Source organism: Endozoicomonas numazuensis, assembly GCF_000722635.1.
GTDB lineage: Bacteria > Pseudomonadota > Gammaproteobacteria > Pseudomonadales > Endozoicomonadaceae > Endozoicomonas_A > Endozoicomonas_A numazuensis.
In genome coordinates this window covers 601962-658561 of record NZ_JOKH01000003.1, presented here as the reverse complement: position 1 = coordinate 658561, position 56600 = coordinate 601962, and the positions used below count along the sequence as shown (strand labels likewise).

General features: G+C 47.6%; 58 protein-coding genes and 3 tRNA genes. 30 read left to right on the top strand and 31 right to left on the bottom strand.

Going from position 1 to position 56600, the window contains the following annotated elements; all coding sequences use genetic code 11:
* Positions 1–397 precede the first annotated feature (397 nt).
* From GZ78_RS15685 to djlA, 5 genes are read left to right on the top strand one after another with little or no spacing between them, the layout of a single operon-like run.
* Positions 398–793, top strand: a complete 396-nt coding sequence (locus GZ78_RS15685) for a type II toxin-antitoxin system YafO family toxin (RefSeq protein ID WP_034837802.1) — start codon at positions 398–400, stop codon at positions 791–793.
* Between the two features lie 8 nt (positions 794–801).
* Complete coding sequence (locus GZ78_RS15680) at positions 802–1059, top strand: hypothetical protein (RefSeq protein WP_051786230.1); 258 nt, start codon at positions 802–804, stop codon at positions 1057–1059.
* A 23-nt stretch (positions 1060–1082) separates the two neighbouring features.
* Positions 1083–2120: an aminoglycoside phosphotransferase family protein gene (locus GZ78_RS15675; RefSeq protein ID WP_236631584.1), complete on the top strand. Its 1038-nt coding sequence runs from the start codon at positions 1083–1085 to the stop codon at positions 2118–2120.
* A 5-nt stretch (positions 2121–2125) separates the two neighbouring features.
* Complete coding sequence (gene murU / locus GZ78_RS15670) at positions 2126–2791, top strand: N-acetylmuramate alpha-1-phosphate uridylyltransferase MurU (protein WP_330217621.1); 666 nt, start codon at positions 2126–2128, stop codon at positions 2789–2791.
* Positions 2788–3606: a co-chaperone DjlA gene (gene djlA / locus GZ78_RS15665; protein ID WP_034837797.1), complete on the top strand. Its 819-nt coding sequence runs from the start codon at positions 2788–2790 to the stop codon at positions 3604–3606. Before murU ends, djlA begins: the two co-directional genes overlap by 4 nt.
* Positions 3607–3995: 389 nt before the next feature.
* On the opposite strand, the gene GZ78_RS15655 is transcribed toward djlA, so the two are convergent.
* Positions 3996–4895 carry a LysR family transcriptional regulator gene (locus GZ78_RS15655; protein ID WP_034837793.1) on the bottom strand — a complete coding sequence of 300 codons (900 nt, stop codon included), beginning with the start codon at positions 4893–4895 and terminating at the stop codon, positions 3996–3998.
* Between the two features lie 134 nt (positions 4896–5029).
* Between GZ78_RS15655 and GZ78_RS15650 the strand changes: the two genes are divergently transcribed.
* The gene (locus tag GZ78_RS15650; protein WP_236631583.1) at positions 5030–5956 is read left to right on the top strand and encodes a DMT family transporter; all 927 of its coding nucleotides are present in this window, start codon (positions 5030–5032) and stop codon (positions 5954–5956) included.
* A 394-nt stretch (positions 5957–6350) separates the two neighbouring features.
* Positions 6351–7766, top strand: coding sequence for a hypothetical protein (locus GZ78_RS15645; RefSeq protein ID WP_152558765.1), 1416 nt, complete (start codon positions 6351–6353; stop codon positions 7764–7766).
* 655 nt (positions 7767–8421) lie between these two features.
* Here the strand turns inward: GZ78_RS15645 and GZ78_RS15640 are convergent.
* Together GZ78_RS15640 and zapE are read right to left on the bottom strand one after the other, a co-directional pair.
* On the bottom strand, positions 8422–9207 hold the full coding sequence (locus GZ78_RS15640) for an SDR family oxidoreductase (protein ID WP_034837788.1): 786 nt from the start codon (positions 9205–9207) through the stop codon (positions 8422–8424).
* 71 nt (positions 9208–9278) lie between these two features.
* Complete coding sequence (zapE, locus tag GZ78_RS15635; protein WP_034837786.1) at positions 9279–10385, bottom strand: cell division protein ZapE; 1107 nt, start codon at positions 10383–10385, stop codon at positions 9279–9281.
* A gap of 284 nt (positions 10386–10669) precedes the next feature.
* On the opposite strand from zapE, the gene GZ78_RS15630 reads away from it, so the two are divergent.
* The gene (locus GZ78_RS15630) at positions 10670–11161 is read left to right on the top strand and encodes a YhcB family protein (protein WP_051786227.1); all 492 of its coding nucleotides are present in this window, start codon (positions 10670–10672) and stop codon (positions 11159–11161) included.
* A 259-nt stretch (positions 11162–11420) separates the two neighbouring features.
* Here the strand turns inward: GZ78_RS15630 and trxB are convergent, their stop codons facing one another.
* Positions 11421–12371, bottom strand: coding sequence for a thioredoxin-disulfide reductase (trxB, locus tag GZ78_RS15625; protein ID WP_034837783.1), 951 nt, complete (start codon positions 12369–12371; stop codon positions 11421–11423).
* A 203-nt stretch (positions 12372–12574) separates the two neighbouring features.
* Here trxB and cysZ point away from each other — a divergent pair, with 203 nt between their 5' ends.
* Positions 12575–13306 carry a sulfate transporter CysZ gene (gene cysZ / locus GZ78_RS15620; protein WP_034837781.1) on the top strand — a complete coding sequence of 244 codons (732 nt, stop codon included), beginning with the start codon at positions 12575–12577 and terminating at the stop codon, positions 13304–13306.
* A 36-nt stretch (positions 13307–13342) separates the two neighbouring features.
* On the opposite strand, the gene GZ78_RS29530 is transcribed toward cysZ, so the two are convergent.
* Positions 13343–13507 carry a hypothetical protein gene (locus tag GZ78_RS29530; protein WP_161787404.1) on the bottom strand — a complete coding sequence of 55 codons (165 nt, stop codon included), beginning with the start codon at positions 13505–13507 and terminating at the stop codon, positions 13343–13345.
* 186 nt (positions 13508–13693) lie between these two features.
* Between GZ78_RS29530 and GZ78_RS15610 the strand changes: the two genes are divergently transcribed.
* The gene (locus GZ78_RS15610) at positions 13694–14035 is read left to right on the top strand and encodes a histidine triad nucleotide-binding protein (protein WP_034837776.1); all 342 of its coding nucleotides are present in this window, start codon (positions 13694–13696) and stop codon (positions 14033–14035) included.
* A 57-nt stretch (positions 14036–14092) separates the two neighbouring features.
* Here the strand turns inward: GZ78_RS15610 and GZ78_RS15605 are convergent, their stop codons facing one another.
* On the bottom strand, positions 14093–14503 hold the full coding sequence (locus GZ78_RS15605) for an OsmC family protein (RefSeq protein ID WP_034837773.1): 411 nt from the start codon (positions 14501–14503) through the stop codon (positions 14093–14095).
* Positions 14504–15114: 611 nt separating this feature from the next.
* On the opposite strand from GZ78_RS15605, the gene crp reads away from it, so the two are divergent.
* Positions 15115–15753: a cAMP-activated global transcriptional regulator CRP gene (crp, locus tag GZ78_RS15600; RefSeq protein ID WP_034837771.1), complete on the top strand. Its 639-nt coding sequence runs from the start codon at positions 15115–15117 to the stop codon at positions 15751–15753.
* Positions 15754–16041: 288 nt separating this feature from the next.
* On the opposite strand, the gene soxC is transcribed toward crp, so the two are convergent.
* Complete coding sequence (soxC, locus tag GZ78_RS15595; RefSeq protein ID WP_051786226.1) at positions 16042–17223, bottom strand: sulfite dehydrogenase; 1182 nt, start codon at positions 17221–17223, stop codon at positions 16042–16044.
* Positions 17224–17235: 12 nt separating this feature from the next.
* Positions 17236–17844, bottom strand: coding sequence for a c-type cytochrome (locus GZ78_RS15590; RefSeq protein WP_081869884.1), 609 nt, complete (start codon positions 17842–17844; stop codon positions 17236–17238).
* Between the two features lie 428 nt (positions 17845–18272).
* On the opposite strand from GZ78_RS15590, the gene sodC reads away from it, so the two are divergent.
* Complete coding sequence (gene sodC, locus GZ78_RS15580) at positions 18273–18806, top strand: superoxide dismutase family protein (RefSeq protein ID WP_034837766.1); 534 nt, start codon at positions 18273–18275, stop codon at positions 18804–18806.
* Between the two features lie 311 nt (positions 18807–19117).
* On the opposite strand, the gene trpC is transcribed toward sodC, so the two are convergent.
* The 8 genes from trpC to GZ78_RS15540 form a co-directional block, all read right to left on the bottom strand.
* The gene (gene trpC, locus GZ78_RS15575) at positions 19118–19933 is read right to left on the bottom strand and encodes an indole-3-glycerol phosphate synthase TrpC (RefSeq protein ID WP_034837763.1); all 816 of its coding nucleotides are present in this window, start codon (positions 19931–19933) and stop codon (positions 19118–19120) included.
* A 3-nt stretch (positions 19934–19936) separates the two neighbouring features.
* The gene (gene trpD, locus GZ78_RS15570; protein WP_034837762.1) at positions 19937–20974 is read right to left on the bottom strand and encodes an anthranilate phosphoribosyltransferase; all 1038 of its coding nucleotides are present in this window, start codon (positions 20972–20974) and stop codon (positions 19937–19939) included.
* A gap of 56 nt (positions 20975–21030) precedes the next feature.
* Entirely contained in the window at positions 21031–21609 is a 579-nt protein-coding gene (locus tag GZ78_RS15565; RefSeq protein WP_034837760.1) for an anthranilate synthase component II, read from the bottom strand.
* 1 nt (position 21610) lies between these two features.
* Complete coding sequence (gene trpE, locus GZ78_RS15560; protein ID WP_051786277.1) at positions 21611–23137, bottom strand: anthranilate synthase component I; 1527 nt, start codon at positions 23135–23137, stop codon at positions 21611–21613.
* 474 nt (positions 23138–23611) lie between these two features.
* Positions 23612–24298: a phosphoglycolate phosphatase gene (locus GZ78_RS15555; RefSeq protein ID WP_034837758.1), complete on the bottom strand. Its 687-nt coding sequence runs from the start codon at positions 24296–24298 to the stop codon at positions 23612–23614.
* 77 nt (positions 24299–24375) lie between these two features.
* Complete coding sequence (locus GZ78_RS15550) at positions 24376–24885, bottom strand: hypothetical protein (RefSeq protein WP_034837757.1); 510 nt, start codon at positions 24883–24885, stop codon at positions 24376–24378.
* A 125-nt stretch (positions 24886–25010) separates the two neighbouring features.
* Entirely contained in the window at positions 25011–25688 is a 678-nt protein-coding gene (rpe, locus tag GZ78_RS15545; protein ID WP_034837755.1) for a ribulose-phosphate 3-epimerase, read from the bottom strand.
* A 411-nt stretch (positions 25689–26099) separates the two neighbouring features.
* Positions 26100–26939 (bottom strand): class I SAM-dependent methyltransferase, encoded by an 840-nt coding sequence (locus GZ78_RS15540; protein ID WP_034837754.1) that lies wholly within the window; start codon positions 26937–26939, stop codon positions 26100–26102.
* Between the two features lie 366 nt (positions 26940–27305).
* On the opposite strand from GZ78_RS15540, the gene GZ78_RS15535 reads away from it, so the two are divergent.
* The 4 genes from GZ78_RS15535 to GZ78_RS29525 are packed head-to-tail and all read left to right on the top strand — an operon-like array spanning position 27306 to position 30174.
* Positions 27306–28151, top strand: coding sequence for a HEAT repeat domain-containing protein (locus tag GZ78_RS15535; protein WP_034837752.1), 846 nt, complete (start codon positions 27306–27308; stop codon positions 28149–28151).
* Positions 28152–28184: 33 nt separating this feature from the next.
* Positions 28185–29075: a HEAT repeat domain-containing protein gene (locus GZ78_RS27580; protein WP_051786225.1), complete on the top strand. Its 891-nt coding sequence runs from the start codon at positions 28185–28187 to the stop codon at positions 29073–29075.
* 18 nt (positions 29076–29093) lie between these two features.
* Positions 29094–30038 (top strand): HEAT repeat domain-containing protein, encoded by a 945-nt coding sequence (locus GZ78_RS15525; protein WP_034837750.1) that lies wholly within the window; start codon positions 29094–29096, stop codon positions 30036–30038.
* Positions 30028–30174: a hypothetical protein gene (locus GZ78_RS29525; RefSeq protein WP_161787403.1), complete on the top strand. Its 147-nt coding sequence runs from the start codon at positions 30028–30030 to the stop codon at positions 30172–30174. The genes GZ78_RS15525 and GZ78_RS29525 overlap by 11 nt, the downstream gene beginning before the upstream one ends.
* Before the next feature lie 173 nt (positions 30175–30347).
* On the opposite strand, the gene glpT is transcribed toward GZ78_RS29525, so the two are convergent.
* Positions 30348–31694 (bottom strand): glycerol-3-phosphate transporter, encoded by a 1347-nt coding sequence (gene glpT, locus GZ78_RS15520; RefSeq protein ID WP_034837749.1) that lies wholly within the window; start codon positions 31692–31694, stop codon positions 30348–30350.
* Between the two features lie 235 nt (positions 31695–31929).
* Positions 31930–32961 carry an NADP(H)-dependent aldo-keto reductase gene (locus GZ78_RS15515; protein ID WP_034837746.1) on the bottom strand — a complete coding sequence of 344 codons (1032 nt, stop codon included), beginning with the start codon at positions 32959–32961 and terminating at the stop codon, positions 31930–31932.
* A gap of 337 nt (positions 32962–33298) precedes the next feature.
* Between GZ78_RS15515 and rplM the strand changes: the two genes are divergently transcribed.
* From rplM to GZ78_RS15490, 5 genes are all read left to right on the top strand, one after another.
* On the top strand, positions 33299–33727 hold the full coding sequence (gene rplM / locus GZ78_RS15510; RefSeq protein ID WP_034837744.1) for a 50S ribosomal protein L13: 429 nt from the start codon (positions 33299–33301) through the stop codon (positions 33725–33727).
* A gap of 12 nt (positions 33728–33739) precedes the next feature.
* Positions 33740–34132, top strand: coding sequence for a 30S ribosomal protein S9 (rpsI, locus tag GZ78_RS15505; protein WP_034837742.1), 393 nt, complete (start codon positions 33740–33742; stop codon positions 34130–34132).
* A 512-nt stretch (positions 34133–34644) separates the two neighbouring features.
* Positions 34645–35238: a ubiquinol-cytochrome c reductase iron-sulfur subunit gene (gene petA, locus GZ78_RS15500; protein WP_034837740.1), complete on the top strand. Its 594-nt coding sequence runs from the start codon at positions 34645–34647 to the stop codon at positions 35236–35238.
* Entirely contained in the window at positions 35238–36470 is a 1233-nt protein-coding gene (locus GZ78_RS15495; RefSeq protein WP_034837738.1) for a cytochrome b, read from the top strand. The genes petA and GZ78_RS15495 overlap by 1 nt, the downstream gene beginning before the upstream one ends.
* On the top strand, positions 36470–37225 hold the full coding sequence (locus tag GZ78_RS15490) for a cytochrome c1 (protein WP_034837735.1): 756 nt from the start codon (positions 36470–36472) through the stop codon (positions 37223–37225). The genes GZ78_RS15495 and GZ78_RS15490 overlap by 1 nt, the downstream gene beginning before the upstream one ends.
* A 237-nt stretch (positions 37226–37462) precedes the next feature.
* On the opposite strand, the gene GZ78_RS15485 is transcribed toward GZ78_RS15490, so the two are convergent.
* Positions 37463–37969, bottom strand: a complete 507-nt coding sequence (locus tag GZ78_RS15485; protein WP_034837733.1) for a shikimate kinase — start codon at positions 37967–37969, stop codon at positions 37463–37465.
* Positions 37970–38071: 102 nt separating this feature from the next.
* On the opposite strand from GZ78_RS15485, the gene GZ78_RS15480 reads away from it, so the two are divergent.
* Positions 38072–38353, top strand: a complete 282-nt coding sequence (locus GZ78_RS15480) for a hypothetical protein (RefSeq protein WP_034837730.1) — start codon at positions 38072–38074, stop codon at positions 38351–38353.
* 119 nt (positions 38354–38472) lie between these two features.
* The gene (locus GZ78_RS15475; protein WP_034837727.1) at positions 38473–39033 is read left to right on the top strand and encodes a DUF2058 domain-containing protein; all 561 of its coding nucleotides are present in this window, start codon (positions 38473–38475) and stop codon (positions 39031–39033) included.
* 57 nt (positions 39034–39090) lie between these two features.
* Here GZ78_RS15475 and GZ78_RS15470 read toward each other — a convergent pair whose 3' ends face one another.
* The 6 genes from GZ78_RS15470 to GZ78_RS15445 all read right to left on the bottom strand — a co-directional run bounded on the left by GZ78_RS15470 (position 39091) and on the right by GZ78_RS15445 (position 43958).
* A complete protein-coding gene (locus GZ78_RS15470; protein ID WP_034837725.1) occupies positions 39091–39468 on the bottom strand; it encodes a RidA family protein in 378 nt (125 codons plus the stop codon).
* A 213-nt stretch (positions 39469–39681) separates the two neighbouring features.
* Entirely contained in the window at positions 39682–41001 is a 1320-nt protein-coding gene (locus GZ78_RS15465) for an acetyl-CoA hydrolase/transferase family protein (protein WP_034837722.1), read from the bottom strand.
* Between the two features lie 4 nt (positions 41002–41005).
* Entirely contained in the window at positions 41006–41587 is a 582-nt protein-coding gene (locus GZ78_RS15460) for a cysteine hydrolase (protein WP_034837720.1), read from the bottom strand.
* A gap of 7 nt (positions 41588–41594) precedes the next feature.
* Positions 41595–42725 carry a 2-methylaconitate cis-trans isomerase PrpF family protein gene (locus GZ78_RS15455; RefSeq protein WP_034837717.1) on the bottom strand — a complete coding sequence of 377 codons (1131 nt, stop codon included), beginning with the start codon at positions 42723–42725 and terminating at the stop codon, positions 41595–41597.
* An 11-nt stretch (positions 42726–42736) separates the two neighbouring features.
* A complete protein-coding gene (locus tag GZ78_RS15450) occupies positions 42737–43246 on the bottom strand; it encodes a MaoC family dehydratase (protein ID WP_051786223.1) in 510 nt (169 codons plus the stop codon).
* A gap of 259 nt (positions 43247–43505) precedes the next feature.
* Complete coding sequence (locus tag GZ78_RS15445) at positions 43506–43958, bottom strand: hypothetical protein (RefSeq protein WP_152558764.1); 453 nt, start codon at positions 43956–43958, stop codon at positions 43506–43508.
* 369 nt (positions 43959–44327) lie between these two features.
* Between GZ78_RS15445 and GZ78_RS15440 the strand changes: the two genes are divergently transcribed.
* Positions 44328–45023, top strand: coding sequence for an EthD domain-containing protein (locus GZ78_RS15440; protein WP_034837712.1), 696 nt, complete (start codon positions 44328–44330; stop codon positions 45021–45023).
* Here the strand turns inward: GZ78_RS15440 and GZ78_RS15435 are convergent, their stop codons facing one another.
* Together GZ78_RS15435 and GZ78_RS15430 are read right to left on the bottom strand one after the other, a co-directional pair.
* Complete coding sequence (locus GZ78_RS15435) at positions 45024–45950, bottom strand: hypothetical protein (RefSeq protein WP_034837709.1); 927 nt, start codon at positions 45948–45950, stop codon at positions 45024–45026. It abuts the gene before it with no gap.
* 45 nt (positions 45951–45995) lie between these two features.
* Positions 45996–46892: a LysR family transcriptional regulator gene (locus GZ78_RS15430; protein WP_034837707.1), complete on the bottom strand. Its 897-nt coding sequence runs from the start codon at positions 46890–46892 to the stop codon at positions 45996–45998.
* Positions 46893–47716: 824 nt separating this feature from the next.
* Here GZ78_RS15430 and GZ78_RS15425 point away from each other — a divergent pair.
* Positions 47717–49009, top strand: a complete 1293-nt coding sequence (locus tag GZ78_RS15425; RefSeq protein WP_152558763.1) for a cation:proton antiporter — start codon at positions 47717–47719, stop codon at positions 49007–49009.
* A 16-nt stretch (positions 49010–49025) separates the two neighbouring features.
* Here the strand turns inward: GZ78_RS15425 and GZ78_RS15420 are convergent, their stop codons facing one another.
* From GZ78_RS15420 to GZ78_RS15405, 4 genes are all read right to left on the bottom strand, one after another.
* Positions 49026–49952, bottom strand: coding sequence for a TauD/TfdA dioxygenase family protein (locus tag GZ78_RS15420; protein ID WP_034837704.1), 927 nt, complete (start codon positions 49950–49952; stop codon positions 49026–49028).
* Positions 49953–50031: 79 nt separating this feature from the next.
* Positions 50032–50808: a class II aldolase/adducin family protein gene (locus tag GZ78_RS15415; RefSeq protein ID WP_034837702.1), complete on the bottom strand. Its 777-nt coding sequence runs from the start codon at positions 50806–50808 to the stop codon at positions 50032–50034.
* 10 nt (positions 50809–50818) lie between these two features.
* Positions 50819–52318 carry a coniferyl aldehyde dehydrogenase gene (locus tag GZ78_RS15410; RefSeq protein ID WP_081869881.1) on the bottom strand — a complete coding sequence of 500 codons (1500 nt, stop codon included), beginning with the start codon at positions 52316–52318 and terminating at the stop codon, positions 50819–50821.
* Positions 52319–52417: 99 nt separating this feature from the next.
* On the bottom strand, positions 52418–53242 hold the full coding sequence (locus GZ78_RS15405; protein ID WP_034837699.1) for a sterol desaturase family protein: 825 nt from the start codon (positions 53240–53242) through the stop codon (positions 52418–52420).
* A 165-nt stretch (positions 53243–53407) separates the two neighbouring features.
* Here GZ78_RS15405 and GZ78_RS15400 point away from each other — a divergent pair, with 165 nt between their 5' ends.
* The 5 genes from GZ78_RS15400 to GZ78_RS15380 all read left to right on the top strand — a co-directional run bounded on the left by GZ78_RS15400 (position 53408) and on the right by GZ78_RS15380 (position 56517).
* On the top strand, positions 53408–54319 hold the full coding sequence (locus GZ78_RS15400; protein ID WP_034837696.1) for a LysR family transcriptional regulator: 912 nt from the start codon (positions 53408–53410) through the stop codon (positions 54317–54319).
* A 66-nt stretch (positions 54320–54385) separates the two neighbouring features.
* Positions 54386–55879 carry a glutamate--tRNA ligase gene (gltX, locus tag GZ78_RS15395; protein ID WP_034837694.1) on the top strand — a complete coding sequence of 498 codons (1494 nt, stop codon included), beginning with the start codon at positions 54386–54388 and terminating at the stop codon, positions 55877–55879.
* A gap of 255 nt (positions 55880–56134) precedes the next feature.
* Positions 56135–56210 (top strand) — tRNA-Ala (locus tag GZ78_RS15390).
* 53 nt (positions 56211–56263) lie between these two features.
* Positions 56264–56339: transfer RNA gene (locus tag GZ78_RS15385), tRNA-Glu, on the top strand.
* 95 nt (positions 56340–56434) lie between these two features.
* A tRNA-Gly gene (locus GZ78_RS15380) sits at positions 56435–56517 on the top strand.
* The last annotated feature ends 83 nt before the right edge of the window (positions 56518–56600 follow it).

The following is a 56600-nucleotide window of genomic DNA, read 5'->3' as shown; positions in this document are numbered from 1 at the left end:
ATACCTGAATTCCCCTCTGAATAGTCTGCAAAATGGCGCTTCTTTTGATTTTTTTACCTTTCGCCTGAAGGCTTCTCGTTCCATGCCTTGTTCACAATTTATTACTGAGTTCGATCGCTCACACAGTGAACACACAACAGGGCCAGTTATCACTGTTACTAGTCTGTGTTACTCTGTCTTCCAGTGCAATAAATTTCATTACTTTGAATAATGAGAAAAAAACACGATGTTAAAACCAGTTATTATCATAAGAAAACTTAAAAAGACTACAAGTCTCTCCAAGACGAGTGAGTTTTCAATCTCTGAGATCAAAGCATCGGTTCGGAAAACAGCTCAGTCCATGTCTAATGCAACAAAGTATAAAGTAACAGAGTTTATTGAGGTGGAGTAAGAAAACATGGAAGTAAAGGTGTATTTGTCTTCTCATTTTAAGGAAAGCTGCCCAGAAGAGAAAATTGCTTCTATTGCCGCTGACTTCAAGGCCTATAAAATATCGGGAAGGAGACCTGACTATTTTGGAAGAGATGTTCCATTTGAGTTTCCAAACAGTGCATTGCAGGCAGAATTGCAGCACATACACCTTAAAGACAGTAGCTCAAGGAGCTGGAACCTGAAAAGCATATCATATGGAAAAACCAGTAATACAGCGTTAATCTATTGTACGGGCTTCTTTGATCGCAACAAATATCTTTTACTTGGGTTTCTTGAGAATGCCCATGAGACATATACCAATAATCGTCATTATCTACCGGGGTTAGCAGATATTGCTGAAGACTTCAGGTCACGATTCTAGGAAATTACATGAAAGTTGAGATCATTTTACAATGGGATTATGGGACGCCAATGCATGAGGGGCTTTATTATGTGGCTGTCAAACATGGAGAAGGTGCGGGCTTTCAAGAATTTGTAGAATGGAAAAATAAAAAATGGGAGCTAGCCAATGGCGGAGAAATAGTCGCTTTCATTGATATAGAAAGCCTTACCCGACAGCTTTCCATTCAATGGCCAATTCCCCGTCCCCCCGTCTCTAAAGGTTCTGAAGAATTCCAAGAGTTTTAGCTTTGAACAGGATGTAAAAACAAGTGACACCGTCTGCTCACGAACGCCTCCAGCAATTAAAACAATGGGCGCACAAGGCTTTAGCGCCGGGTCAAGAATTACCCGTCTGGGCAGCCCAGATGAGCCCGGTGGGTGGCGATGCCGGATTCAGAAACTACTATCGTTTGCAGGTTCCTGAAGGTTCATTACTGGCGGTAGATGCGCCCCCCGAAACTGAAGACTCCCGTGCTTTCGTCTCTATAGCCGGTTTACTCAAGGCGCAGGGTATTTGTGTGCCCGGTGTGCACTCTGTGGATTATCAGTCCGGCTTCATGCTGGTCGATGATTTGGGCGATACGCTTTTGCTTGAAGTCCTGAATGACAACAGTGCAGATGAGTTTTATAGAAAAGCACTGGATATCATTCTGCAAATCCAGAAGTGTGAGCCAGATACACTGCCACCTTATAGTCGCGAACTGTTGAGTACAGAGCTGGAACTTTATTCACGCTGGTTCCTTCAAGAGCTGTTGAGGCTGGATATTGATACGCCTTCCCGCAAGCAGCTGGATACATTGTTTGCACTCCTCACCGATTCTGCTCTGAAACAACCCAAAGGTGTCGTGCATCGAGATTTTCATTCCAGAAATCTGATGGTGCTTTCTGAGGGGAATCTGGGTGTTATCGATTTTCAGGGTGCTCTGCATGGTCCAGTATTGTACGACGCGGTTTCATTGCTGAAAGACTGCTATATCCGCTGGCCAAGGCACAAGGTGGAAAGCTGGTTGAGGGTCTTTATCAAGACGCACCCCCAGCTCAAGGATGTGAATTTTGATACTCGTCTTAAATGGTTTGACTGGATTGGATTGCAAAGGCACCTCAAGTGTCTCGGAATATTCTCCCGACTCTGGTTTCGTGATAAAAAACCGCAGTATCTGCCAGAAATTCCATTCACTTTTGCCTATGTGGTGGATGTCTGTGAGCGTTATGAAGAGCTGGCTTTCCATGCACAATGGCTCAAGCAGTCAGTAGCTCCGGTTCTTGACGATTGTATTGCGGCTACTCAAAAAGAGACAGCACAGTGAAAGTGATGATCCTGGCCGCCGGTCTGGGAACAAGACTCAGGCCACTGACTTTGGAAAAGCCAAAGCCACTGGTAGAAGTGGGTGGTAAGCCACTGATTGTTCATCATCTGGAAAAATTGTCAGAAAGTGGCTTCGAGGACATTGTTATTAACCATGCCTGGCTGGGAGAGAAGCTGGTATCGGCACTGGGAAAAGGGAGCCACTGGGGGCTGAATATTGAATACTCAGCTGAGTCTGAGCCTCTGGAAACCGGAGGAGGCGTGTTCAAGGCTTTGCCTTTGTTGGGTGATGATCCCTTCCTGTTGATTAATGGCGATGCCTATACCGATTATGCTTTCGACTCTTTGCCTGAATTATCAGAAGCGCTGGCTCATCTGGTACTGGTAGATAACCCCGAATTCAAGACAACAGGCGATTTTTCCCTGAATGAGCGCGGACTGGTACAGGCTAGTGGTCAGAACAAGCTGACTTTCAGTGGTTTAAGTGTACTGTCACCCGAACTCTTTGCAGAGTGTAAATCAGGCGCGTTCAAGCTGGCTCCCCTGTTGATTGGCGCGATGGCCTCGAGCAAAGTGACGGGCGAACATTATTCCGGACTCTGGACCGACGTCGGCACAGTTGAGCGGTTGCAGAGTCTGGAAGAGTATTTAAAGCAGAGCAGGGCAATATGACGGCAATTCTGATCGGTGTATTCATCGGTTTTGTGTTTGGAGGACCTTTTGGAGCACTTTTCGGTGGCATCCTGGGTGCCTGGATAAACCGGAATTATATTAATCCTAATGAACAAACCGGTGGCGGTGCCCGAGGGCACTTTAATCGTCAGCGGGCTCAGAGTGCGTTTTTCAAGGCGACCTTTCTGGTTATGGGGAGGCTGGCAAAGGCAGACGGGCGAGTCAGCGAGCATGAAATTGAAATGGCGTCAGCCATTATGAATGAAATGCGTTTGTCTCCTGATCAGCGTAAAGCGGCCATCAACCTTTTCAATCAGGGCAAGCAGCCTTCTGCTGATATTAGTGAAGCCCTGGCAGAGTTTCGCAGAGTGGCGGGCTCCAGCACACTGGTGCCTCTCTTTTTGGAAATACAGCTGCAGGCCGCTTATGCCGATGGCAGCCTCACTGCGGCTGAGCGAGCGGTGTTCAAGCATGTTTGTGATCAGCTGGGTGTGAGTCAGATCAGCTTTGAGTTGCTGCATAAGCGGTTTCAGGCTCAGAGAGCTTATTATCACGCTGGAGGTCAGCAGGGCGGTGGCTGGGCTCGTCCAGACAGTGGTCAGAGTCTTTCCAAAGCGTATGAAGTATTGGGTGTAGAGTCTTCGGCGACGGACAGTGAAGTGAAAAGAGCTTATAGAAAACTCATGAGTCAGCATCACCCTGATAAGCTGGTGGCTAAAGGCTTGCCTGAAGAGATGATGGAAGTAGCCAAGCAGAAAGCTCAGGAAATTCAGGTGGCCTATGAGCAGATTCGGGACCACAGAAAAAATAAATAACGGCTGGGAACTATTCTGCTAACAAGTGGACTAATGCCCCACTCAACCGCAGAGCATGGAGCGCCTATAGCAACGGATAGGAAGTTGTCCTTTTTACAAGAGATTCATCCATGTATATGGTTAGAAAACGTTTCATGTATTGGCATGTACCGTTCACTTCCAGAATTACCTTGAAAAGAGAGCGCGGAGAAGTTTACTGCTTCTTTCCTGCCTAGCTGGTTAAAAAATTTCCAAATGCTCTGAACTACATTGTCAGTCAGATTCATGATCCGGTCGCTAAAACCATTCGGGATCGTAAGGTGATACAGAGCTAAATTCGGGTTCAAGGTCTTGCTTTTGTACATTGATGAGGCGAGACCTTTTTCTCAGTTAAAAGAACATTTTCAGGATCATCTTCCCTCTTCAACGGTTCCAGCCTCTATTGTATTTTCAATAAAAGCAGCCAATGCAGGAGACACCCATCGATTGGCATTCCACACCATATAAAGTCCCAGTGATAATGTTTCGTCCTGCCAGTCCAGGCTGACCAGCTCGCCTCGCTGTAACTCTTCTGCCACAGACACTTCGCTGATAGCAGCAATACCCATCCCCATTTTCACACAGGCCTTGATCGCCTCAATACTGATGAACTCCATTTGTTGCTCTGGAATCACCCCTGAATTTTTTAGGACCGTTTCAAATACATTTCGATAACTGCAGCCAAGCTCGGTTAGCAGTAAAGGTTGTCCCTCAAGGTCTCTGGCCATGACCTTTTTCTTATGGGCGAGCTTATGCTCCGGGTCAGCCACTATCACTACTTTTTCCAGCCCGACCAGCCTCTTTTCTACGTGTGCCAGTGCGGCTTCTTTGTCCAGAAGAAAAGCCAGGTCTATCTGGTGGTTTGCTACCTGAGAAAGCAACTCCCTGACATTCAGGGAAGTAATATTGACCCGCACCTTTGGGTATTGTTCAGTGTATGCTTTCAAAATGCCCGGTAGACGATAGGTTAATACTGTTTCATACCCTGCCAGTGTTAAACGGCCGCTGACAATCTGGGTCTTTTTGACAGATTGTTCTGCCTCATCTCTTAAAGACACTATTCGATCAGCGTATTCTAATAACTGCTCGCCCGCTGAAGTGAGTACGACGCCCCGACCACTGCGGTCGAAAAGACGGACATCCAGTCGCTCTTCCAAAGACCGAATATGAGCCGTCACTGCTGACTGGACATAATGTAGCTGCCTGGCTGTTTCAGTGAAATTAAGGGTTCTGGCTGCCGTTCGAAATGTCTGTAGCTGTTTGAAATCCATCGCTATTTCCCTGTAGAATCAATTTTTATGATTTATGAAATCTTAATTATTCAATTTATATGATATCTAACTCTTGTCAGAATAGCTGGATCATCATTTCAGCAAGGGAGTAGGGAGTCATGATGGATCAGGGAATGGATAAACAACGTCTAAAAGGCACCCTTTGTGCATTGCTTTGTGTCTCATTATGGGCAGTGATCCCGGTGGTATCAAAGCTGGGTCAGACAACATTAGATCATCATCAGTTTTTATTCTGGTCCAGCCTGTTTTCATTCGTCATGGTGGCGGGTCTCTGTTTTGTTACCGGGAGCCTGAAGCACCTGAGAAATTACTCTGTTAAAGACTGGGGGCAAAGTACTGTTCTGGGTTTGCTGGGCACCTACCTCTATTTCCTGTTGCTCTACAAAGGCTATGCCGGTGGCAAGGGGATGGAAGTTTTAATTGTGCAATATACCTGGCCTATTTTCGTCGCTCTTCTGTCTGTCGTTATTCTTAGAGAGACGTTGAATGGACGCAAGATTCTCTCTCTGTTGCTGGGTTTTGCAGCCATCATTCTGATTTTGACCAAAGGTCAGTTGCAAGCCTTGTCATTGAATGATTCCTCGCTGTTGCTCTGGGTCATGGCTGGAGCAATTTGCTTTGCCCTGTTCTCAGTATTTAGCAAGCGGATTAAATTGGAAGCCAATAGTTTAATGCTGGTATTTTTCGGGGTAGCGACGCTGGCGTCTTTTATCTCCATGCTGGTGTTTTCTGAATTCATATTGCCTGATAGCAGAAGTCTGCTGATCGTGATCATCTCGGGTGTTTTAGTAAATGGTCTTTCAGATGTTCTGTGGCTATGGGCTTTGCGTCGGACCGAAGCTTCTTTTCTGGCGCCTTTTATTTTTCTGACTCCGTTGCTGTCAACGCTTTATATGCTGCTGATTTTTTCCGAGCAGTTTCTGCCTGTTTATGGTGTGAGCCTGGTTCTGATTATTTTCGCAGGTGTTATCAATACCTGCAGGCCGGGCTCGAACGAGGGAGGAAAAACGCCTCCAGGCAGTCAATTGCAAAAGCATTAAGTATTAGCGTTTCCACTGCCTGATCATCCCTTGCCTGGTTTAAAGATATAGCGGCTGAAGTTATTTAGCTGCTCGACCGTTGTTACGGGTACCATTTCAGTTTTTTCATCTTTCCCAATACCTTTTCCCAATACCTTTTCCCAATACCTTTTCCCAATACCTTTTCCCAATACCTTTTCCCAATACCTTTCTGAACGCTATAAACTTCTATCCCCTCCTGTTTCTTGCATGGTAGAGATTGGTCTGATTCAGCCGGTAGGACAGGGAGAGGTAGAAATAAATCGAAAGAAAGTTAACCGTTGTCAGTCTGACTAACTGTTCGGTTAATTCATAATTGAACGTGCGGTTGCTCTTGTTGTCCAAATGGCATAATTACTTTGCAAGGAAGATGCTCATGGACCGTACAGAATTCCAATTTAACGTTATCCCTCCGACTCTACCCACAATGAGTCAGGAACCTATAGAGGGCATGCCGCACTCTCCGGTAGCAACCGTAGAAGGTTCGCCGATTCAAGGGCTCAGAGAGCCGAGTTCTCTGACGGATAAGCCTTCAGCGTATGCTCCTGTAGCCGGTCATATAATGCCCTTGGCTGACAATGTAAATTCCCTGTCTCAAGTAAAACCCATGGCTAAGCCAAGGGCGCAGTATTTGTCTGCATCAGTATTGGATTTGAGTAGCCTGAATTCAGGTGGGGCTACTTTAAAAGAACATTCAGAAGTTACAAGGGACTGGTTTGACCGGACTTTAGCTACCCGAAAAGGGAAACGTGTCAAAAAAACTAAAGCCCCGCTTCGGGAAGAAGCTGCAAAAGTATTACCACGTTTAGATCCTCTGGATTTTCCTTCTAACTTCAAGACAGAAGTACCACTTGATGCTGCTGTCGTGGCGAAAATCGTACGCGATGGCATGCTCCCGGAATTTGCAGTTGAGGTGATCAGTCCGGTGGTTGCTCTTCTTGCAGGGGAACTGGCTGAACAACCTAAAAGTAAGGCCGTCGCGATGGATCAAAATGTCTTACACCGATTAAACGTAACAACATTGATGGCCAAGACAGCCGAAATGGTGAGCCTTGCATCGGTACCCCATAAGGAAAAGGTAACAGTGACTGGCAGGCAGAAGTTGGACTTCTCGTACACCACAGCCTTTGAAGGGGCGGCAAACGATTTGCGTGTAGCTTTGAGTCAACCTGCCCACCTGGCAGGAAAGTTAGGTGTCAAAAGCCTGAAGGAAGCCTGTTTTGATCGCAAGCTTTACAACCAGATGCGAGGCCTGTTGATGGATAAAACGGCTGAGATTATGGTGGAGCTTCTAGGTGAACTGAGGGATGATCCAGATGCTGATCCTGCAAGAAGGGATGCCATCAATCTCTACAGAAATATGTTGAAAGAATTCAGACGGTGCAATGCTCTTGCCATCAAGTCACCCATGGGCTGCAATATGATGATTGCAGTCTATCATGGACTTTTGAAATGGAGTAGTTATGTGGATGATCCGTTTATTCCGACTGGAGAAGTTATTGGAGATGCCACTCTGTTGTTTAACGGTATAGGAAACCTTTTGGAAGTGGACCCAAAGGCTAATAAGTTAGAAATGGCAGAGCTGCTGGAATGCATATTGATGGCCAGTATCAGTGGTGCAGATGTCAGAGGGTCAGTAGCCAGGTTCTCTAAAGCTTGTCCTTTGCTCTTAGAAAAAGCCGAAGCGCCTGTTTTCGGGAAAATAAGAATGAGAAGAGATTTTACACGGTTGTTAGAAGAAATTCGGCAAATGACTCATGGCTTTGATGATCCTTTGGATCCTGAGGCTTAAATTCACAAAGTAGCAATCCCGCCTCAGGGTGAGAAAGGGTTGTCTCAGCTTTGATTAGAAAGGTTTAAGGATTTGTCTTGAAATAACTTCCCGGTTAAAACATGAACTCCGTTCACCCTGAGCCTGTCGAAGAGTGGTGGCTCTGGGCTTCGACAGGCTCAGCCCGAACGGGGTCTGGTCAAATAAGAAAGTTATTTACGGACTATTCCTTAGTGGTGTCAGCTAAAAACTCATTTGAGATTTACTTATTTCTGCTTATGCTCAGCTAAGAGGCTGACCGAGAATAGACAGCCCGGCCTAAAATCCAGAAAGAACGGCCATCTTTTCCACTGAATTTTCTTAAATAGGTCAACTATTCGCACAAATTCAGTGAAAAAACTGACTCGTTCTACTGAATTTTATGCTCGGACGTTATTCTCGGTCAGCCTCCTAGGATTTCATCAACGCTTTTATCCATTTTCTCAATTTCACTCCAGCTGCGTTTATACAGAGCCGGAGACTCAAGAGTCAGTTTGTCCCAATCGGTTTTAATGGCATTCAGCGTTTTTATTTGGAGTGAGCTAAGAAACGTAGAAGATGATCTGGAAGGGCAGAAGCTACAAGAAGAAAGGTAGAGTCCCTGCTCACCCTGAAGGGCCGAGCAGGGGAGGGCTGATTAAAGCCCTTTCATTTTACCGCCGTCTACTGTCAGGCTGGTGCCTGTTATGTAGCTGGCAGCATCAGAAAGCAGGAACGCGGCTGCATTGGCAAATTCATCTGGTTTACCATAACGTCCCATCGGGATGGTTGATTCTGCAGCTTGCTGGACTTTGGCTGCAGAGGTTTCCCGGCGACCTGCCAGGAAAGTGTTCAGGGCGTCAATACGGTCGGTATGAATAGAGCCCGGGATCAGGTTATTAATACGAATGTTGTCTTCTGCCAGTTCGACGGACAGGCTTTTCACCAGGCTGGCCACACCTGAGCGCATCACGTTACTGAGCAGCAGGATATCTATAGGTTCTTTAATAGCTGAAGACGTCAGAGTCACTATACTGCCACCCTGAACTTTAAGAGCAGGCAGGGCTGCCCGGATCATTCTTACTGAGCTGAGTAATGTCTGTTCAAAAGCCGCTTGCCAGTCATTGTCTTCCAGCTCTTCGAAAAAACCCGGTGTTGGTCCACCGGCGTTAACCAGCAAACCATCAATTTTGCCAAAATCATTGAGGGTGTTATTAACCCAGTGCTGGATGGAGTCACCGTCTTTGGCATCAAATATATAGCCTCTGACTTCAGCACCGGTTTCGCTGCTGATAGTAGATGCTGCCTGGGCAATTCGATCTTCAGAACGGCTGGCAATGGACACCTGGGCGCCTTCGGCGGCCAGTCTGGAGGCAATGGCGTAGCCCAGTCCGGTACTGGCTCCAGCCACCATGAATACTTTTTCTTTTAGATTGAGATCCATTTTTTACTCTCAGGGTATAGGCCCGATTATGCATAGCTGTAGGTCTGGCTTGTTAAAGCCTGGCCCTGGTGTCATGAATGAATCGGGTCGTGAGGTTGCGACAGGTATTCTTTGGACTGCATTTCTTGTAGTCGGCTGATGGTGCGCTGAAACTCGAAGTTCAGCTTGCCACTGGTATACAGATCCAGCAATGGCGTTTCAGCTGTAAGAATCAGTTTAACGTTGCGATCGTAAAATTCATCCACCAGGTTGATGAACCGTCTGGCCTGATCGTCTTTTTTCTCACCCATCTGCGGTACGTTTTCCAGCAGCACTGTTTGATACAGGCAGGCCAGCTCAATGTAGTCATTCTGGCTTCTTGGACCATCACACAACGCCTCAAAAGCGAACCAGCCAATGTCTTCACACGTGCGTTCACTGTGGATAGTCCGGCCGGCAATTTCAATGATGTCTGTTTCCCGACAGTGACTGATATCCGGCGCCAGATCAGTAAACGTTTTTTGCAGGTGGGCCTCTGCTTCTGCTCCCAGAGGCGTAAAATAGGTTTCTGCTTTTTCAAGAAGGCGCAGGCGGTAGTCGGTACCACCATCCACATTAACGACGAGGGTATGTTCTTTCAATTGAGCAATGGCTGGCAGGAAGCGGGCTCGTTGCAGGCCATCTTTATACAGCTCGTCAGGCACTACGTTGGAGGTCGCCACCAGTGTGATTCCTTTCTGAAAGAGCTGTTCAAACAATCCGCCCAGTAGCATGGCGTCTGTGATATCAGAAACAAAGAACTCATCAAAACAGATCACCCGGGTTTCAGCAGCCAGTATTTCGGCCACTCGATCCAGAGGGTTTTTTTCTCCTGACAGTTTTTTTAGTTCACCATGAACCCAGCGCATAAAGTGATGAAAGTGCATGCGTTTTTTTTCAGGGAACGGTAAACAATCGTAAAAGGTGTCCATCAGATACGTTTTGCCCCGTCCAACTCCGCCCCAGAAATAAAGCCCGCGAACGGTGTTTGTTTCTTTGCTGGCAAATGGGTTGATGCGCTTGAGCAGAGAAGGGCGCGGAGCTTCCGTATTCAGCTGCTCAAAAAGATGCTGGAGGTGTTGAACCGCTTCTTCTTGTGCAGGGTCGTAGCTGAAGTTATCTTTCTTTAAGTCCTGCTGGTAACGAGATTCCGGGGTCATGCTAGTCGTTCAGTTGTTATTCGCTATGGGTATTATTAAGCGTTTTTCATCCCCACAGGCGACGAAAAGGTGGCTGCTTATCCAACTATCGGCCAGCATGAGAATAAGCCTGTTTCATTTCAGCAGGCCGGAAGAGGAAGGAGCACAATGTAACCTTCTGGCTAAAGCAGGGCAAGGAGTGTTTTGGCTCCCGATGTTACATAACCCCTCTATACTTTGCGCACAAAAGATTATAACTTTGACAGAAAATGGACGTGGAATATTCCACCAAATGAGGCGATGCTGTGGAAGATGTGAATGTACTTTGGTTTGTAGGCAGTTTGGCATTTCTGGCGGGTATGGCCGGTGGTGCACTTTTGTACCATCTGCTGGCAGGTCCCCGTTCAGATCGAGGCAAAATGGAAAACCAGCTGAAAGATCTGGAGGCTGACTTCAAACAATACCAGGACAGCGTAGCCGATCATTTCAATACCACGGCTCACCTGATCAATAAACTGACCGACAGCTATAAAGATGTCTATGAGCACATGGCCAGCGGTGCCGATGTTCTCTGTGAAGATGACAGAGTTAAAAATAAACTCAGTGACTCGCTGATCAGTAGCAGTGCATTGTTATCGGGGCAGATTCCTAAGCGTCGTACTGAGCGTACCAAACCGTTGGAGCAGCCACTGGATTATGCACCCAAGTCAGCGCCTGACGAAAAGGGTACCCTGTCTGAAGATTTCAGGGTAACTCCAGAAGCGGAAGAAGCAGTCAGTAATCAGAAAGCGTCCTGATCAACAAGTTGTCTGAAAGAGCCTGCTGAATTGCAGGCTTTTTTATGTCTGTTATTCAAGTTTTTTAAACAGCCATAAGCGAGAAATGGGGTTCACCTTGAAGCATGAAACTGGCTGCAGGGTCTGATAGAACTGCATTTTCATAGAAAAAAACAGTCACCGTCATAACGGTTTTATGAATAATGGGAAGCGATGGAATAGCGTGAGGCTGTAGAAAAGTATTAGAAGAAGAGAGCCCCGCATGAGCGGGGCCAGAATATCAGGACAGGGAGTCCAGATATTTTTCTGCATCCAGGGCAGCCATACAACCTGTGCCAGCAGAAGTGATGGCCTGACGGTAAACGTGATCCATAACGTCTCCCGCAGCAAATACACCTTCTTTGGACGTCAGGGTGGCATTACCTTCTGAACCACTGTTGACTGTGATGTAGCCATCTTTCATGTTCAGCTGGCCATCAAAGATACCGGTGTTTGGTGTGTGACCAATAGCGATGAAGCAACCTTCAGCTTGAATTTCACGGGTTTCGCCAGTGTTGATATCCTTGATGCGGACACCTGTCACGCCCATATCGTCACCCAGCACTTCGTCCAGGGTAGCGTCCAGGGCCAGTCTCATGTTGCCGTTCTCAACACGATCCATCATTTTGTCCTGCAGGATCTTTTCTGCACGGAAACCCTGGCGGCGGTGAATCAGAGTCACGGTTTTGGCGATGTTGGAAAGATACAGGGCTTCTTCAACAGCGGTGTTACCACCACCTACCACAACCACGTCCTTGTTCTTGTAAAAGAATCCGTCACAGGTTGCGCAAGCGGATACACCTTTACCTTTAAAGGCTTCTTCGCTGTCCAGACCCAGATAGCGGGCGCTGGCACCAGTACTGATAATGAGAGAGTCGCAAGTGTAAGTCTCACTGCCTTTCAGCGTGTAAGGCTTTTTACTCAGGTCGACTTCTTCAATATGATCAAAAATGATCTCGGTACCAAAGCGTTCTGCATGGACACGCATGTCTTCCATCAGACCGGGTCCTTGAAGACCTTCAGGGCCTCCTGGCCAGTTGTCCACATCAGTCGTGGTAGTCAACTGCCCGCCCTGTTGCATACCAGTAATCATAACCGGCTTCAGGTTAGCCCGGGCAGCGTAGACTGCAGCAGTGTAACCTGCTGGGCCGGAACCCAGAATCAGCAGCTGGACGTGCTTGGCTTCGCTCACATGTTACTCCTTGATCAGGAATGTCTGTCAGAGATATGAGTCATCTCTGGCAGTAAAGGATTCATAATTCGTTAAACTGTGTGAATAATAACGACTTGTGTTGATGAGAACCAGATTCTCTTCAGCGATTGACTTATATTCTCTATTCACCTGACTGCCATAGTTGCCAGCAGGTATATGAAATCATTAAAAGGAACAGTGCTATGCCAACGCCTGCGCCGGGAAGTGGACCCGGTTATTTTCTCAGGGGTTTATCTTATCTTCCGGATCCGGCTATTCGCTGGTTTGTATTGATTCCCCTGACCGTGAATATCCTGGTGTTCGGTTTCCTGATCTATTTTGGTCTTCAGCAAATGAACGGACTGATGGAGCAGTTGGTGAGCTGGTTGCCCAGCTGGCTGTCTTTTCTTGAGTTCCTGATCTGGCCGTTGTTATTTATGGCCATGCTGGGGGTTGTCTTCTTTACCTTTACCATTGTCGGTAATCTTATCGCAGCCCCTTTCAACGGTCTTCTTGCAGAAAAAATTCAGAATCTTCATGGTGCGACTGGTTTGCCCGAGTATGAGCTGAAAGACTGGCTGACCCTGTTGCCGAGAACCATAGGCCGGGAGGTGAGAAAGTTGACGTACTACCTGCCCAAGGCGGTGCTTCTGTTGATTCTCTCATTTGTTCCGGTGGTGAATCTGATTACCCCGGTGCTCTGGTTTCTGTTCAATAGTTGGATGATGTCGATCCAGTACTGTGATTATGCGGCGGACAATAGAGGAGTGTCGTTTAATGATATGCTGGATCGTTTGAAGCAGGACAGAAACTACGTTTGGGGGTTTGGGGCAACAGTAACGCTGGTTATGCTGATCCCTCTCATCAATTTATTGATCATGCCAGCTGCTGTCATTGGTTCAACGTTACTCTGGGAAGATAGAATAGAGTCCTGATTTGTTCCTCATTACAACAGATCAGAGTATCGTCCTTTAAACCCCATATGGGTTATCAATGGCGTATTGCCATACGCCATTGTTTTTCTGCAGTACTTCCAAAGCGTTGTATTCCTGCTCTTCTCCAGCCTCGTTGGTCATTTTCCAGACCAGCTTGATCAGGGCGTCGGCAAAGGCCTGATGAATGTCTTCCGGGTTCATGATGATCTCTGTTGAGGGGGGGATCGTTCGTTCGGTTTTTTGGATTCTGCCCAATAGAGCGCTTCAAAACAAACTGTCCCGGAGTGTGTTCAATAATATATGGGTTCGATCTGAAGCCTTTCGGGCTAAAGGATCTGGTGTTAGGCTTAGGCCAGCTTTTCGACTTAAAGGCTTGGAGGTAAATCAATGAGCTGTCTTTTCTGCAAGATGGTGGAGGGGGATATCCCTGTCGACAAGGTCTATGAAGACGACGATGTTCTTTCATTCAGGGACATTAATCCTCAGGGGCCAGTCCATATTCAGGTCATTCCCAAAAAGCACATTGCAACCCTGAATGATGCAGTTCCAGAAGATCAGGCCGTACTGGGAAAAATGGCGCTGGTGGCCAGTCAGATTGCGAAAGAAGAAGGTTTTGCTGAAGACGGCTACAGAACGGTGATGAACTGCAACAGCCATGGTTGTCAGTCGGTGTATCATATCCACCTTCATCTGATCGGTGGCCGCCAGATGAGTTGGCCTCCAGGCTGACAGGTAGCGCTTAAGGCAAGCGGGGTGATAACACACACCCCGATTTTCAAAACCTGTTCAGGCTTCAATAATTTCGTAGTTGTGGGTGATTTCTACGCCACCTTTACCCAGCATCATGGCTACGGAGCAATATTTGTCAGCAGACAATTCTACTGCACGTTTAACATGAGCTTCTTTAATGGCTGTACCTTTGACGACAAAATTCAGGTGAATTTTGGTGAAGACCGCAGGTACGCTGTCGGCACGTTCAGCCTGTATGTCGACGTGGCAGTCCACTACTTTTTGGCGAGCCTTTTCCAGAATACCGATCACATCAACAGATGAACAGCCACCGAGGCCCATCAGAATCAGTTCCATCGGGCTGGGTGCGGATTTAACGCTTTTATCGGCGTCCATAACAACAGAATTGTTACTGTCAGTCAGTCCCAGAAAGCGTTCCTGATCCACCCATTTGACTTGTGCTTTCATACCGCGTGTTTCCTTTCTTGAAGATGGCTCTCATTGCATTACTCACAAATGGCCGAAGCTCTGTGGGTTGTTTGTCATGAGAGTTGGCAGATAAATAAAGCCGCTATCTTACATCAGCAGGGGGATTGTGCGCTAACTGGAGCTGCGCAGTGATACTCACTTGGAGGAGTGTCACTCACATGACAACTGTGCTTTATTTTTTACCACTCTTCTTACTGAGCTGTGGATTAGCTCTCAAAAATGCCAACTCTTTCCTGTATTAACGAAATGAAACTAAAGTGCATAGTGTTTACCTTTCGTTGATCTGTTATCGTTGGTTCAGATTGCTATTTTTGGAAGTGCTTGGCAGAGAAAAAAGTCAGTGTTTCCAATGACATCCGTAGTTCGTTCCTTCTATAAGAGGGATAGCGTCACGGTGGATGAACAGGTCGAAGAGTATTCGAAAAAGGATACTTCGGTCACTGTCTGGGACTGAGCAGGCTCTACACGGCTATGAGCTATGAGCTATGAGCAATGGGGAATGGATCATCTTCATTCAGGTGAAGCATTTTTCAGGAAAATAATAACAGTATGTACAGACAGGAAAAATCAGCCGGGGAGTAGTAGTGACAATGCTGACGATAACCACACCAAAACCAAAAACCAGTTTGGACAGACTGCTGTCGGTAGCAAGACGCAGAACCTATCGGGCAAAAAGCACCATACTGTGTGCGGGAGATACCTCAGAGTCACTCTATTATATCGTTAAAGGTACGGTTGCCATTGTCATTGAAGATGACGAAGGTCGAGAGATGATTGTAACTTACCTGAACACCGGCGAGTATTTTGGTGAAATGGGTTTGTTCGAAGGGGATCATTCTGAGCGCAGTGCCTGGGTAAAGGCCAAAGGCCCCTGTGAAGTTGCTGAAATCAGTTATGAACAGTTTCGCGGTCTGATTCGGGAAGAACCCGAGTTATTGCTGTCACTGTCCGGTCAGCTGGTCAGTCGTCTCAAGGACACTACCCGCAAAGTCGGTGATCTGGCATTTCTGGATGTGACCGGCAGGGTAGCCAGAACGTTACTGGATCTATCAAAGCAACCCGATGCCATGACTCATCCTGATGGCATGCAAATCAAGATTACACGACAAGAAATTGGCCGAATTGTTGGGTGTTCCCGGGAAATGGTCGGCCGTGTATTAAAAAATCTGGAGGCTCAGGGGTTGGTCTCGGTGAAGGGTAAAACCATGGTGGTATTTGGTACTCGCTAAAATCTCTGAACAGTTAACAGTAGCCAATTTTAAAGGGACATACTGTGAATTGAGAAGTTATAATAACAATCTCATTTGAAAGTCCGGTTATTCTCATTGGCCGGACAGTTCGGAACTCATTTTGATAAACGACGCTCTCTTGATCGTTTTTACGCTGAATGCATTTTTACCCGTCACTTCATAGGAACTTTCCTTGAATCGTGGGCGGAAGAGTCAAAGTGGGTCACAACTTCGCTATTTTTCATCGAAAAACTAAATGAAAAATTATATGTTTATTAAGAAGTCCGGTCAGGCGACAATTTCATAATAAATACGGCCATCGCTCTTTACTCGCCAGCCCAATACTCCATTATTGTGATAGCGAAGTGAGCCAATCCCTCTGGCTGCTATCAATGTCTGCACCATAGGCTGGGTGTATCCAGCATCATCTGTAGCTCTGCTTAATAGCAGCGTCTCATTGCCATTCCATTGCCAGGGTATGTTGAAGCGTGTGTGGGCCTGACTCAGAACGGGCCCCTGAAGCTGAGTGGGTAGCCAGTGACTACCGCCGTCTGTGCTAACTTCTACTTTTTTGATTTTTCCCCGACCACTCCAGGCCAGTCCCCGGATTTCATGCCAGCCTTTTTCAATCTGATGAGGGTAGGTGGGAGCAGTTATCACGGAACGGGCATCCATGATCATGCTGAATTGACGTACGCTGCCGTCTTTTAGCGGATCTGTGTATTTGACGGTTTCCTCCCGGGTCATCCAGGGTTGATCCCCCACTTCCAGACGGCGTAGCCATTTGACGCAACTGCTGCCTTCCCAGCCTGGCAGAAGGAGTCTTAAGGGATACCCTTGTTCAGGCCGAATAGCTTCTCCGTTCTGAGCGTAGGCAATGATGGCGTCATCCATGGCCTTTTCGACAGGAATACTACGGGTTAACAATGCCGCATCTTCTCCTTCCGCCAGTAGCCAGTTAGCATTTTTTCTTAATCCGGTTTCACGTAGCAGCGTGGATAACCTTACTCCTGTCCATTCACTCTGACTGGTCATCCCGGCTACTTGTTGCAGCGATGTTTCCGGTCCCTTTTTGAAATAGTCCTGACAATTACCGGCACACTCTATAAAGCAAATCCGGGAGACTGACGGAAAACGTTTCAGATCGTTGATTGATAATTTAAGAGGCTTATCTACCAGACCATGAATATAGAGGTAGTGCTGTTCTGGATTGATGTCAGGAATGCCTGAGTGATGTCGTTCAAAGTGAAGGTCAGATGGGGTAATGATGCCATGCAGGTCCTGCAGTGGAGTGAGTCCATGGGTTTGCATCTGCCCATAAAGAGTTTTCTGAGGGTTTTCGTAGGAAGAACGAGTGCCTGTTGTGCTTGCAGGAGGGCCAGGAAAGCGTGTTTCCGCGAGGCTCTGGTTCACAAGCAGTGACGTGGTACCCAGAGCGGTCATGTTTTTGAGAAAATGTCTTCGCTTCATTTTGCTCTCTCGTTAAAGAACCTGGCCACTTCTGGTTCGGTTATCGTTTTTGAATCGGTGATGAGCTGGCATGGTGATGGCAGGCAGAGTGTCTGAGTTCAAAACCCTGTCTTCAGGAATGATCTTGTTCAGGTAGAGCAGATAGGCGGTCAGACTATAGGTTTCATCATCGGTCAGACTGCCTGGCTGTGTGTATGGCATGGTTCTACGAATATAATCGAACAGAGTGGTCGCGTAAGGCCAATAGTTGCCAATGGTTTTTTTGGGTGCGTCTTTTTCAGCAAAAGGAAATATGCCGTCTTTTAAAGTACCCACCAGTTTGTCATTGATGCCGCCTTCTCCTTCAAGCCCATGGCACTGCTGGCATTTAAGTTCATAGATGGACTTCCCTTCTCTGGCTGAACCCTGCCCCTTGGGTAATCCTTTGCCATCAGGTCTGATGTCTGTGTCCAGTGCCGCAAGTTCGGCCTCGGTGGGGGAGGTGCCCAGTCCAAAAGATTCGGGGTGCTCATGCAGTGAACTTCCTTCCTGTGAGTCAGCAAAAGCAGGACGACAGAAAAAGAAAATGATTACCACCAAGCCTAACGCTGTTTTTGCACTACGGCAGAGCTGGACTGACATAATTGAATTCCGGAAAAACAAACCTCAAAGAATAGCTGGATTTCCTCTTCTGTCGTTCGAACCTTGCCAGCAATGTATACCCATCGCCTTTCAAGATGCTACGTTGTTGCCAGCGTTCGCTCACCCTGACCACCTACTACTTGTAGGCTCACAGGGCTTCGCTCACTTGTCGCCTAGTAGCATCTTGAATTCACTTGGGTATATGTAGTCTTCAATAACCCCTGGTATTCATTCATGGGGCTATTGGTGATTGTGCCTGCTGCTTATTGCTGGTGGGTAGGGAAAAACATAACAGATGGGAATGTTAAATAGGCTTTTTGGAACAAAACCGTAAAAAGATTGTTTTTTCAGTCTGCTCATTAAGTAAACCGGAATAAGCATGGCTATATTCCTCTGTCATACACTCGTTTTTACTGGGGTTGGCAATCATGTTCAATAAAGTCTGTGGGCTATCTGGAGTAGTGGTCGTAGCAGCGATGCTTTCTGCCTGTTCATCAAATGACCGTTTTACGGTCAAGATGAATCAGGTTTCGCCTTCCGGTGTGGGAGCCGACCTGGGAACCATTACTATTTCTTCTGCCTCTGGAGGAGGGGTGGAATTGACCCCCAATCTTCATGATCTGGTGCCTGGAGAGCATGGTTTCCATGTCCATGAAAAGGCCAGCTGTGATCCTGGCTCAAAGAATGGTGTGATGGTGGCGGCTTTGGCAGCCGGTGGGCATCTGGACCCTGATAAAACGGGTAAACATGAAGGGCCGGATGGTGCAGGGCATCTGGGGGATCTGCCCAGATTGACTGTAAACGACAAAGGTTTCGCTACGGTTCCGGTAGTAGCCAAGCGTCTGAAACTCGCTGACCTGAAAGGGCGCTCGGTGATTATTCATTCCGGTGGTGATAACTACACCGACAATCCACCCATGGGTGGCGGTGGTTCACGAATTGCCTGCGGAGTTATTAAATAAGAGTGGTCAGTTTACAGTTAATACCGTTCGCACTGAGCCTGTCGAAGTGCATTATCAGCATCCTTCGACAGGCTCAGGATGAACGGGGGCGTGTGGTCATTAACGTTTGGTTGCTTCAGTGTTGCTAAACACAAACCCATACGTTATCTCACGTTGTATACCCATCGCCTTTCAAGATGCAACGTTGTTGCCAGCGTTCGCTCACTTGTCGCCTAGTAGCATCTTGAAATCCAATGGGTATAGAGTTCAATTTTCGGAGTGTACGCATTCCCACTCGGAGCGTGGGAATGCGTTGACTTACTACTTAAGACTTAAAGATATTTACCGAACAGGTTGCTCAGACCCCGACCTGGATCTTCCTGACGCATAAAGGCTTCACCCACCAGGAAGCTGTTCACCCCTTTCGAAAACATACTGTCCACGTCTTCTACGGAGTGGATGCCACTTTCTGTAATCACCTTTCGGCCTTCCGGGATCTGGGGCAATAAGGCAAATGTGTTGTCCAGAGTGACTTCAAAGGTATTCAGGTTGCGGTTATTAATGCCCAGCAGAGTGCCTTCAAGAGGGAGTGCACGTTCCAGTTCTTCTGGCCCATGAACTTCAACCAGAACATCCATTCCAAGGTCCAGAGCAGTACTGCTGAACTCCTGAAGTTCACCGTCTGTAAGACAGGAGACGATCAGCAAGATACAATCTGCGCCAATCATCCGAGATTCATATATCTGCCAGGGGTCGACCATGAAGTCCTTGCGCAGTACTGGCAGAGAACAGGCTGAGCGAGCTTCCTGCAAATAACTTTCTGCCCCCTGGAAAAAATCTTTGTCTGTCAGTACAGACAGGCAGCTGGCGCCTGCCTGTTCATAGCTCTGGGCAATGCTGACCGGATCAAAGTTTTCTCGAATCACGCCCTTGCTGGGGGATGCTTTTTTGATTTCGGCAATAATGGCGGCCTGCCGGTTTTCTGTCCGGGTTTCCAGGCTTTTGGCGAAATCTCGAGTGCCTTCTGTGTGGCGTGCTCTGGCAATGACCTCCTGCATAGACAGGTTTGTCTGACGCTCTGCGACCTCTTCACGCTTTCGCTCAACAATTTTGTTGAGGATGGTTGGCCTGGTGTTTGAAGTTGTCATTCATTACCCCTCGGCAATCACTTGTGTGAAGCTGGCCAGTTCGCTCATTTTTTCCTGTCCCAGTCCGCTGGCAATAGCATCCTGAGCCATCGCAATACCTTCCTGCAGGCTGGTGGCCACTCCAGAAACATAAATGGCAGCACCGGCATTCAGTGAAATCATGTCTGCCGTTTTGCTGGCGTATTCACCTTCCCGTTTACCCAGTGCATCCTTGATCAGAGCCAGTGAGTCTTCTGAACCATTGACGGTCAGACCAATCAGGCTTTGAGATTCAATGCCAAAATCTTCAGGTTTGATGGTGTATTCATTGATTTCACCGTTTTTCAGTTCTGCCACATGGGTTTCACTGGCAATACTGATCTCGTCCAGGCCGTCCACTGAATGTACGACCATGACATGCTGGTTGCCGAGCTCCCTGAGTACTTCTGTCATTGGCAGGCAAAGTTCTTTGGTGAACACGCCGATGACGAGGTTCTTGACGCCAGCAGGGTTAGACATAGGGCCGAGGATATTGAAGAAGGTTCTTATTCCCAGTTCTCTGCGAACACTTACCACATTTTTCATGGCCGAGTGGTGGGCTGGAGCGAACATAAAGCCTACTCCTACTTCTTCAGTGCAACGGGCCACTTGCTCAGGATTGATACCCAGCTTAATGCCTGCTTTTTCCAGTAGGTCAGCACTGCCACTGGAGCTGGATACGCCCCGGTTACCATGCTTGGCGACATGAGCACCCGCAGCTGCAGCAACAAACGATGAAGCTGTGGATACATTGAACAAGTGAGCACCGTCGCCACCGGTACCCACAATATCTACCAGGTGTTCAGCATTCACTTCAACACCGGTGACCATTTCTCTCAGTACCTGGGCCGCTCCGGTAATTTCTTCAATGCTCTCGCTTTTCATACGCATGGCTGTCAGGAACGAGCCAATCTGGGCGTCGGTACACTGACCGGTCATGATGTCGCGCATGATGATCATCATTTCATCGCGACTGAGATCAAGATTGCTGACTGCGCGGGCAATACCTTCTTTAATGTTCATTACATCTGGCTCCAATTGTTTTTCTATAAGGTCCGGCGGTTGATACCTTTTTGACCTTATTGCTTCAAGAAGTTGTCCAGCATGTCATGGCCACGGTCGGTCATGATGGATTCCGGGTGAAACTGTACGCCTTCCAGGGGCAGAGTCTTATGGCGAATTCCCATGATCTCGTCCATGCTGCCATCTTCGTGCTGAGTCCAGGCGGTAATTTCAAAGCAGGCTGGCAAGCTTTCTTTTTCAATGACCAGAGAGTGGTATCGGGTTGTCGTGACCGGGTTGGGCAGATCAGTGAAAACCCCCAGCCCCTTATGATAGACAGGTGAAACCTTGCCGTGCATCACTTGTCGTGCCCTGATCACTTTGCCACCAAAGACCTGGCCCATGCTCTGGTGACCCAGGCAAACACCCAGAATGGGTTTTTTGCCACTGAACCGTTTGATGACTTCCATGGAAACGCCTGCTTCATTGGGGGTGCAGGGACCCGGAGAAATCACAATGCGTTCTGGATTTAGTGCTTCAATGTCTTCAATGCTGATGTGATCATTCCGATGCACTTCAACGTTCTGCCCCAGCTCACCAAAGTATTGCACCAGGTTCCAGGTGAACGAATCGTAGTTATCGATCATTAAAAGCATCTCAGTTTCGCTCCCCTGTCTGCTTCTGGTGGGTGGATCCGGATGAAAGGCCTGTCTGCGCCATGGCGACAGCCTTGAAAAGGGCTCGCCCCTTATTCATGGTTTCTTTCCATTCCATCTCGGGAACCGAGTCTGCAACAATCCCTGCGCCTGCCTGAACATGGAGTTTACGGTCTTTTATCACGGCAGTCCGTATGGCAATGGCGGTATCCATGTTGCCATTCCAGGCCAGGTATCCGACAGCACCACCATAGACACCGCGTTTAACGGGTTCCAGTTCGTCAATAATTTCCATGGCGCGAACTTTGGGTGCACCACTTAATGTGCCGGCAGGCAGTGTGGCCTTGAGCACGTCCATGGCATCCATACCGTCTTTTAATTGCCCCGTCACGTTGGACACAATATGCATGACGTGGGAGTAGCGTTCGATCACCATTTTGTCGGTCAGGCTGACGCTGCCTGTTTTTGCTACACGACCAACGTCGTTTCGACCCAGATCGATCAGCATCAGATGTTCTGCCAGTTCCTTGGGATCGTTCAGAAGCTCTTGTTCCAGTTCTTTATCCCGCTCTTCGGTAGCGCCACGTTTGCGTGTACCTGCTATCGGCCTGACGGTGACTTCACCGTCTTCCAGGCGAGCAAGAATTTCCGGTGATGAGCCAACAACATGAAAATCACCCAGATCCATGTAATACATATAAGGAGAAGGGTTGGTGCTGCGCAGTGCCCGATAGAGATTAAGAGGAGAACTGTCGAAGGGGATCGTCATTCGCTGAGACGGTACGACCTGCATGGCATCGCCCGCCAGAATGTATTCCCGGATTTTCTCCACGGAGGCTTCAAAAGTTTCTTTCCCAAAACCGGATTTGAAGTCGCTTTCCCGGGCAGGGTTAAGAGAAGCCTGTACCGGGGGGAGAACATTGGTAGTTTGCAATCTGCGAACCAGTTCGTCCAGTCGGAACTCGGCTTTCTCCAGAGCTGCAGGCTCGCTTGGGTCTGCGTGCGTTACCAGAATCAGCTTGCCACTGAGATTGTCAAATACAACCAGTTCATCAGATACCATCAGCATGATGTCAGGGTTGTCCAGCTCATCCTGCGGAGCGGTGTGCTTCAGGCGCTCTTCAATATAACGGACAGTATCGTAGGCAAAATAACCCACAAGACCGCCGGTAAAACGTGGCAAGTCAGGCAGCTCAGGCACTTTATAGCGTTCCTGGAACTGGTTGATGAAGCTCAGTGGGTCTTCCGGGTTGTGCTCTTCAACGATCTGGCCATCGGTTTCCAGAGTGACCTTGCAGTCAGGGCTGTAACCCGATACTTGGAGTATGGTTCTGCAGGGCAACCCTATCATGGAGTAACGTCCCCACTTTTCTCCGCCTTCAACGGATTCAAGCAGGTACGAATAGCGGCCGTTGGCCAGCTTTAGATAAGTGGTCAACGGGGTGTCCAGGTCCGCCAGGATTTCCCGGATTACAGGAATGCGGTTATATCCTTCGCGGGCCAGACGAGAAAATGCTTCAGGCGTCATACTGGCCTCTTTATTATCTGGCTGATGGTTAAGCGGTATTATGCTTTCTTTTGCTACGGGCATTTGTGAAACACTTCTCGTCCCTGTGGGGTTAAGAAAAACGGTTTCAGCCGCTCATGGCTGTTTAAAAAACCGCTCATGGCTGTTTAAAAAACCGCTCATGGCTGTTTAAAAAATAGTGCGAAAAAACGCAGGCTTTGACTGAGTTGGGCTTTTTTATCAGGCGCAGGGCCAGCCGAGCCATCGCCAGGAGGTAAGCTTTGAGGCAGGTGTGAAGAGGCCCGCTGTTTGACCAGCAGCGCTCATGGTGTTCTCTGTAGGTGTCTCTGAATAACAGTCAATCACTGCTGGCTCCGCTATTGTTCTGGGCGCAGTCCTAAAGACAGGAAAATGGAAGGGTATATGACTGTTGCGGCTAATGCAAATGTCTGGGGTTAGTGCAGGGCCAGGCTTCTGGCCCCGATGAATTCTGCCTTACAGCAGTTCGGTCAGATCAGAGACAACGGTGTCTGGATAAGCGGATTCAATAGGCTCACCATGGTTATAGCCATAAGGCAAACCCACTACCTTAACCTCAGCAGCCCGGGCGGCTTTAACGTCGTTCCTGGAGTCGCCAATCATGAGGGTGTTGTCCCGGGTGCAGTCAAAATGCTTCATGGTGTGTTGCAGAGGCATGGGGTGAGGTTTCTTCTCATTCAGGCTGTCGCCGCCAATACTGAGCTCAAAGAAGTGTTCAATACCCATATGTTTCAGCAGTGACTCGGTGAATATTTCAGATTTGTTTGTCACTACAGCCTGCTTGATACCTGCCTTGTGGATCTGGCTGAGAAAGGTGAATACACCAGGGTACAGTGAACTGTGCTGGCCGACTTCAATGGCATAGTGATGTTTGAACCGCTCCAAAGCTCTGGTGAAGGTTTCTTCGTCCACAATGCCGGGTTGATCACCCATCATATCATCGGCCAGTGCCCTTTGAACCAGCGATGGAATACCGTTGCCTACCCAGAGTCTGGCCTTCTCGTCGCCGGCAACAGGCAGATTGAGGTCTGTCAGCATTTTATCCAGAGCAATAGCCAGGTCAGGAACACTGTCAACCAGAGTACCGTCGAGATCGTACATGATTAATTGAACAGGGCTATCCAGCAATTCAAACAACTTCATTGTTTAAGATATCCAGGAGGAGGGAATAAAGACAGTGAGATTATAGGGGGATTTTTGTTGATATTGACAGCCCCGTGTCAATCATTGTCGTCCAATACTGCCTTCAGAAGATCATTATCAATATTCAGCTCGGGGGCACTTCCTACATTTATAGGCTTGTTGGAGTTAAAGTGACTGGAAAGCAGCACTATTTGAAGCTGGTTGAAGCTGGTTGAAGCTGGTTGAAGCTGGGTTCCCCAAGGCAGTACGATCAGTTTCCATGGGTGGGGCTTAAACGAGTAGATTCTGCCCTGTTCATGCAGTAACGGGTTTTGTATGGCTGCATACACGACAAAGTTATGGTGTGTGTCAAGCCCGTCACCACCAATGCTGAGCTGGGCTGTGTGCATCGAGCCGTGATACTGGATATTTATAGTGAGTGTTCCGATTTTCACGTAATCAAAGCTGGCTGGCCGGATTATAAAGTCGGTCAGTTTGTCTTTAGCGTCGAGCACATAGGCGTCATACTCCAGTGAGATCTGATGCTGAGCGTTCGCAGTCAGAGAAAGAAATAGAACAGTACAGCCCGTCAGTAGAAGTTTTTTCATCTTGCTACAAAACTTTTATCCAGAGTGTTGAAACGTGTATTCAGAGTAGATAAAAGCGGGACTGAAGAGCGGGATATGAGGAATGATTCAGGCCGGTTCAACCAGCCTGAATCAGAGGAGCTGAATCAGAGGGACTCAGCTTTGGAGAGTTCTTCTCGCATCTGTCTGATAACGGTTTGATAATCGTCAGCATTGAAAATGGCTGAACCTGCGACAAAGGCGTCGGCACCGGCTTCAGCAATTTGACGAATATTCTGGACACCTACACCACCGTCTACTTCCAGGCGAATGTCCAGTCCACTGTCGTCAATGATTTTGCGGACATGGCGAAGTTTGCGCAGAGTAGAAGGTATAAACTTCTGACCACCAAATCCCGGGTTAACTGACATCAGCAGAACCATATCCAGTTTATCGATGACGTATTCAATAACATCAGGGGATGTGGCCGGGTTCAATACCAGGCCTGCTTTGCAACCGCCTTCACGAATCATCTGAAGACTGCGATCAATATGATCAGAGGCTTCTGGGTGGAAGGTGATCATGCTGGCGCCCGCTTCAATAAAGTCACCAATCATGCGATCTACCGGGCTGACCATCAGATGTACATCGATGGGGGCAGTGACACCATGGTTTCTCAGCGCTTTACACACCATGGGGCCAATGGTCAGGTTGGGCACGTAATGGTTATCCATAACGTCAAAATGTACCCAGTCAGCTCCAGCGGCAATGACATTGTCCACTTCTTCTCCCAGGCGGGCAAAATTCGCTGAAAGAATGCTGGGGGCGATAATAAAGTCGCGCATGTTTTGGTTTCCGGTGAATTCTGATCAGAAATGAGAGGCGATTTTAGACTTTTGACCGGCTGATGTCAGTTCTTTAACGGGTGTATTGCGTGAAATATTGAGCTTTTCGTTCTGCTATTTTGTCGACTGACTCATTTTGTCGGCACATTCATGCTTATTGCATACTCTTGATCGATTCTAGACAGCCCGGCCTAAAATCCAGAAAGAACGGCCATCTTTTCCACTGAATTTTCTTAAATAGGTCAACTATTCGCACAAATTCAGTGAAAAAGCTGACTCGTTCTACTGAATTTTATGCTCGGGCGCTATTCTCGGTCAGCCCCTGGCGAAAGGCCGACGAGTGGCTGATTGACTGTTTGTAGTTTCAAAAAATTCTCATGAGGCCTTTGTCAGGAGCGAATGTCAGGATATTCAAAGAGCGGCTTCATGCAATATGCGTGTTCTGGGTTGTTGGCACAGGTAGTGCACCATTTCAGTCTGATAAGGAAGGGTTCCATGCTGATCAATCAGCTTTTCAAGCTTATGGATCAGCTTCTGACGAAACCCGGACTTTAGTTGTCTGAGCTCAACATTGGGGAAGCTGCAGATGAAATCGGCCCAGATTTCCGGGTAAGGACAGGAAAAGCCGGTTTGGTAATTTGTGGTTTTGAGGCTGGAGAAATGTCTCTTTAGCTGGGACGGCGCATTTTCAGCACTAAAGGGAGACAGGATCTCGGAATATGGTGGTATTTCCGGCTCTATGGCATGAACAGTTTTCCAAATGATATCTTCCGAGTGGCTGGCAAAGGTTGTTGTACTTAACCAGGCATGAGGTTTTAGAACCCGGGTTATTTCTCTGAGTGTCTGGTCAATATCAGTAGCATGGTAGAGCAGCATATGAGCCAGCACTGCATCAAATTGCTGATCCTTGAAGCAAAGTTGTTCCATGGCGTTTCGCAGGAAAAAACGCTCAGCTTTCAGTTCGCCAGTGTGATTTCTTGCATGAAAAAGCATGTTGGATGATCGGTCTGTCAGGAAAAGCTGATGGTTTTGTTTAAGGAGGTCAGGAAACTTTTTCCACAGTAATGCGGGTCCGCAACCCAGGTCCAGAATTTTATCAGCCTTTTCGAAAGGGCTCTGCTCTTTCAGCCAATCCAGGTAGTGTCCGGGGGCTTTTCTGAAACGGAAAATATCGACCCTGCTGACAAAGGTTGATGTGTTTTCGTAGTGTTCCGAACACTCTATAAAATGCGGGTTTTGATTGTCTGTCATGATGTGTCTTGAATCATGGGCTGAAGTTGAATGAATGGAAAGTAAAGGGCTATTTACGAACAGATAAGGGGTTTATGAGCAATCTGTCTGCACCATGAAAATTATAAATGAATAAAATTTAATGTCAGGTTCATGTACTGAGTGTTTAGTGGAGCCTTTGTGAAACTAAGGGTATAGAGGATGCTTTTGGCAAGGTGCTTCAGGTTTTTTATCGTTCTGTGTGACTTATTTCATCAATAAGCCATTTTAATGGCGAGGTTCAATTTTGAATATATACTTGTTACAAGAGTAAAGTAAGTCGTTTAGAAATGCTTCCAGTGTCTTTTATCTCAGGCAGCCTTTGTAATAAAGGAGGAGGTTATTTTCGTGAATTCAAATAACCGCTTTCTGGGTCAACTGATTAGCCGGGCTGAGCAGATTATGGTTCAGGACAGTTATCAGTTTTCCCAACTGGCCGGGTTGTCTGAGCTGATTGACCCGTCAACCGTTCCTCAGTTGCTCCAATGTGTGGCTGAGGATATTTCCAAAGAAACGTCTGCTGAGAAAAAGCCTTTTCTTGATCAGAATTACCTGTACAGCAAAGGAGATTTCAATCTCTCGCTGGTCTTCTGTAACGGTTTGGGTGAGCCTTCAGAAAGTAAAGAAGTCTGTGCCAATGAATTTGATTTGATGCTGATTAATCTGGGTGAGCAAGCCATTGATATCCCGGTGCTTGAAACCAAAGTCGACACGGTTGATATCTATGAAATGCCTGTGTCTGCCAGGAACGGACCTACTTTGATTCTGGGTTCTTGTCAGGCTCACGTTTTCAAAGCCTATGATTCGGTTCCATTGTTGGATGGCATTAAACAGCAGGCATGTCTGTTAACAGCCCACTCTGCAGCAAGAGGGGTTCTGACATGGACCTATAATCGCGAGACTTTACAGCCAACTCGGTTGATTGCAACCCGAGTGTCCGACTCCAGAAGTCAACTGGCTGCAGCACTGATCGGGGAGTTGTCAGGCTCTGAGAAAAGTATTGAATGTCTTGAGAATGTTGCCTCCAGTGATCGTTATGCACCTTTTGTACGCTGGGAGGCTTTTTCCAGCCTTTGCAAACAGAGTGAGGAGAGAAGTCGATCTTTGTTGGAGCATACCCTGATTTACGACAGTGATCCTTATATACGTCAATTGGCTGATAAAACGATGACGGCTCTTTCTGTAACGGCCTGATGTTGGTCAGGTGCCTTTGCCAGGAGGTGTACCATGGTAAGAACGGTTGAATGCAGGACTGAGCTGGCCATACCGCTGGATGAGTTTTACAGCTTGTGTGATCGGGCTGGTTTGCAGTCTGAGGAAGATCTGGAAGGGCTTGTCCCGGCATTGAAACAGCTGGCAAACAACAGTCAGTTTCTTGAACAGTACTTCTGCGATTATCTGAAAGATCTGAGTGAGCCTGAACACAGTTTTTTGCCACCCGTCTTCATGCCTCGTATTGGTGAATCCTACATTTTCCGCATTGTGATCTGGCCTGTCATTGATCCTGCCGAGCGGGGTAACCAGTTACTCTATCACTATCCCCATAATCACGATGTGGGTTTTATTACCTGTGGCTATACCGGTTCAGGCTATCACACGGATATCTACAGTTTTGACTATGAGCATTGCACTGGGCTGGTGGGTGAGGAGGTGGACCTTGAGTTTCAGGAAAGCACCATGCTGCCTCCTGGCAAAATTATGCAGTACAAAGCGGGTACCGATATGCATATACAGTATCCACCGGAAGAGCTGTCTGTCTCCTTAAATGTAATCAAGCGGGAAGCTCGTAAAAACATTGTCGAGTGCTCATTTGATATGGATAAGCGGACGGTCATGGGACACTCCATCAAGATTCCGGTACAGGAGTCCGTGTTTAATGCAGTTTGCACACTAGGTAATGAAAACAGCAAGGACGTGTTGATTGATATTGCTCAAAGGCATCCTTTCATGCGCGTCCGGGCAGCGGCCTGGCATGCTCTGATTGAGTTTAATCCTGCAGACAGGGATTACCTGTTCTCTAAAGCAGTTGCTGATGAGCATTCCCATGTAAGAGCCTATACCGATACCCTTAAGCGCAATATTGAGAAGCAGGAGTTGGCTCTTGCTTCCAGTCAGTAAGCAAAGTGAGGTGGCGTCATGGTTAGAACTCTCGAATATGACTCCGACGACAAAGCTATCTCTCTGGATGACTTTTATGAAGTCTGTGAGTCAACTCCGATTAAGCGAGGTGAGGATCTGGAGCCATTGTCTCCCTTCCTGCATCAGCTTTCCAACAACAGGCAGTTTCTGTCAGATTACCTTTGCCAGTATCTGAAGAGCTTTGCCACTCTGGAGGCCTCACACAGTTTACTGCCGACCACATTTATTCCCCGTTTTGGCAAAGATTATGTGTTCAGGGTGGTGGTCTGGCCTGACAACTTTAATACCATCGAAAAAGGTCAGTACAACTATCTCCACAATCACGATATTAATTTTATTACCTGCGGTTATGCTGGTCCGGGGTACAAAACCGATATTTACGAATTTGATTATGAACGTTGCAGTGGTGTCATGGGTGAGAAGGCAGAGTTTCGCTTTGTAGAATCCACCCTGTTGACTCAGGGTAAGGTTATGCAGTTTACCGCAGGCACCGATATTCACCTGCAATATCCACCGGAAGCCACTTCAGTATCGATTAATGTGGTTCAAAGAGAACGACAGATGGCGGTGGCAGAGTGTTCATTTGATTCGAAAACTCATCGGGTCAATGGTCATGCTGTTTCTATTTTTGCCAAGGATATGATGCTTCATGCCATTGCCAACTTTGGTGATGAGAACTGTCGGGATGTTCTCACCCAAATTGCTAGACGGCACCCTTTCATGCGTGTCCGGGCTTCAGCCTGGCATGCACTGATGCAGGCGCATCCAGAAGAGCTTGATCAGTTGGCTGAACAGGGAGCCAGAGACCCACATTTATATGTAAGGACTTCCGTTAAACAGTTTCATGAAGGAATGACTCAGTATTTTGGTCTTTGTCTTGCCTGGCCAACAGGCAATGAACAGGGTAACTTCATAGTTGAGGAGGTGCAATATGAGAACTGATCACGCAATGACTCAAAAGCAGAGCCCGCTGATGCAGGCTGTATTGAAGGCTGTGGAAACTTCAAGGAAAGTAGACTTTGCAGGCAAAGCGCCACACAGCATTAATACCAAAGAGCAGTCCAGATATACCTTATAAATGAGGTGGTAGTGAAGATGATGCTTGGGGGCTGTAGTCAATGAGTCTCGCAAGATTGGATTTGCTGGCAAGGCCCCCTCCATAGCCTGAATACCAAAGAATAGTCAGGACTGATGTTATGACGATTTGAGTTTAGGACCTGACCGTTGTGGTCAGGTCTTTTTTTTTGTTTTTCATGTAATGCTGCGATGGGTTTTTACTTCTTCAATCCATGAAATAGACAGCATGACCATGGCACCTATGCAGGCGGCTATCAGGACATGAAAGCCACCGTCCCAACCGTATCGATCAACAATAAAGCCCATTGCTATGTTGGCGAATAACGCGCCGCCAAGATAACCAAACAGTCCTGTCAGGCCAGCGGCTGTTCCGGCAGCTTTTTTGGGTACCAGATCCAGAGCATGAACGCCAATCAACATAACCGGGCCATAGATCAGAAAGCCAATGGTAATCAGGGCGAGATTGTCCACAAGAGGGTTTCCGGGAGGGTTCTTCCAATAAACCACCACTGCGGCCAGAACGGCAACCAGATAAACAAGACTGGCGGGGGCTCTTCGACCTCTAAAAAAGCGATCGCTCAAATACCCGCAAAGCAGGGTTCCGGGAATGCCGGCAAACTCATAAAGAAAATAGGCCCAGCTGCTATCGGTCATGGAGAAGCCCTTTGCTTCATCCAAATAGGCCGGTGCCCAGTCTAAAACACCGTATCGAACCAGGTAAACGAATGCGTTGGCAATGGCGATGTACCAGAGCAGACGATTATTAAGTACGTACTTGAAAAAGATCTCGCTGGCAGAAAATTCTCTTTCATGGGAATCGTTGTAAGCAAAAGCGTGGGGGTAGTCTCCTGTATATTCCTCTATTGGGGGGAGTCCACAGGATTGAGGGGTATCCCTAACCATCAGCCAGCTGACAAGGGCGGTGACAATAGCCATTAAACCCGCAAAGTAGAAAACGCTGTGCCAGTCTGCAAAGAGTGCCATGCCCATAATGGCGAGAGGCCCCACCAGACCGCCACCGACATTATGGGCCAGGTTCCAGGTGGCCGCCCAGGTCCCCCGTTCACTGACTGAGAACCAGTGGACAATGACCCGGCCACTGGAAGGCCAGCCCATGCCCTGAAACCAGCCATTAATAAACAGTAGAATAAACATGGCTGGAATGGTGGCTGTGGCAGCAGGAACAGTGCCCATGAGGATCATGGTTAAAGCGCTGAATATCAGGCCGAAGGTGATGAATTTTCGGGCGTCACTGCGATCAGAAAGGTTTCCCATCAGGAACTTGCTGATGCCGTAGGCGATGGAAACACCAGAAAGGGCAAAGCCGAGTTCGGACTTGGTGAAACCTTCTTCAACCAGATGAGGGATGGCCAGAGAAAAGTTTTTCCTTACCAGATAATAACCGGCGTAACCAATGAAAATCCCAAGAAAAACCTGACGTCTCAGATGTTTATAGGTAGTGTCGACATCCTGACTGGCAATGGACTCCTGGTGCCTGGCCGGACTCAAAAAATTATTCATACAGCCCTGATACTCTTGAGTAATTTGTTAGTGGCAGTGGCCTGCCTTTTTACCATCCTGGGTAGATTGATAAAGCGACTGAAACTGATCCGCTCAACCGAAATTATTTTTGAAATCAAAACTAAAAATAGGCGAAAAACATTAAGTGGGTCAGTTAATTGTGGTTCTTTAGATAAATGGTGAAAGGGGGGCGAGTGCCAGATGAGCTGACACCCGGTGGAATGGTCAGTAAAAATCAGGGGGCAGGGTTGGGTTGCAGCGTGTGAATGTTTTCAATTTCTTCCAGAAGAGACTCTGAAAGTTGTAATTCACTGGAAGCAAGGTTGCTCTCCAGCTGATCCAGGTTGGTAGCCCCAATAATATTGCTGGTCAGGAAAGGGCGAGATGTGACAAACGCCAGTGCCATCTGTGAAGGATCCAGGTCAGAATCTTTTGCGAGCTGAACATAGGCCTCGATGGCTCTGCGGGATTGTGGTGAATCATAACGCTGGTAATGCGGGAAAAGCGTCAGTCGAGCATTCTCGGGTCGTGCACCACCGATGTATTTTCCTGAAAGGGCACCAAACCCCAGTGGTGAGTAAGCCAGTAAACCTATCTGCTCCCGGTGGGCTATTTCTGCAAGACCGACCTCAAAAGAGCGATTCAGTAAGTTGTAGGGGTTCTGGATGCTGAGGGCTCTTGGCAGGTTCTTTTCGCTGCTGATGCGAAGGTGCTCCATAACACCCCAGGGAGTTTCATTCGACAACCCGTAATGTTTGATCTTGCCAGCCTTGACCAGTTCATCCAGAGCAGAAAGTGTTTCTTCTATAGGTGTACCATCGAAACCATCCTGATGGGCATAGCCAAGCTTGCCAAAGAAGTTGGTGTTTCGGTCAGGCCAATGCAGCTGGTAAAGGTCGATGGCTTCAACCCCCAGTCGTTTCAGGCTGCCGTCAATGGCCTTGTGGATATGTTCTGGTGTCATCATCCGTCCACCGTCCATATATTCCAGGCCGGGACCGCAGATTTTGGTGGCAATCACCAGATCATTGCTTTTACCTCGCTGCTTGAGCCAGTTACCGATGATGGCTTCTGTACGGGTATAGGTCTCTTCCCTGGCAGGCACCGGATACATTTCTGCGGTATCGATAAAGTTGACACCATAGTCCACTGCTCGATCCAGTTGGGCAAAAGCTTCTTCTTCGGTATTTTGCTCGCCCCAGGTCATGGTGCCGAGGCACAGGGCGCTGACCTGAATATCGGTACGCCCAAGTTTTCTGTAATCCATGATACCACTATGCTCCAGGTTGAATGAATATCTTGAGGGTAATGCCCTGATAAGGCATGGAACAATCATTCTATCGGGGTTTTTGCCTATCAGGGATAGGGATTTCTCTGAATTGTCGGCCTGGAGGCTTTTTAAGTGCCGAAAGGGGTTTCATTCCTGAAGACAGACGATATAATACTGCTCCCGTTTCCCAATTGAGCGCCCCATGTTTGAGCAGGTCGTAGCCTGAAGCTATTAGCCTTGCTTCATCCCCGAGCGGATTTCGATATGGAATTCAGTAAGGGGCGGCCAAGTAAGAACAGGTATTGCATACAGCAATACTATTGAGGCGAATTTAATGAAAACTTTTAGTGCAAAACCAGAAACAGTAAAACGTGACTGGTTCGTGGTCGACGCTGAAGGCAAGACCCTGGGCCGTCTGGCAACCGAAATTGCTTCCCGTCTGCGCGGTAAGCATAAGCCAGAATACACTCCTCATGTTGACACTGGCGATTACATCGTTGTTGTTAATGCTGAGAAGGTCCATGTGACTGGCCGTAAAGCGTCTGACAAGATGTATTACCGTCACACTGGCTTCCCTGGTGGTCTGCGTTCAATCAGCTTTGAAAAGCTGATTGCGCACAAGCCAGAAATGGTCATCGAAAAAGCTGTTAAAGGCATGCTGCCAAAAGGCCCTCTGGGTCGCGATATGTACCGTAAGCTGAAAGTTTACACAGGTACTGAGCATCCGCATGCTTCGCAACAGCCACAGAAACTGGACATTTAATCGGGGGTAGCTATGTCAGTGACTCAATACTACGGTACTGGACGTCGTAAGTCTTCTACCGCTCGCGTTTTCCTGAAATCTGGTTCTGGCAGCATCTCTGTCAATGGCCGTAGTCTGGACGAATACTTCGGTCGTGAGACCGCTCGTATGGTTGTTCGCCAGCCTCTGGAGCTGACCGAACTGCTGGAAAAGTTTGACATCAAAATCACCGTTGCTGGTGGTGGTGGTTCCGGTCAGGCGGGTGCTATCCGTCACGGTATCACTCGTGCGTTGATGCAGTACGATGAAACTTTACGCCCAACACTGCGTAAGGCTGGCTACGTTACTCGTGACGCTCGTGAAGTTGAACGTAAGAAAGTGGGTCTGCGCAAAGCGCGTAAGCGTCCACAGTTCTCCAAGCGTTAATGTCAGTGGCGTCTGTTTACAGACGCTGTTGCAGAAAACGTCCGCTTTATGCGGACGTTTTTTTTTGCATAAAAAAAGAATTGGAAGCTATACGACCATTAGCTTTTATTAACAATAGGGCGAATGAGTTGTGTAAGAAAAGGACTTTGTTGTTGGGTTTAACCAACGTTAACTGTCGACAAAATCGGTATGCGCCGCTTTGCTGGCAGACTTAACGGGGTTGTGCTCATGCGCAATGATAGGGGCTGGAGGTCTTGAGACTGGCGAGATTGATTCTCAGGTTCAGGAAAACTTCATGTAAGGCTTTTGTATAGAAGCTAAAACCAGTATCATTACGCATTGCTGCCAAGGTGGGACAAATAATCAGACAGAGCTTTGATAGGGGGCGGGGGAAAGTCATAGAAAGGTTTTTCTCTTATTAAGAGACGCATCTCTTGTACTCCCTGCTAATATCCCACCCGTGAATTAAAAGAAGTCATTGGGCATTTGCCTGGATGGGGAGAGTAGGTTAAATGAGTGACAACGGCGTAAATAACAGCCGGCGCCGCTTTCTCGTGGCTGCGACTTCGGTGGTGGGGGCTGCCGGAGCCGTTGGGGTCGCTACACCTTTTATCAAATCATGGAATCCCAGTGCCAAAGCAAAGGCTGCTGGTGCTCCTGTGAAGGTGAACCTCAGTAAGCTAGAGCCGGGACAGCAGATTGTTGTTGAATGGCGCGGGAAACCTGTGTTTGTGGTAAGACGAACACAAGCCATGCTGGAAAACATCAGATCTCTTGACGATAAATTGAGAGATCCCAAGTCCGAGAAGTCAGAGCAGCCCGCGTATGCGGCGAATGAATACCGTTCCGTAAAGGACGAGTATTTGATTCTGGTAGGTCTTTGCACCCATCTGGGGTGTTCACCTAAATACATGCCTGAAGTTAAGCCGATGGAATTTGACCCTGAATGGAAAGGTGGTTACCACTGCCCATGTCATGGTTCCAAGTTTGATCTGGCGGGTCGTGTATTCAAGGGAGTGCCTGCACCTACCAACTTGGAAGTGCCTCCTTATATCTTTGAGAGCGACACCGTGATCATTGTCGGCCAAGATGAGGAGAATGCATAATGGGCAACTTCATGGATTGGCTCAATGCCAGGCTTCCAGTCACCCAGGTCTGGGAAGATCATCTCAGTAAATACTACGCACCAAAGAACTTTAACTTCTGGTACTTCTTCGGATCTCTGGCACTGCTGGTTCTGGTCAACCAGTTGCTGACCGGCATCTGGCTGACTATGAGTTATGTGCCTAGTGCTGAACAGGCTTTTGCTTCTGTTGAGTACATTATGCGTGATGTCGAGTACGGTTGGTTGATTCGCTACATGCATTCTACCGGCGCCTCGTTCTTCTTTGTCGTCGTCTATATGCACATGTTCCGGGGCCTGCTGTATGGCTCTTACCGTGCTCCCCGTGAGCTGGTATGGATCTTTGGTATGGCCATTTACCTGGCGCTGATGGCAGAAGCCTTTATGGGTTACATGCTGCCATGGGGGCAGATGTCATACTGGGGTGCCCAGGTTATTATCTCCCTGTTTGGTGCAATTCCTGTTATCGGCCCTGATCTGCAACAGTGGATTCGTGGTGATTTTCTGATTTCAGGCATTACTCTGAACCGTTTCTTCGCTCTGCACGTCGTTGCCTTGCCTATTGTTATTTTGGGCCTTGTACTTCTGCATATTATTGCTCTGCATGAAGTGGGTTCTAACAATCCGGATGGTATCGAAATCAAGAAGCTGAAGGATGAGAATGGCATTCCACTGGATGGTATTCCTTTCCACCCGTACTACACCGTGAAAGATCTGGTGGGCGTGGCTGTCTTCCTGTTTGTTTTCTGTAGTGTCATGTTCTTCTTCCCGGAAATGGGCGGCTACTTCCTCGAGTATGCGAACTTTGAACAGGCAGATGCGCTGAAAACACCAGCACACATAGCTCCAGTCTGGTACATGGGGGCGTTCTACTCCATTTTGCGTGCCATTACCTTTGATATTGGTCCAATTGATTCGAAGCTGGGTGGGTTTATTGCTATGGGTGGCGCAATCGCCATTCTGTTTGTATTGCCCTGGCTGGATCGTAGTCCGGTTAAGTCCTGGCGCTACAAGGGTATTATCAGCAAGGTAGGTATTGCTCTGTTTGCTGTTGTGTTTATTATTCTGACCTGGTTGGGAACACAGCCAGCGACAGTGGTTTACACATTGATTGCCCAGATCTGTACCCTGTTCTACTTCGCATTCTTCTTGTTAATGCCGTTCTATACACGATGGGAAAAAACAAAACCCGTACCGGAGAGGGTGACCGGATAATGAAAAAAGCAATAATTACCCTGTTGTTCTCGCTGGTTCCTGTACTTGGCTTTGCGGCTGGTGGTACCGGTTATCCACTGGATCCTATTGAAACGGATCCTTCGGACAAGGCTTCTTTGCAGCGCGGTGCCATGTACTATCAGAATTTTTGTTCTGCCTGTCATGCTACTCAGTTCCAGCGTTATGAGCGTGTAGCCGATGATATTGGCATTCCACACGATCTGATGCTGGAAAACCTGATGCCACAGTCTTCCAAGATCGGTGATCTGATGACTAATGGCATGCGAAAAGATGAAGCCAAGGTTTGGTTTGGTGCTGCGCCACCTGACCTGACTATGGTGACTCGTGTTCGTGGTGATGACTGGGTGTACACCTACCTGCGTACATTCTATGAAGATCCCAAGCGCCCCTGGGGTGTGAACAATAAGGTATTTCCTGATGTAGGTATGCCTCATGTTCTAATGGAACTACAGGGAATACAGATTGATAGCTGTCAGGGTGCCAGTCCTACTGAGCGTGATCCTCTGACCGGTGAGAAGATCTGTGGTCTGACGGTTGATCCTGATCGTAAGGGCTCTATGACACCAGCGGAGTATGATCAGGCCATGTATGACCTGACCAACTTCCTGGCATATTCTGCTGAGCCTATGAAGATGGAACGCAAGCAGCTGGGTATTTATGTCCTGCTGTTCCTGGTTCTGCTCTTCATCGTATCTCTGCTGCTCAAGCGTGAGTACTGGAAAGACATTCACTGATATAGCCTGAAACCAGGTCAATGTCACAGTGAGGCTCATTTAACAGGCATTATTAGATGAGCTGATCCAAGACCCGACTGTACTCCAGTCGGGTTTTGTTTTTTTAAACGCCTTCCGCTGTTGTTAGTCATTACTCCATTGTTACGACTTGCAGGAAGCCTGCCCAATAAGTCAGAAATATTCGATTCCATAGGGCTGGGTACTTAGCCCACTCTTTTGAGGAATTTTGTGAGCGGATTAAAGAAACGCTTTTGTTTTATTGATAATCTCAAAAGCCAGACTATCTTGATCCAGCTCCCGGCAATCAATCGTGACATCCGCATATTTCTTGTAAAGCGTCACTCGTTCTTCAAACAGGTCTTCAATCGTCTGGTTCTCAGAACGGGCGATACCACGGGTGTCAAAGTTATGAATGCGTTTGCGGATTTGCTCAAGATCCAGATCCAGAAAGACGATGACTGATTCTTTGGCCAGATGTTTCATAGCCGCATCGCTGTATACGGCTGACCCGCCCGTGGCAATAATATGGCGTTTAAGGTTCACCTTCAGTAACTCAGCTTCTTCAATGTCTCGAAGAACCATATAGCCTGACTCGTTAACAATGTCCTGCAGGGTTTTCTGTTGACTGATCTGTATCAGTACATCGGTATCCAGAAAGCCATAAGCCAGATCTTTGGCCAGAATAATGCCAATGGTACTTTTGCCTGCACCCGGCATTCCGATCAATGTGATGTTGGTTTTCATTGTTTGCGTCCCCCTTGACTGCTTTCCAGAGTTTAATAGTCTATTTTCAAACACAGAGTGGCTTATCTGCAAGTGTTCTGTCACAGCCCCTAATGGATAGTCATGAAAACGTTGATCTTCTTTTCGATGCTATGCCTCGTATCCGGCGCTCAGGCCGGGTTTGATGATACCAGAACTCATATTGAGCAACTGTTACAACAAGGGAAAAAAGTAGCCATTCTTGTCATTGATATGCAGGTGGCTTATGAAGGCCGGGGGTCATTACATAAACTGAGTTTAGTTTTAGGTGAGCAGATCAATATTGAGTTGGACTTGCAAAGTGCACTGACGAAATACCCTAAACTCCATGTTGTTTCCAAAGCCGCAGAGCCCTGTGAAAAATAAAGTCACCCATAAGCTTTCTTGATAACAGAAAGACTCCGGCTGGCTCCAAAATGGCGCGCCTGCTAATATGTGTATCCTGAAATTTTTCCGATCTTCGATCCTATCTATTTGAGCAATCCATGAGTAAATCACTGAGAGACCAGCTGATGGGAGCTGGCCTGGCCACCAAGCAGCAAGCCCTTAAAGCTAAAACCAGTAATAAGAAAACGAAGAAGCAAGCCGCTAAAAGTGGCGAGCTGACCGATCAGGAAAAGCGCCGTATTGAGCTTGAAAAGCAGAAAGCGGAGCAGGTTGAGCGGGACCGTGAACTCAATCGTAAGCTGGAGGAAGAGCGCCAGCAAAAGGCACTTCTGGCTCAGGTACGCCAACTGATAGAAATGAATTCCATTCCCAGAGAAGCAGGGGATGTGGGGTATAACTTTGTTGTTGATAGCAAAGTGAAAAAGATCTATGTCTCCGAAGGCATGCAAAACAAGCTGAGTCGTGGACTGTTCGCAATTGGTATTCTGAGTCAGGGAGATGAAGAAGACTATCGGGTGATTCCTGCCACTGTGGCCAGAAAAATCGAAGAGAGAGAACCGACTGCAGTAGTGGTTCAATCTGAGAATCAGAGTGAGCTAACAGAAGAAGAGCAGGAGTGGTATGCGGATTATGAAATTCCGGATGACCTGATGTGGTAAGGCATTTGGGGGCTCTCAGGTTTTAAAAACCTATACCCCCCATGCTTACGCATCGGATTATTCTGCCGATGCAACGACTTCTATTTCAACCTTCACATCTTTAGGCAGTCGAGCTACTTCTACAAGGCTGCGAGCTGGAAATGGGAAAGTGAAGTACTGTTTGTAAACTTCATTGATATCAGTAAAGTCATTCATGTCTTTTACGAACACGGTGGCTTTTTTGACTTTGTTCAGGCCACTGCCCGCCGCCTCCAGTACTGATTTCAGGTTTTTCAGACATTGATGAGCCTGTTCCTTGGTGTCTTCAGACATTTCTCCGGTTTCTGGCTCAATAGGCAACTGACCGGAAGTGAAAATCAGGTTGCCAAATTGAATTCCCTGGGAGTATGGGCCAATGGCAGGAGGTGCATCCGGGGTCTCAATGACTTTATGCATAATGCTTCAGTTACCTGACGTAGGTTATTGATTGTAGTCAGCGAATTCTAATCACCTGCTGAAGCTTTGTCATCGTGGCGAGGGGGGGCAACGGGCCTATTTCCGTACAATTACTTAATAGTTTGAAGGGAAAGGTATGTATATTAACGGACTTTTTTATAACCTGAGTGGGACTGGATCCTTCAGTCCCAGAAAATAGGGGGCTTCGTCCTCTCAGATATAGTGTTGAGACTGGGCGTACTCTTCCAGTTCCGGGCGGAAATCCGGATGAGCCAGTGCAATCAGTGCTCTGGCCCTTTCGGACGTAGACTTGCCCCGCAGGCTGGTAATACCAAATTCGGTGGCAACGTATTGAATAGAATTTCGAGTGTCTGTGGCCGGACCAGATATACTTTTTACGATTCTTGAGAATTTACCTCCGCCTGCTGTTGAAGTGGCTGCGAGAATAGAGATACCGTCTTTTGAGCGTTGTACCCCTTCAATAAAATCCAGTTGTCCGCCGGCCGTGCTGTATTGGTGACCGGCAATAAACTCAGCGTTTACCTGACCAAAAAGATCAATCTCAACAAAGGCATTGAGTGAAAAGGCTCTGTCGTTTTTACCAATCACACAGGGGTCATTCACATAACTGGCAGGGTGTCCTTCTATGCCCGGGTTGTTGTGGATGAATTCAAACATTTCCGTATTTCCGGCTGACAGGGTAAACACCGATTTGCCCACATCGATCTTCTTCAGGCGGTTGTTTACATTACCGGATTTTATGAGCTGCACCATGGAAGGGGAGAGTAGCTCACTGTGAATACCCATATCATTGAACTGAGAGAGCTTGTTACAGACGGCATTGGGTACATTACCTGCTCCAATCTGAATAGTCATACCATCAGTGCAGTGTCCAATTATATGACTGGCAATCTTTTCATCGATAGCGCTGGGTTCTTTGTGGGGAGGTTCTTGTGGAAGTTCTACGGTATTTTCGACAATGGCATCCACTTCCGAGATATGGATGTAAGTATTGCCAAACACCTGTGGCATATTTTCGTTGACTTCTATGATCAGTCGTTTCGCATTTCTGGCGGCTACGATCGTGTAATCTGAACTGGTACCTGTGCTGAAGTAGCCTCCACCGGTCATAGGTGAAACCGTGACGACACAGGTATCCAGAGTCAGATCATGAGTCATTATGTAGGGTATCTGGTGAAAATTGGCCGGGATGTAATTGACCAGCTTAACGCCTTCTTTCAGTCCCTCCTTTAGCAGCTCCCATTCTTTGTGAGTGGCATAGAAAGGATAGAGGTCGACCGTATCCAGATACTCCATTTTCAACAGGGTGTCTTGTAAGGGGGTGGCAGGGTGCATGTAATACAGACGGAGTTTTTCAAGCTCTTTGCACTTTACACGGTCTTCAATCGCACTCAGTAGGGCTGGAGGCTCTGACATCCCCAGGCCAATGACCATTGTGCTGTTTTTGGGAATGATCTGGACCGCATCAGAGGCTGAGCGAAGTTTGCTTCGGTATTCTTCTTGATAAGACATGGGATCACTCCTGTTGGAGTTCGGATGAATGAACAACATTGACCAGTCTTTTAAGACTGGCAATAGCCTGGTCATGAATCTCATGGGTTGAAGCGGCACAGAGATTTTCAACAACGACAGTGTCATAGTCACGGTCATGAGCTTCACGGGCGCAGGACTGAATCACGTAATCGGTCGATACCCCGGTCAGAATAAGTCTGCTGACACACTGTGCTCTGAGGATAGCTTCCAGCTCTGTTGAGTAAAAAGGGCTGATCCGGTGTTTGACCAGAACGGTGTCGTTGTTGTTCAAGGCCAGGTCAGGGTGAAATTCGGTTCCCCACTGACCCAGTTCATAAGCTCTTGGTTCTCGTACTCCCCGGAATAAAGACCAGGGTTGAGTAGGGCATTCAATGTAGCTGGCAGAAAACCCAACTCTGAAAAAGATGATAAGTCCGCGCTGCTTTCTGATGTGTTCAATCAAATGATTGGTATTTAAAATCAGGTTTTTTTCTGCAACACATGAAGATGCTGAAGCAATAGGGCTGTCTGGATGGACAACATCATTGATCAGATCAAGAACCAGTAATGCCGTTTGTTTCATCATAACCCGATCAATATTCGACGTTGGGAATGTATACCTGGCCACTCATGATCTTTCGGGCTGTTCGGCCGTACTGGATTTTGAGGAATTCGGGCCAGAGCTGACCACTGACACTGCGACTGGCTACATGCAAAGGCATGATGCCCTGAGGGTGCATTATTCTGAGGGTATATTCTTCAGGACTGGCTATGGTGGCCAGTTGATTGACAATAGTGCCTGGCACTGCCCCAGACGACGATGTGCAGACAGAGCCTGTGCCCGCCAGAGCAGGATGACACTTGTTGAGCAGAAACATCCGGATTCGAAGGTCTTCATTTTTGCTTTCTGGCTCTTTAGCCAGAATCACCAGTGGCAGCAGTGGCGATACTTTATCGATATCCTGCCAACGATCACACATGCCGATCATCTGAGCAGCCTTGCCACGTATTTCGCGCACGCTATCCAGTACGAGCTGATTCTCATCCAGCTCTTGTTTGCTTTCGTGACAAGTTACCCCTAGATCTTCAGCTTTGGCAAAAATACCCAGGTTACCTGCATCAAAAACAGTCACTTCAATGGTTTTACCGGATTCCAGTGTCAACGTATCGGTGGCATTGCCTGTCGGCAGGCATTTTCCTGTGACAGCCCCCGATGTGCCGCTGTAATCCAGGTCGATTCGGGCCCCGGTTCCCGGAACTCCAGCAATACTGAAGTCTCCCTGGATGGCAACCTCGCCGTTGACCACAGGAACATCTGCAATAAAAACTTTGCCGGTATTGGTGTTATGTATTCTGACCCGGGTAACGGGTTCCTTTACCTTCACAAGGCCGCTGTCAATGGCAAAAGGGCCCACCGCTGAAGAGATATTGCCGCAGTTGGCATCGTAATCGATATGAGGGTGATCAATTTCTGCCTGTCCGAAGGTGTAATCGACGTCGGCATCTGGCCTGGATGGGGGATCAATGACAGCCAGTTTGGAAGTGACTATTTGGGCTCCGCCCATACCGTCTATTTCGGTAAGGTCTGGTGAGCCCATGATTCGCATCAGAATATTGTTCCGTTTCTCTCCGGGGGGAGGTAAATCCTTGCCCATAAGATAGACGGCTTTGCTGGTTCCACCCCGCATATAGACACAAGGGATGGCAATCTGTTGTCCGCTCATATTGGTATCTCCTATGAAGCATTACGCTTCCAAACCAACATGGTCCGAGTCCCTGTCATCACGACATCTCCGTGCTGGTTACGAATGATGAGCATCACTTTTACCAGGCCCTGCTTGGGTCGGGATTTAGATTCACGAGCACTGATGACTTCTGATGAGACATAAATTGTGTCGTTTATTTTGACGGGTTTCAGGGCCTTGATTTCATCAAATTCAAGATTCGCGGCAGCGTGCCCACTGATTAGACGTGAGTGAATACCTACTGCCATTCCGAAGGTCACTATATGTTCGACGATCAGGTCACCAAACTCTGATTTTTTGGCGAAATCCCGGTTAGTATGAGGTTGGGATTCAATGCCAAGAAGTATGGTCAGGGAAACACAGTCGGATTCTATAATGGTTCTGCCATGACTGGACTCAATAACACGGCCAACGACAAAATCCTCATAAAACATGGCGCCGTCTTCAACGAAATGATTTTCATCTTTCTGAATCAGCAGTGTGGGGAATTGATTGCTCATGACATACCCTGAGGTGCGTTGATGGAGTGATCAATGCAGTCTGAGTGTAGTGGAGTAGAATCTTTTTTATTAATAAATAAATGAGATAACTCATGCTGGTCGTTTATGTGTGAGAATATAAATATAAATATAAATATAAATATAAATATAAATATAAATATGAATATATTTATCGATTATTTTAAGGCTTGGTATCCAGTGCATTGACCTCGCAGCAAGAAAGGTTTCAGATGAAGTGTGCAGTGTTGCTCAAGTGATCTTAAAGAGGTTTCAAACCAGTACCCCCAGTCCATAGTGTTGTCGGCATCCTGCATTTGACTGCCGGTGAGGGAAAATTTTTACCGTTTGTCAGTTTGAGGATGTAGGTGGCGTCAGAGAGTTTTTTCGGAATGGTTGGGCAAGAGAGCTCAGCATTATGCAGAGCTATATTTTTTCGGCTTTTGACTTCATCTTTGAAAATACCCTGTTCTTTTTCAGATCGCTTTAGCAGTCCGCCGTGGGAATAGGCGATATAAAGATCGACTTGTTTTTCTCGAGCCAGTAAACGCATGGTTTCAGTGCGGTCTTTTAAGGTTTTAAGACGCTGGGGGTCACTTCTCACCGACTCAGGTAAGGTATCTTTAGCCAGTTTGCCGTTAAGGTTGCACAGAGGAGTCGTTGGGCGGTCAGTGTGTATGATGGCTGTTGCGCTCTTAATTTTGCCTTTGTTCACGATCAGCATCCTTTGAGAGTAATTCACGAATAGCAGGCTTGCTGATGATCAGTTCAGGACTGAAATCTGTCATGCTCTGACGTCATTCATGAAGATACCCTCCTGTATTATTCTTCAGAGCCAGCCCGACAATAATATGGGATAGCAGAGCGTTTTCCATGTCATTCAGGTTGTCCTTAATACTTGAGCACTGGTGCTATAAGGATGAGTAAGGTTTGGTACGTTCGATTTAGACAAGAGACACAGACGGGGGTTCCCTGATGATCAAAAGCATAGAGTGATCCATATTATAGGATGACAAATGATGTCTAGATTGCGATTATCTCTATGCGATACCTTTCACGGTAGAATAAGAATAAGGGAAGAAACGTGGAAAAAATTATCTATCTGTTGAAAGCAGATGAAAACTTTCAACAGCCCGCTTTTTGTGAGGTTGTACTGGGCTTGTTAAGTGAAGACTTGCTGAAACAGGACAATGTCCTGAGTTTGCGGGTCAGTCTGAACGATGCAGATGTGGCCAGAGCTGAAGGTTTGAAGCAGCAACATTGTGGCCCTCTTCCTGATGCGATGATTTCACTGTGGGTCAAATCTGCCAATGATCATCAAGCGCTGGAAGCATTGATGAAGCCCTATAGCAGCAGAATAGAGGGCTATCTGGTCACTGAGTCAGAAATACTGTCAGCTCCTTCTGAAGAGAGACAAAGAACCCCGGGCTCTATGCAATTATGCTGTCTGAACAAGCGGGGTGATCTGAGCGATGAGGAATTCTTGTCTATCTGGAAAGACAGTCATGGAGCTGTCGCTGTAGCCACACAATCTACTTTTGGTTATAGGCAGCATATTGTGGTGCGAAAACTGACAGAAGACTCGCTCAATTATATCGCCATAGTAGAAGAGCATTTCCCCACCGATGCGATGGATTCCCCTCATGCTTTCTTTGATGCCATAGATGACGATAGGAAACTGGCAAAAAACCGGAATGCCATGGTTGAAAGCTGCGCTCGATTTATTGACTTTAACCGGATGAATTGTATTCATTTGAGTGAATACACTATCAAGGATTGATCAGAGAGGGATGTCGGGGATATCCAGGCCGCATTCTTTCAAATATTTGAAGACCTCTTTGTAACGCTTGTCGACAGGGGCATCTTTCAGGCTACCGAACCAGTATCGCCAGAGAGTGCTGCCTGTTGCATCAGCGGCTTGAGTGCCGTTGTTGGCAAAGTAGAGCGTATGCCCCAGTTTTGTAGTCAGCACGTAGGATGCTCCGACTATTGCGTCTGGCATTTCTGAACAGGCCATCTCTTCGTTATGGAGGCTGGTGTTGGCAGACGAATTGACCTCGTGCTTATAGATCAATTGTTCTTCTGGCGAACGTTTATCCAGGCCTCCTTTTACATAAGCAACGTAAAGATCCATAGGGGGGCCATTCTGAGCCATTCTGCGAAGTGTAACGGTTCTGTCTTCAATGGTTTTGGTTCGGTGTGGGTTGCCCTGCATTGAAACAGACATCGTTTGTCTGAGCACTTTGCCAGCAGGGTTACACAGTGGGGTGGTCGGTTTGCGGGTATGAATAATAGCTGCAGCTTGGCTGAGCTGGGCTTCGTCCATCATATTCATCAGGCTCTGTTCGAAAGCTTTTTGAAAACTGACGGCGACAGGGCGAGTGATCTCATCACTACCGGCAATCTGAACTTCGGGGGAACGCCTCAGCGGGGTGATGGCCAAGCGGGCAATATCGGTCTTGATATTGTTGGCCAGTTCACCATCGCTGACTACCGTACTGGATATGTCAGCGAGCATGGTCATTTTTAATTCATTGACATCCAGTTTTTCAAGGGCAACTTCACTGCTGTCCTGCGAAGGCCCGGAAGAACAGCCACACAGCAACGCTGCTGATAACAGCAGTAATGCGTTAAGCCAGACTGTATGGCTACCGAGTCTGGCAATAGGGTTCTGTTTTGAATGTAAATGCTTTGTTATAAGCTGCAAGCGGCTTGCCTTATATTCTGTTCATCAGCAGCTCATCAAAGATAGTCAATATTCTGGTTTCTGCCAGCCCAGAGCGCTGAGCATCAACTGAATAATGTGGCTCTGGTACTTTTTCTTATGAAGCAACAGAGAGAGGGTTCTTCTAAGAGTGACTCCAGTGACTTTTACAGAAATTAATTCTCCCAGCTCCAGCTCATGGCTGACACAAAGGCGGGACAGGCAGCTGATGCCCTGTCCATACTGCACCAGCTTTTTAATGGCTTCTGACTGGTTCAGTTCCATCTTGACACTCAGATCCGTTAGTTTTTGACCGAGCTGCTGATCAAAAATATTTCGGGTGCCAGAGCCTGACTCCCGAAGAATCCAGTTCTGGTTATTCAGCTGCTCTACAGAGACCTCTCTCAGGTTGGCCAGAGGGTGGTCAGGACTACAGATAATCAGCAGTTCATCTTCCTGCCAGGGAATGACGTCGATATCTTCATGCTGACAGGGGCCTTCAACGCAGCCAATGTCCAGATCAAAGCTGGCTATACGGCTGATGATGTTTTCTGTATTGCGGATATCCATGTTAAAGCTGATATTGGGAAAGTCCGCGCTGACCTGGGCCAGAATATCGGGTAAAAGATAATTGCCAATCGTTGTGCTGGCACCTATTCGAAGGTGACCGGATTCTGTGTTCTGAAGATCTCTGAACAGGGTTTCGATTTCTGATGTACGATCCAGCAACTCTGAGGCCAGAGGCATAAGTAACTCGCCCTGATGGTTGATCAGGAGCTTGTTGCCGGTTCGGTCAAACAGCTGACAGCCCAGCTGGTTCTCCAGCTCGGCAATGGCCATGCTGGTCGCTGGCTGAGAGAGGCTAAGCTGTTGGGCTGCCAGGCGAACCTGTCCGAGGCTGGCGACAGCCCGGAACGCCTTGAGCTGTTTTAGAGTGATGTGCATGTTGAGGTTCTGTTTAAGGTAACGGCGGCATTTTATACTGCTTGGCAGCAAGACTAAATCTGTAGATGTCCAATTGTGGCATTCTTTGTCATATTTTCTCAGTTGATGGAGTTTTTTCATCCCTCTTTTTGAATTTTTTGGTGAGCTAAATGGAGTGGAAGCTGTTTTAGAATATATAAAAATAGTGTCGTTTTCTGTCTGAGATAACGGCATTTGTCACTAACGAATATGATTTGTTCTTTATTATGTTTTGAGCATCTTATATAGCTTGGCTGATTGCTTTGGCTGTCTGGTTTTGATTGTTTTGAGATGTGCCGTCTATTCGAAGAAATGCTTTTTTGGGATGCTTTTTTGGGATGCTTTTTTGAATTACTTTGTTATGAGTGAATTAACATCTCTTCCGTTAAGTACTCGGAAATATTCGATTCCATAGGGTTGGGCACTAAATATTGCCTTGTTTGGGTGGGGTTTTTATACCGGTCGATTGACTTTGCGTGCAAAATAAAGTGGCTTCTGGGTCTTTTTCTTTCTTATAGTGCTGTCAATATTGAAAGGCTTTCTGCTTCTGGGAACCTTTCAATATAATGGAAGGGTCGTTACTGTATTACTTTGTCTCAGGCGTCCGATAAGTCTTTCTTATATCCTTTAATAATAATTTTTATAACCAGGATAATGGAGGTCTGATGTAAGCTCTGCACGGTTCTCAGGGTGGAGCTGTCTATTCTGCTGCAGGATGCTATCTTTTTAGTGGGTATCCCAGACGCTTGTTCTTCCTGATTTATTCAACTCAATACAGTTTTTTGAATGATTCCAGAGGTTTTGCCATGCACGAAACCGGCCTAGCTGCACCGGTCCTGATACTGGCTGGTCTGCTGCTTCTTGCTACCAGTTCATCCATTTTGCTTAAAAAGCTAAGGTTTCCCTACACCATTGGCCTGGTGGTGATTGGCATGGCTTTGGGGATTCTGGCGCAATACACCGATGCTTTGGAGCCGGTTCTCAAGGTGGATCTGTCTCATGATCTGATCATGTATGTGCTGTTACCCATCCTTATTTTTGATGCAGCTATTAATATCAAACCGCCCCATTTGTTTCGTGAGATGGGTTCGGTCATGAATCTGGCCGTATTTGGGGTTGTGCTGTCCATGTTGGTCATCGGGGTGATTATGAATGCCCTGACACCTCTCAGTCTGGCTGGCGCTATGTTATTTGGTGCTCTGATTTCTGCTACAGACCCGGTAGCTGTGATTGCCTTATTCAAGGAAGTTGGGGCTCCGGCACGAATGTCCATGCTAATGGATGCTGAGAGCCTGTTTAATGATGCCACCGCTATCGTGATTTTCGGAATTGTATTAGCCGTGATTCAAGCTGGCGGGGGTGTGGGAACCGGAGTCGTGCTGGGTGGAGTCTGGTCTTTCATCGAAGTGTTTTTTGGTGGGATTCTGGTCGGTACAATTATGGGGATCGCCACGCACTGGTTGCTTAAGTTGGGTAAATCAGAGCCTTTTGTCCAGATAGCCCATACCACAATACTGGCTTATGGCAGTTTTATCATTGCTGATCATGTGCTTGGCGTGTCTGGTGTCATGTCCACCATTGCTGCGGGTATTGTTACGCGCTCTGAGTCAGGTAAAGTATTGTCGGATCAGGTACGCAGCTTTATTACCCCTTATTGGGAGTTTATGGCCTTTCTTGCGAACAGTCTGATTTTTCTGCTGCTGGGTATGAAGGAAGATCTGCTGTTCAGAAACCTGGAGCATCTGCAGAATTACTATCCCTATCTTCTGATTGCCATTGCAGCTGTGCTTATTGGTCGTCTGGTTGTTGTCTATTTGCTTCTGCCTATCTCAAATCGATTGCCGGTGGGTCGTCCTGTGGATAACAAGACCAAGGCGATTATGTTCTGGGGTGGGTTGAGAGGTGTTGTGCCTGTGGCACTGATGCTGTCGATTCCTGACAGTATTCCCGAGAAGAAGTTGATCATTGATATGACTTTAGCCGTTATTCTTTTCTCTTTACTGGTACAGGGAACAACGGTGAACTGGCTAATGACCAAGCTGGATGTCAATCAACATTATCATGTTGTCAGAGAAGCGATGAAAAAGTTGGGGGGCTAATCCCCCCAACCAGTGATTACTCTGCAGTAAGAACTCTGCCCAGGGTAGCGTCACCTTCTATAGTGGTGCGATTGATAATGCGTCGCACTCCTTTTCGTGTGCCGGTGGTACAGTGCATGGCTCGCCAGTTGTCCCACAGAACCATGTCTCCCTCTTTCCACTCATGGAAGTAGTGGAATTCAGGTCTGCGTGTGTGAGCCACCAGTTTCTGCAGAAGGTCTATTGCTTCGTCATTGGACAGGCCTGCCTGCTGTGGCGTGATCACCCGATCAAGAAACTGCTCGACAATCCCAAGCACTTTTCGGCCAGTAATAGGGTGAGTCACAACCCCCGGGTAGGCTGCATCAGGAAAGTCCGGGTAGTTCATATCAGAGGGTTTTTTAGGCTGATTCGGGCCTGGCTCATAACCTTCCACGTCAACATAACGCATGTTTCTGCGTTGCATGCTGAAGGTGTATGCCACTTCAATTTTTTCCAGCAGATCTTTGGTTTCCTGATCCAGGGCATCGTAGGCTTTGGCCAGATCACCAAAGCCGGTCAGACCATCATTTTCAGGAACCACAACTGCGCGGAGCAGGGCACCATGATTGGGTCGACCGGTGTAGTGCAGGTCAATGTGCCAGTCCAGACGACCCACAATTTCCTCACCGTTGTAGTTTGCTGTGAAAAATTTGTCCTTTTCTCCACCGCTTTCCAGAACAAACAGCTCCGGGTTGGCTTCATTGGTTGTGGCCTTGAGCGGGTGGATTTCCAGCGGACCAAAAATCCGACTGAACTCAATCTGTTTTTCCTGGGTTATTTCCTGGTTTCGGAACACCAGAATGCCGTATTCATGCCAGAGGGATTTCAGTTCGTCTTTAATTGCATCGGAGACTGGCTCGTTGATATCAAAACCGGAGATTTCTACGCCAACATTTTCAAGAGGTGTCACCTGTAACTTCATGGTTTTATACCTTTTATTCTTTTTGTTTCGCTAAGGGCATTGCTGATTTGCCTGATAGCGTCGGCTTATGTATTGGTTTTTAGTCGTCATTCACTAAGTTGGGATCGGCTCTCAACTCCCGGCGAGCCATGGCTTCCCAGCAGAATGGAAAACCGTTGTCGTCGATACGACTGAGTTTTTCCACTTCTTCCGGAGGCAGCGGTTGAGCACCACCGGCTACTTCAGCTTCCCAGGCCCGCTTGCTGCGCCATTCCAGGGTGATGACTCTCAGGTGTGCCTGTCTGAGATTTTCACCTACAACCAGTGAACCGTGATTGGCCAGTAAAGCCCATTTGGATTCTCCCAGGGCTTCTGCTGCTGAAAGCGTGGAGTGTTCATCTTCAAAAGTGCCAGTGTACTCGTTATAAATAGGGAGCTTTTCGCCGCAGTAGGCACCCGCCTGATCGTAAATAGGCGGAACCTTCTGGAGGTTTGCCCAGATACCGCTCCAGTGGGCATGGTTGTGAATAACAACGTTGATCTCAGGGCGCAGAGCATGAAGCTGGATATGCAGACCGATGGCCGGAGTGATATTCCATTCACCATCAATGACTTTGCCTTTTTCATCCAGGGTCATAATGTCTTTGGCGGTCAGTTCATCCCAGCTTAACTCCCAGGGGTTGGTCAGAATGTTGCCATTGGGCAGGCGCCAGGTAATATGACCGGCAATGTGCTCGCTCCAGCCTTCTCTGAACAACATGCGACACATCAGGGCTACCTGTGCCTTTTCAGACAGTTCTGGTAGCAGGGCTTGCCTTCCCGGTCTGGGAGCAAACTGATCGACTATGGCCTGATTCAAACCTTCGTATCTGTTCATGTTCTAGTCCTTATTTTTTCACCATGGCTTTCAGCGCACGGTCACATTTTTTGGTGTAAGGAGGAATCAGACCACTGAGTTTCTGAATGTTGATTTTTCCCTGTTTAAAGATGGCTCTCGCATGGCTGAACTCTTTGAAGCCATAGACTCCGTGATAATGACCTACGCCAGAGTCTCCAACACCACCAAACGGCAGGTTTTCGCAACCGCCATGCATGATGACATCGTTCAGGGTGACACCACCGGACTGGGTCTGTTTGATGACCTTGTTCTGGAATGAAGGCTGATCACTGAATATATAAAGGCCAAGCGGGTGAGGGCGGGCATTAATAAAATCCAGACACTCACTGATCTGTCGATAGCTTTTGATCGCCAGCACCGGACCAAAAATCTCTTCGCGCATAATGCCCAAATCATCATCAGGATTGACAATAAAGGTCATTGGAAGCTTATAGACAGAATCTTTGGGCTCCAGAGCTTCTTTGGCCGGGTTTATGGTGCGAACATCGGTTCCCCGTTCTTTGGCTTCATCAATACAACCTTTGACCCGGTAGTAATGACGCTCGTTCACAACAGCGGTGTAATCCTTGTTGTTCTTCATGGTGGGGAACATTTTTCGGGTCCACTGGGTCGCAGCCTCAATGAACGACTCCAGTTTGTCTTCGTGTACAAATACATAGTCAGGAGACAGACAGACCTGGCCTGCATTCAGAGCTTTGCCAATCATTATTTTTTCGGCAGCTTCCTGGACATCGTATTCCCTGTCCACCACAACAGGGGACTTACCTCCGAGCTCCAGTGTGACCGGGGTGAGATGGTCAGAAGCGGACCTCATGATCTTTTTGCCAATATTGGTGGAGCCGGTGAAGACCAGGTGATTAAACGGTGCTGATGTCATTTCGGAACCCAGTTCAGGGCCTCCGGAAACCGCAGCGACTACTTTCTCATCGAAATGGGTTTTCACCAGAGATTCCATCAATGCTGAAGTGGCAGGAGAAACTTCTGAGAACTTGAGAATGGCCCGGTTGCCGGCAGCCAAAACGCCTGCAAGCGGGCAGATGACGGTATTGACCGGGAAATTCCAGGTACCCAGAATGCCGACAACCCCTTTGGGCTGGTATTGCACTTCAGCTTTACTGCCGGTGATACGATAGATCAGATCCAGCTTTCGCTTTTCTGCCTTCATCCACTGTCGTACATGTTTGCGGCTGTGTTTGAGAGACTCCAGACAGAAGTAGACGTCAGAAAAAATGGATTGATGTCCTGATCGACTGCCAAAGTCCTGCGCCAGTGCCTGAACAATGTGGTCATGATTGTCATGAATCAGGTCGATAGTCTGATTTAGTCGTTCAATTCGGGTTTCTGCACTGACTTCACCTTCTCTGATGAAGTCTGCTCTTTGTAACTCCAGCAGGCGCTTGACTTCACCCCCCGGAGTTTCGCTGGCCTCCTTGACTCGGTCGGGGTCAAGGAGGTTGGTCTTCAGAGTTAAAACCGATGCGCCTCTCATACTGCTGCCTTTTGTTCTGTTTTGTGTTTTCTATTAATGAAAATGCTGTTGTTTAGACGGTGATCATTCTCATCACTCCGAAGTGATGGCATTTTCTGCTCATGGCTGTTTGCTTGAGAGTGATGCTTCTGGCTTTCGAATCAGTGGCCAGAAAAGTTCTTCTTTCCAGTCCAGGTTCTTGGCTTTTGGCAGGCCGTATCGTTTCTGCTCACGATTCGGAATTTTTGCTGTGCCAAAGACCGTATCGAAAATGAACAGGGTGGTGGCGTAGTTGCCATTCAGGTTGGATCCCGGTCCCCAGGCATGGTGAGCATGGTGCGTATCTGGCAGAGTGATAACCTTTTCTATCACGCACCAGGCTGGCTCACTCCAGGGCATTTTTTTACGCAGCCACAGGTCCCATCTGAAGGCGGTGTGAGTGAGCATATTGCCAAAAAAGGTGATCATGCCTGCAACAACACAGGGAATGCCCAGCCCGAAATAAATCATGAAAGGCAGCATCCAGACCTGAGGCAACAGCAGAGTCCAGAAAATGTTGTAGCGCCAGATTACACCGGTGTTAAGTTTTTCAGCGGTGTGATGGGTTCTGTGAATTTTCCACAGCCATTCTTTTTCATGGATCCAGCGGTGTAACCAGTAGTGCATCATCTCCTGAGTGAAAAAGATGCAGCCCAATGCTAACCAGAAAGGGGTGTCTGCCAGTGCGCCGGAACTGTTTGGAAACATCAGGACAACCAGCCAACCCGCAATAAAACCTATCAAGGGGGTCGACATGACCGCGTGGGCAGAAAGCCCGGCCATGATAAAGCCGCCGTCTCGCCAGGGGCGGGGAGATTCTTTGAATTTGCCCGCCAAAAGCTCAATGACGAACACCAGAATAAAGCCTGAGCTGACTATGCTCGCGATGATCTCTCTTTCACTCATAACAACCTCGCATTCTTGTTCTTTTTTTTAGTGCTGTTGCACTTTTGCTTTAGGCAATGGGGTCTGGGGGTCTTTAACGCTTCTAAAACTACGAGAGTGGTTGATATATGTAAAATCGATATTTAGTATTAAATATATCCATGTGGTTGATAATAAGAATGAGTTATGAAGTTTAATCTAAAAGGTGTGGACCTTAATCTGTTGACTGTCTTTGAAGCCGTTATGGAAACAGGACAGCTTTCCAAGGCCGGAGATCTGCTGGGGATGAGCCAGCCAGCCATGAGTGCGGCGCTGCAACGGTTGAGAATAACGGTGGATGACCCGTTATTTGTGAGAAGTCGACAAGGCATGGAACCGACCCCCAGAGCTATTGATTGGTATCAGACCGTTGGGCCGGCCTTGAATCAGATTCGTCTGAGTCTTGAGTCTCGAAAAGACCCCAAGCCGGAAGAGAGTCAAAGAGTGTTTACGTTGCTGGCGGGTGACTATTTTGAATCGGTTTATCTGGCACCTTTGCTGAACACATTGCAGAAAGAGGCGCCTGGTATCAGCCTTAATCTGCTAACCGTTTCTGCAGATGGTTTGCCTCATGACTTCAAATCCGGAAAGGCAGATTTTGCCATTCATTATCAGGAGCCAGATGACTCGGGCCTGGATTTTACCTCAGTGGGTGAAGAGCGATTGGTGGTGATTACCCGAAAAAATCATCCCAGAATTGGCGAAGAGCTCACTGTGGATAACTATTGTCAGGAGCGACATGTTATTTTTGCTGTCAATGGCCAGCAGAATTTTCATTTGGATATTTTGATGGGAAAGCAGAGGCCCAAGCGAAGTATTCTTGCACGGGTTTCTCATTTTAACTCTGCTGCTACGATCATCGAAACTACTGATGCCATTTGCACGATTCCTGAAAGGCTGGCTGATGTTTTGATGGCGCGATTTGCTGTAGAAGCTCATCCTTTCCCACTGGAAATGCCTGCCGTGCCGAAGAAATTGATATGGCCGTCTGTCCTTGCCGCCGACCCCCTGCATAGATGGTTCAGGGAAAAACTGATTCAATTGATACTGAGTCGCTGATTCATTGTGGGCAGCCCCTGCTGGGTGTAGACTAGCGCCCACTTAAACTGTACTCGTTAATAGATCATGACTGTTCGTACTCGCGTAGCTCCCTCTCCTACCGGCGATCCCCATGTGGGAACGGCCTATATTGCCCTGTTTAACATGGCTTTTGCCAAGAGTCAGGGCGGCCAGTTTCTGCTCCGTATAGAAGATACTGACCAGGCGCGTAGCACAGCTGAATCTGAACAGCAGATTCTGGATTCCCTGCGCTGGCTGGGTCTAAATTGGGACGAGGGTCCTGATGTGGGTGGCCCCCACGGACCTTACCGTCAGAGTGAAAGGCGTGAAGTTTATGATGAGCATGCACAAAAGCTGCTTGATAATGATCATGCCTTTCGTTGCTTCTGTACTACAGAGCGTCTTGATGTACTGAGGGCAGAACAGGCCGAGACCAAACAGGGCTCGGGTTATGACGGACACTGTCTGCAACTGTCTCAGGAAGAAGTGCAGAGCAAGATGGCGGCTGGCGAGCCCCATGTTATTCGCATGAAGGTGCCTTCTGAAGGCAGCAGTAAGGTGGAAGACATGTTGCGTGGCACTATTGAGATTGAATGGTCTCAGGTGGATATGCAGGTTCTGGTCAAAGCCGATGGCATGCCTACTTACCATCTGGCTAATGTGGTTGATGACCATTTGATGGGTATTACTCATGTCATCAGGGGGGAAGAATGGATCAGTTCTGCACCCAAGCACCAGCTGCTTTATCAATACTTTGACTGGGACATGCCTGTTCTTTGTCATATGCCGCTGTTGCGTAATCCGGACAAGAGCAAGTTATCCAAGCGCAAGAATCCAACCAGCATCACCTACTACCGTGATGCAGGCTACCTGCCGGAAGCACTTGTGAATTATCTCGGACGTATGGGCTGGTCGATGCCTGATGAGCGTGAGAAATTCAACCTGGATGAAATGATTGAAAATTTTGATATCCAGCGTGTGTCTCTGGGCGGACCTATTTTTGATCAGGAAAAGCTGTCCTGGCTGAATGCCAGCTGGATTCGTGAAGATCTGAGCACCGAGCAGTTTGCCTATCGCCTACATAAATGGTTGCTCAATAGTGACTACATTATGAAGTTCCTGCCATTCGCCCAGGGTCGTGTAGAAACGCTGGCTGATTTTGCGCCTATGGCCAGTTTTATGTTCTCTGGCATGCTGGATCTTTCTGAAGAAGATTTTGCCCACAAAAAGCTGGAGCAGGCTGAGGTGAAGAAAGTGCTGCAGTTTATCCTTTGGAGGCTGGAGCAGCTGAGGCAGTGGAACAAAGAAAACATCTTTGCGGAAGTAAAAACGCTTTCCAAGGAAATGGGATTAAAGCTGGGTGACTTTAACCATCCTATCTTTGTGGCTATTGCAGGGACACCTAATTCCTGGTCGGTCATGGACTCAATGGCTATTTTGGGCGCAGATATGACTCGTGCTCGTTTGCGTCATGCCGTCAATGTTCTGGGTGGCTTGTCCAAAAAAGAAACAAAGCGCTTTGAAAAAGAATTCAAAATGCTGGGCAGTGAGTCAGAATAAATCAGATTGAAGCTTTTGAAAAAGAAGGTCGGATTTTTCCGGCCTTTTTTTATTGAGAGAGAAGCATTTCTGTGGAGCCTTGGGCATGAAGCTCACAGAGGAAAAACCTATATAACTATCTGCTTGGATTAAACATTTTTTCATAAGTGCGCTTGACAGGTTGGGGGGGCATCCATATCATTCGCCCTGCGTTTCGGGGCAGCCAAACAACTTCTCAAAAAGAGAAGGGTGAGCCGGAGTCGCGAGAAGTATTTTGGGGCTATAGCTCAGCTGGGAGAGCGCAACACTGGCAGTGTTGAGGTCAGCGGTTCGATCCCGCTTAGCTCCACCAAATTTTCAAAGCCTGGCTTTTTATTCGCTATAGGTATTTGAATCAAAAATTGTGTCCCGTTCGTCTAGTGGCCTAGGACACTGCCCTTTCACGGCAGTAACAGGGGTTCGAGTCCCCTACGGGATGCCATTTTCAAAATCAGTAAATGGTATTTCTACTGATTTCTATGACCGGATAAGTCGTTAAACTGCGTCGCTCAGTTCAATATTGAATGATCTGATTAAGCGGGAATAGCTCAGTGGGTAGAGCGCAACCTTGCCAAGGTTGGGGTCGCCTCAGGGTTAAAGAGTGAGTCTCGTTTCCTGCTGCGGACTTTGAAGAAGTCCTAAAACATCTTTCTGCGGGAATAGCTCAGTTGGTAGAGCACAACCTTGCCAAGGTTGGGGTCGC

Excerpts from the sequence above, each read along its gene's own strand:
- GZ78_RS15655 (WP_034837793.1), bottom strand. The coding sequence starts at position 4,895 with ATGGATTTCAAACAGCTACAGACATTTCGAACGGCAGCCAGAACCCTT.
- GZ78_RS15645 (WP_152558765.1), top strand. The coding sequence starts at position 6,351 with ATGGACCGTACAGAATTCCAATTTAACGTTATCCCTCCGACTCTACCC.
- GZ78_RS15420 (WP_034837704.1), bottom strand. The coding sequence starts at position 49,952 with ATGAAGTTACAGGTGACACCTCTTGAAAATGTTGGCGTAGAAATCTCC.
- GZ78_RS15465 (WP_034837722.1), bottom strand. The coding sequence starts at position 41,001 with ATGTCTTATCAAGAAGAATACCGAAGCAAACTTCGCTCAGCCTCTGAT.
- GZ78_RS27580 (WP_051786225.1), top strand. The coding sequence starts at position 28,185 with ATGGTAAGAACGGTTGAATGCAGGACTGAGCTGGCCATACCGCTGGAT.
- GZ78_RS15415 (WP_034837702.1), bottom strand. The coding sequence starts at position 50,808 with ATGAACAGATACGAAGGTTTGAATCAGGCCATAGTCGATCAGTTTGCT.
- GZ78_RS15610 (WP_034837776.1), top strand. The coding sequence starts at position 13,694 with ATGAGCTGTCTTTTCTGCAAGATGGTGGAGGGGGATATCCCTGTCGAC.
- GZ78_RS15450 (WP_051786223.1), bottom strand. The coding sequence starts at position 43,246 with ATGAGCAATCAATTCCCCACACTGCTGATTCAGAAAGATGAAAATCAT.
- GZ78_RS15525 (WP_034837750.1), top strand. The coding sequence starts at position 29,094 with ATGGTTAGAACTCTCGAATATGACTCCGACGACAAAGCTATCTCTCTG.
- GZ78_RS15605 (WP_034837773.1), bottom strand. The coding sequence starts at position 14,503 with ATGAAAGCACAAGTCAAATGGGTGGATCAGGAACGCTTTCTGGGACTG.
- rpsI (WP_034837742.1), top strand. The coding sequence starts at position 33,740 with ATGTCAGTGACTCAATACTACGGTACTGGACGTCGTAAGTCTTCTACC.
- GZ78_RS15410 (WP_081869881.1), bottom strand. The coding sequence starts at position 52,318 with ATGAGAGGCGCATCGGTTTTAACTCTGAAGACCAACCTCCTTGACCCC.
- GZ78_RS15540 (WP_034837754.1), bottom strand. The coding sequence starts at position 26,939 with ATGACAGACAATCAAAACCCGCATTTTATAGAGTGTTCGGAACACTAC.
- GZ78_RS15460 (WP_034837720.1), bottom strand. The coding sequence starts at position 41,587 with ATGATGAAACAAACGGCATTACTGGTTCTTGATCTGATCAATGATGTT.
- GZ78_RS15400 (WP_034837696.1), top strand. The coding sequence starts at position 53,408 with ATGAAGTTTAATCTAAAAGGTGTGGACCTTAATCTGTTGACTGTCTTT.
- GZ78_RS15475 (WP_034837727.1), top strand. The coding sequence starts at position 38,473 with ATGAGTAAATCACTGAGAGACCAGCTGATGGGAGCTGGCCTGGCCACC.
- sodC (WP_034837766.1), top strand. The coding sequence starts at position 18,273 with ATGTTCAATAAAGTCTGTGGGCTATCTGGAGTAGTGGTCGTAGCAGCG.
- GZ78_RS15555 (WP_034837758.1), bottom strand. The coding sequence starts at position 24,298 with ATGAAGTTGTTTGAATTGCTGGATAGCCCTGTTCAATTAATCATGTAC.
- GZ78_RS15685 (WP_034837802.1), top strand. The coding sequence starts at position 398 with ATGGAAGTAAAGGTGTATTTGTCTTCTCATTTTAAGGAAAGCTGCCCA.
- zapE (WP_034837786.1), bottom strand. The coding sequence starts at position 10,385 with ATGACCCCGGAATCTCGTTACCAGCAGGACTTAAAGAAAGATAACTTC.
- GZ78_RS15590 (WP_081869884.1), bottom strand. The coding sequence starts at position 17,844 with ATGTCAGTCCAGCTCTGCCGTAGTGCAAAAACAGCGTTAGGCTTGGTG.
- trpE (WP_051786277.1), bottom strand. The coding sequence starts at position 23,137 with ATGACGCCTGAAGCATTTTCTCGTCTGGCCCGCGAAGGATATAACCGC.
- rplM (WP_034837744.1), top strand. The coding sequence starts at position 33,299 with ATGAAAACTTTTAGTGCAAAACCAGAAACAGTAAAACGTGACTGGTTC.
- crp (WP_034837771.1), top strand. The coding sequence starts at position 15,115 with ATGCTGACGATAACCACACCAAAACCAAAAACCAGTTTGGACAGACTG.
- rpe (WP_034837755.1), bottom strand. The coding sequence starts at position 25,688 with ATGCGCGACTTTATTATCGCCCCCAGCATTCTTTCAGCGAATTTTGCC.
- GZ78_RS15455 (WP_034837717.1), bottom strand. The coding sequence starts at position 42,725 with ATGAGCGGACAACAGATTGCCATCCCTTGTGTCTATATGCGGGGTGGA.
- GZ78_RS15405 (WP_034837699.1), bottom strand. The coding sequence starts at position 53,242 with ATGAGTGAAAGAGAGATCATCGCGAGCATAGTCAGCTCAGGCTTTATT.
- GZ78_RS15425 (WP_152558763.1), top strand. The coding sequence starts at position 47,717 with ATGCACGAAACCGGCCTAGCTGCACCGGTCCTGATACTGGCTGGTCTG.
- GZ78_RS29525 (WP_161787403.1), top strand. The coding sequence starts at position 30,028 with ATGAGAACTGATCACGCAATGACTCAAAAGCAGAGCCCGCTGATGCAG.
- GZ78_RS15550 (WP_034837757.1), bottom strand. The coding sequence starts at position 24,885 with ATGAAAAAACTTCTACTGACGGGCTGTACTGTTCTATTTCTTTCTCTG.
- glpT (WP_034837749.1), bottom strand. The coding sequence starts at position 31,694 with ATGAATAATTTTTTGAGTCCGGCCAGGCACCAGGAGTCCATTGCCAGT.
- GZ78_RS15640 (WP_034837788.1), bottom strand. The coding sequence starts at position 9,207 with ATGGATCTCAATCTAAAAGAAAAAGTATTCATGGTGGCTGGAGCCAGT.
- djlA (WP_034837797.1), top strand. The coding sequence starts at position 2,788 with ATGACGGCAATTCTGATCGGTGTATTCATCGGTTTTGTGTTTGGAGGA.
- GZ78_RS15565 (WP_034837760.1), bottom strand. The coding sequence starts at position 21,609 with ATGCTTTTAATGATCGATAACTACGATTCGTTCACCTGGAACCTGGTG.
- GZ78_RS15480 (WP_034837730.1), top strand. The coding sequence starts at position 38,072 with ATGAAAACGTTGATCTTCTTTTCGATGCTATGCCTCGTATCCGGCGCT.
- GZ78_RS15515 (WP_034837746.1), bottom strand. The coding sequence starts at position 32,961 with ATGGATTACAGAAAACTTGGGCGTACCGATATTCAGGTCAGCGCCCTG.
- GZ78_RS15430 (WP_034837707.1), bottom strand. The coding sequence starts at position 46,892 with ATGCACATCACTCTAAAACAGCTCAAGGCGTTCCGGGCTGTCGCCAGC.
- GZ78_RS15470 (WP_034837725.1), bottom strand. The coding sequence starts at position 39,468 with ATGCATAAAGTCATTGAGACCCCGGATGCACCTCCTGCCATTGGCCCA.
- gltX (WP_034837694.1), top strand. The coding sequence starts at position 54,386 with ATGACTGTTCGTACTCGCGTAGCTCCCTCTCCTACCGGCGATCCCCAT.
- GZ78_RS15680 (WP_051786230.1), top strand. The coding sequence starts at position 802 with ATGAAAGTTGAGATCATTTTACAATGGGATTATGGGACGCCAATGCAT.
- trpC (WP_034837763.1), bottom strand. The coding sequence starts at position 19,933 with ATGACAACTTCAAACACCAGGCCAACCATCCTCAACAAAATTGTTGAG.
- soxC (WP_051786226.1), bottom strand. The coding sequence starts at position 17,223 with ATGAAGCGAAGACATTTTCTCAAAAACATGACCGCTCTGGGTACCACG.
- GZ78_RS29530 (WP_161787404.1), bottom strand. The coding sequence starts at position 13,507 with ATGAACCCGGAAGACATTCATCAGGCCTTTGCCGACGCCCTGATCAAG.
- murU (WP_330217621.1), top strand. The coding sequence starts at position 2,126 with ATGATCCTGGCCGCCGGTCTGGGAACAAGACTCAGGCCACTGACTTTG.
- GZ78_RS15495 (WP_034837738.1), top strand. The coding sequence starts at position 35,238 with ATGGGCAACTTCATGGATTGGCTCAATGCCAGGCTTCCAGTCACCCAG.
- petA (WP_034837740.1), top strand. The coding sequence starts at position 34,645 with ATGAGTGACAACGGCGTAAATAACAGCCGGCGCCGCTTTCTCGTGGCT.
- GZ78_RS15490 (WP_034837735.1), top strand. The coding sequence starts at position 36,470 with ATGAAAAAAGCAATAATTACCCTGTTGTTCTCGCTGGTTCCTGTACTT.
- trpD (WP_034837762.1), bottom strand. The coding sequence starts at position 20,974 with ATGAACATTAAAGAAGGTATTGCCCGCGCAGTCAGCAATCTTGATCTC.
- GZ78_RS15650 (WP_236631583.1), top strand. The coding sequence starts at position 5,030 with ATGGATAAACAACGTCTAAAAGGCACCCTTTGTGCATTGCTTTGTGTC.
- cysZ (WP_034837781.1), top strand. The coding sequence starts at position 12,575 with ATGCCAACGCCTGCGCCGGGAAGTGGACCCGGTTATTTTCTCAGGGGT.
- GZ78_RS15485 (WP_034837733.1), bottom strand. The coding sequence starts at position 37,969 with ATGAAAACCAACATCACATTGATCGGAATGCCGGGTGCAGGCAAAAGT.